The following is a 56,475-nucleotide window of genomic DNA, read 5'->3' on the forward strand; positions in this document are numbered from 1 at the left end:
CGATGTCGTCGGGCACAGGTGAACTTTACGTTTTTGAGGGGGCTTTCAAAATCAGGGGAATCCTGATTCTCTTGTTTTTTATGTCAGGAAATTCCCCATAGGCGAGCGAGACCGTGGCTGCAACGCCTGCAGCCGGCCGCTCAAGTGTGTACCGCCGGGAGCGGTCAATATGTCAGCGTAATCGTCACGGTGTCGCTGTAGACACCGCTCTGCGGCGTTTGCCCGCTGGGGATGCGGCCGTAGACGGTCAGGTTTTGCACGATGCCGTTGCCGCTGCCCGATTGGGTGTCGGTGCCGGCGGTCGAGCCCCAGTTGCTGGTGCGGCCTGAATCGCGGTACAAACTGTAATTGAGCGAGCCGCCAAGTGATCCCGTCAGCTTGCGAACCGCAATGGTGGCTCCGCTGCCCGCGCCGGCATCCAGGCCGACGCTGTAGGAAATGCCGTTGGTGCACACCACGGCAATCGAGCCGGTCTGGTCGACTTGCGTGGAACTGTAATTGCCGAATGCAATGGCCGAGCCGACCACCGTACAGGAGGCCAGCACAGCCGCCGAGGAATTCACACCGCTGGTGTTGTTTGCCTGCGCCGCCATGGGCGAGCCGGCCGCCAGCATCACGATGGACGCGGCGGCGCAGAGCCTGCGGGCACGATCTTGTTGTGCGAAAAACATGGTTTTCTCCCTATCCCGTCCTCTGCGCTCTCCTCTGTGAAGAGCTCCCCTGCAGCGGCGGGCGCCAGTGAACATCTGTATCAATCGGCGCTACGGCATCTTCGATGCGTTCAGCGCAAGACGGCTTGCAATCGGCCTGGAGCAGCGACAAGTCGCCACAGGCCGGTTGCACGCCGGGAAATTTTTAGTAGGTCAGGGTAACGGTGACGGTGTCCGTATAGACGCCGGCCAAAGGTGTCTGGGCGGAAGCAATACGACCGTAGACGGTCAGGTTTTGCAGCAATCCGCTGCCGGTGCCGGCTTGTGTGTCGGTCCCGATGGTCGAGCCCCAGTTGCTGGTGCGGCCGGAATCGCGGTACAGCGCGTAGTTCAGGTTGCCGCCCAGGGAGCCAGTCATTTTACGCACGCTCGTAGTGGCACCGGTGCCGGCGCCTGCATCCAGGCCGATGGTGTAAGAGGTGCCGTTGGTGCACAGAACGGCGATGTTGCCGGTCTGGTCAACTTGTGTGCTGGTGTAGTTGCCGAAAGCGATGGTCGATCCGACCACGGTGCAGGAGGCCAGCACTGTCGCAGTCACGACCAGCGATCCGGTCGATGTGGCGGCGTAGACCGGTGCGCCGGAAGTCATGACGGCGACGGCGAGTGTGGCGGCGATGATGCGGTTTTTGTTGATGTTGAACATGGCGTTTTCTCCTGATCGGCGGTCTCACATCCTTGTCCCATTACAAGAATGTCGAATTCGCCGGGTACAGGTGAACTTTAAGTTTTTGTCACCGTTTTCAAAATCGGGAGTTTCCTGAAACATGCAGGAAATGCATCAGGAAAAACCCTAACAGTTACGTATTCGAGGTAAGTCCTAGTAAGTAATGAGGATCGTCAAGGTATCCTGATAGCTGCCTGCGTAGACGTTCTGCAGCGCCGGAATACGTCCATAGGCGGTATAGGTTTGGGTCACCGGCACCAGCACCGAGAGCAAATAGCCACCGACATTGAATGCCGAGCCGCCGCTGCCATCGCCCCATACCGTCGCGCGCGTTGCATCGGTGTAGATCTGATACGACAGCTGCGAACCGGTGATGATCATCTTGCGCGCAGCGATATTGCCGCTGGCGCCACCGTTGAGTTTGACGGTGTAGGCCACCAGCAGCGCGATCGTGGCCTGGCATGTCACGGACACGCTGCCGGTGATGTCGCTCGGCGATGAGGCCTTGGGGTCGTAGAGACCGAACGCCACCGGTGTGGCCGACGCGATGCAAGCCTGGGCTTGGGCATTGGCGATGCTGTTCAGACCGGCAACCAGCAGCACGGCGACGCGAAACAGGTTACGTAGATTTTTCATCAGTGACATTCCAGTGTGTTACTGCTCATGCCGCCCTCGATATTGCGATCCGGGAGCAGTGACGCCTGGCATTTTTCGCCCGACGGCAGCACGATATCCAGCGTATTGACCGGCAACAACTCGGACAGGTAGGCCGCGCCTTCGTAGCCGACCGGCGCCTTCTGGCCGTTCTCGCGGATGGTTACGGTGGAGCCGACCGGCACGTATTCGCCGTTGGCGGTTTTCAGGATCAGGTTGACGTCAGAGGTGCGTTTGGTCTTGAAGCTGATCACCGCGCCGGAGCGGTCGCGCGGCTTGACGTATTGCTCGTTGTGATCCATCTGCAGCGTCATCGGCAGGTCGAGCACTTCGACCGAGACCTTATTGACGTCGTAGGCGCGCAGATCGGTGATCAATAGTTGGCCGTTGCTGTCGGTCTTGCCGGCATAGCGGTTTTCGGTATAAATGCCGACGTCGCGGGCGCCTTCGGTATTGACCACGGCAAAACTGTCTTCCACCCAGTTGGAGAAGAACACCGAATTGTCCATCCACGCGATGGCGCCGCGCAGGCCCGCGCGCTGGCTGGTGATGTTGTTGCTCTGTGCGACCGTGAAGTTGGCGCGGCCGTTGCGTCCCTTGTAGTCAACCTCGCCGTAGCGCTGCTGGTAAGCGCCGTCTGTGGTCTGTACCTGCCAGCCGACGTCGCCCGGCGAAATGGTCGGCCGGCTGGCTTGGGCGGAGACGGTGCGCTGGCCATTGTTGTTGCTGGCGCTGACGCCGCCCGCGCTGCTGTCTCCGAAAGGCATGATCAGGCCGATGGTCGCACCATAGCCGCCGTTGCGAAAGTCGCGAAAGCCGGTAACAAACATATTGGTGTTGCGTCCGACCGATTTGAAATACGACAGCGTCACGCTTTCGCTATCGGTGATGCCGATGCGGCCGTCGGCGGATAACAGCACAGGGCTCTTGGCGGACGTGTAGGCGACGCTCAGCGAACCATACGTGCCCAGGTTCAGCCCGATCGTACCGACCGTGGTGGAGCGGGTCGTCGGCGAGCCTGCCATCGCGCCGATATCGCGATAGTTCGATCCGGATTGTGTGCGCGTCAGCGACATGCTGACCAGGCTGGTGCTGCGCTCGAAGCCCAGCGCTAACTGCTGGCCGCTGCCGGCGTCCGAAGTGCTGGCCGAGAGCGCACCGGTCAGTACGCCCCAGTTATCTACATTGAACACCAGTCCGCCGCCAGCCAGCGTCATGCCCTTCATCGTTTCGCCGTGGCCTTCGATCGTCAGCGTCTTGCTGTAGCCGTGCCGAGCGGTACCGGCGAGGGCGAACTCGCCATAGTTGTTGCTGCGCAGGCCGTAATTGCGTCGGACAAAACCGCTTTCCAGCGTATAGGACGACAGGTTTTCGGCGAGCAGCTTGTCGGTGGCGTAAAAGGAAATCGTGCGGAACGTCTGACGTCCCAATTCATCAGTCACCGCCACCGCGATCTGACCGGCGCCGGTGGCGATCGGCGCCTGGCGAATTTCAAACGGTCCGGGCGGCACCGGTTGCGACAATTGGCGCACACCGTTGACGAACAGGTCGACCGTCGACGGCACCACGGCTTCGCCGCCCAGGCTGGGCGTCGGATATCTGACCAAGTCCGGCCGCAGCGAAAAGTCTGTGCCGAACTGTGCACCGCCGAAGCGTACCGGGCGCGTCCAGAACAAGCCGCTGGTGATGAAATCGCCCACGCGGTAGCGCGTCAGCTCGCGTGGATTGGAATAGGTGTAGGTGGTTTCGAGCCGCGTGGAAGTGGCCGGCGTGCTGTCGAAATACGCCAGCCCGGTCGAGCTGAATACGCTGCTGCCGGCAAAGTAGCGGCCGTCGAAATAGCCTGCGATGCTGCGTACGCCCTGGCTGGTGGTAGCGAGCAAATCGTAATTGAGCAGGGCGCCGCGCGCGTTTTCCGTCAGCGGTACGTTGTCCGCTGTCTTGCCTGCCGTCGCGATATCGGTGGTGTTCAGAAAACTCATGGGCACGTCCATGTCGATTTTCAACGCCGACTGATCCAACTGGACCTTGCTGGCGATTCCGCTCACCGGCAGCAATTCGTCGTCCTTGCCGGGCGTCTTGATGCCGAGGCTGCGCAGCTCCGCCGCCGTCGCGAACAAACCGTCTTGCCGCTTCACGAACTGCGCCACCAAATCCGTCGGACGGCCGTTGATGGATACCTCCAGCAACAAATTTTCGACGGAACCTTCACTGGCGCCATGCGCATGGGCGCTGACGATCAACAGCAACAGGCCGATCCAGTTAGACGGTCTTCTCAAGGCGTCACGGTGATCTCGGTTTCAATCGGGCCGGTGTCGGAGTTCGCGGACATTTTCACCAGGGAGCCGGCAGCCAGCGGCGCATCGACATCGAACGGATATTGTCTGATCATGCCGGCCAGGGTGTAGGGGTTGGCGCCGGCGGGTGGAGTGATTTTCTTGCCGTTGGGAAGGGTCAGCACAAGATTGAGCAAGCGTCCGCGCCGGTTGCCGGTGTTGGCGACATTCAGGCGAGGCGCCTTTCCGGCGCTAAGCGTCCAGCCCATTTTCAGGTTGGGCGCAGTATTGGGCGCGATGAAGATCGGCATCGAAATGCGGAATTTGAAGTTGATCGCCGGACCGGCTGCAGCCGTGGGAATCTCGTCGACCAGCATGCGGTAAGCGACTTCATTGGCCTCGGCCGGACGTTTGGAGATGATGCGGATGGTCTGCGAGGCGCCCGGCGCGACGGTGAACACCGGCGGGCTGATGATCAGGCTCTGGGTAGGGTTGAGCACATCCTGGCTGTCCTTTTGCTCCCAGTCGTAGGCGCGGATCTGCAGCGAGACGTCATGATTGTCGTTATTGACAATCTTCACCACGCCCGCGGTGCGGGCTGACGATAATTCCAATACTACCGGGGATATTTCGAAGTTGGAGGCAATTGCCGCCGGGCTGCAAAGCGCTCCGGCTATGCATATGAGGAAAGACGAGCGAGCAAGGTAGCTAAAAATAATTTTCCCCCGTGACGACGAAAGAACGCTAATTCGACTACGAACAATGACTGCGGATGTGGGTGCTAAGTTGACTGCTAGTTAAGCAAGAATGTAATTTTGTTGTTGAGAATATCAGAAACGCACGAAAAATGGTGCGTATTAATTTCTCAGGCAGAACTTATTAGTACGAGAGTGTGATGCCAACAACATCGGTATAGCTACCGGTCTGGACATGTGGGCCACTGGGAATGTAGCCGTAGACGGGGAGGTTTTGCTGGGCGCCGTTGGCGGCCACGAGATTGATCGTGTAGCTGGTGTTGTTGGAGCAGTTAACGCCGACTGCAGGTGATTGCTTGACTGCGGAAGAGTTGCCGGTGCCGAAGGGCAGGGCTGCACTGTTGACGCTGCAAGTCGAGGTGACGATCGCGGAGACGGAAAGGTTGCCCGTGGACGTGGCCGCCTGAGCCAGGCTGCTTACGCACAGGACTACCATCCCCGTTACTACCCCGATTTTTTGCAGAGTTTTCATTTGAATAAAATGCTGTTTGGTAACGCCACTTGTTTGAGGCTATTATAAAATAACTTCTAAGGAATTCCCTGAGTTGACAGCTGGTTTTAGGTGGGTTCAGCAAATAAATGTGCGTAGTAGGTCACATTTAATGTCTGGATGAAAACTTTTGATGTTAATGAGGAAATTAACTTTCCCGTAAAAAATATAATAAAAGCAAATAGTTACGAATATTCTCTCAGTTGAAGTTGTTAGTAGATCCGAAGCCGAATGAACGAAAACGGATGGATGTGCATCGTTGGCGTCCGTGAATCCGTTTCGTCGATTTCGCCAGGCTGGAAAGCGCAAGAAAAAACGATCATGCAAGCCGATGCAGGAGAACGCTAATCGACGTAACCAAAAAGCTCTCTTTGAAGTGAATTCGAGCCGGTGTTGAAATACAGCCGGTCACTATCGACAAACCATCAGCCTTATCGGGGACCCGATATTACGATGCAGAGATCAAACAAGGCGGAACCGAAGAGCAGATCGGCGCTGGTCACCACCGGAGCGTTCTTCATTCTCGCCATGCTGCTGTCGATAGGGGTTACCGTCGTGGCCTATCGCAGTGTGCGTCTGTTCGAGGCGCGGGCGATCTGGGTCGAACACACGCACACCGTCTTGCAGCGGTTGGAAGAAACCCATTCCACCTTGCGCGACCTGGTCGCGAATGCGCGCGGGTATGCGCTGTCGAGCCGGCATGAATACCTGCTCGGCTTCGAATCGGATCGCAACTTGCTGCATCAATTGCTGGGCGGCTTGCGCGCGCTGCAGATCGATAACCAGGATCAACTGGATCGCCTGACGCACCTCAGCATCACCATTGCCCAGCGGATCGAGCTGGCGCGCACCCTGATCGAAGCGGACAAGGAAGTGCGCATCGACAACGCCTATGAGCATGGACGTGACCTGAGCGAAGACATCCGCAGGCAGTTCGTGGCCTTGAAGGAAGTCGAGCAGGCGCTGCTGACCGAGCGCTCCGCCGACACGCGGGAAAGCATTCGCTGGACCATCCTGGCCATCCTCGGCGGCAGCTTTGTCAGCATCGCCATCCTGATTGCGGTCTACCTGCGCCTCAAGCGTGAGACGCTGCGCCGCAGGGAGGCGCAAATCAAGGCACAGTTATATGCCGCCGAGATCGAGGACTTGTACAACCAGGCGCCATGCGGCTATCACTCCATTGATGAAAAAAGCGGCCTGATCGTGCAGATCAACGACACCGAATTGGCCTGGCTCGGGTATGCGCGCGAACAAGTGGTCGGCAAGATGACCCAGACCGATCTGATGACGCCTGCGAGCGCAGAGCGCTATCGCCAGGAGTGGCGGCCGCGTCTCTTGCACGACAAGGCGGTGGGCGGCGTCGACGTCGATTGCCTGCGCGCCGACGGCACGCATTTTTCCACTCTGATGAGCATCAGCACCGTGCTGAACCCGGACGACGGGCGTGTGATGAGCCGCAACGTCATCTACGACGTCTCTGACCGCAAGCAGACCGAAAAGGAAATCGAAGAGCTCAACGCCAGCCTGAAGCGCCAGACCCAGCACCTGAGCAATATCAACAAGGAACTGGAGAGTTTCTCGTATTCGGTCTCGCATGACTTGCGCGCACCGTTGCGGGCCATTTCCGGCTACGCCTTGATGGTCGAGGAAGATTATGCCGATGCGCTCGATGCCAAAGGGCAGGAGCTGTTGCAGGTGATCCGCAGGAACGTCAGCAAGATGGACGCGCTCATCAACGACCTGCTGAAGCTATCCAAGTCGGCGACCGGCGAGCTGACGCTGGGAAATTTTTCCATGCAGGAGCAGGTTGAGCAAAGTATCGTTGGCCTGCGTCGCGAAAACGGGAATGTCGAATTCATCGTCGATCCGCTGGAGGACGTCGTCGCTAATCAGGGTTTGCTCAGCCAAGTCTGGGAGAACTTGCTGGGCAACGCCGTCAAGTTCAGCAAGAAGGCCGAGCATGCGGTGGTGCGCGTGTCGTCGACCTCGACGCCGGAAGAAGTCATCTATCAGGTGCAGGACAACGGCATCGGCTTCGACATGCGTTACGTGCACAAGCTGTTCGGCACCTTCCAGCGCCTGCATCGTCAGGAAGACTATGCCGGGACCGGCATCGGACTGGCGCTGGTGCAGCGCATCGTGGTCAGGCACGGTGGGCGCGTGTGGGCGGAAAGCCGATCAGGAGAGGGCGCCAGTTTTTATTTCACGTTGCCGCGACAGGCCCTGTAACGGCGCGACGACGAGGCAGGAAGACAACCACGCCCGGCGCCAACGGGCGCCGGGCTCAACAACAATGAGGGCGGGAAGCGAGCATGAGCATATGAGTATTCCACTCCGGGTATTGTTTGTCGAAGACATGGAAGAGGATGTGATCCTCATGGTGCGCGAACTCAAGCGCGGAGGTTTCGAGCCGACCTGGCAACGTGTCGACACCGAGCCGGAAATGGAGGCCGCCCTGCGCGACAAGTGGGACATCGTCATTTCCGATTATTCGATGCCCATGTTCAGCGCCGTCGACGCGCTGGAACTGGTCAAGCGGCAGCACGACCAGATTCCTTTCATTATCGTCTCCGGCGCCATCGGCGAGCAGACCGCCGTCGAGGTGATGAAGGCGGGTGCACAGGACTACTTCCTCAAAAGCGCGATCGCCCGTTTGCCGATTGCCGTCGAGCGCGAATTGCGCGACGCCCTGGTACGCCGCAAGCAGCGTGCCGGCGCCGCCGCCTTGCGAGAAATGCAGGCGCGCTTCTATGCTTTCATGAGCGCCGCACCGATGCCGGCCTGGATCAAGGATGCCGACTTGCGCTATCTGTACGTCAATCCGGCGCAATCGACGTTTTTCGGCATGACCCCGAACGACATGATCGGCCTGAGCGACTTCGACATCATGTCCAGCGGCTCGGCGCAGAACGCCCAGAAAAATGATCGCAAGGTACTCGACGGCAATCAGGAGATGCATACGCAGGAAACCGTTTTCGACGCCGACCACAATCCCAAGATCATGGACATCGTGCGTTTTCCGATCGGCAGCGACGGCAAGATCCTGGCGGCCGGGCTGGCGATGGACGTGACCGAACGGGTCAATTCGCAAAAAGAACTCGAAGAGGCCATGCAGCGCCAGAAGATGCTGGCCAGCCGTGTGATCGAGGTGCAGGAGCGTGAGCGCCAGCATCTGGCGCGCGGCCTGCACGACGACGTCGGCCAGTCGCTCACGGCGCTCAAGATCAACCTTGAGACCATCAAGAAAACCGGCTCGCTGGAAGGTCCGTCGCTGCAGAACGGTATCGACATCGTCGCTGCGGTGCTGTCGCAGGTGCGCAGCTTGTCGCTGGACCTGCGGCCGCCGCAGCTGGACAACCTCGGCCTGATCGCGACCCTGCGTTCGTACGTGGAAAACAAGTCCACGCTGGCAAATGTAAAAGGCTGGTTCGAGAGTTCGCCCTTGTCGGGGGAGCTGCACCACGATATCGAGAACACCTGCTTTCGTATCGTGCAGGAAGCGGTCACCAATATCTTGCGCCACGCCCACGCCGAGAACATCTGGGTCAAGGTCAGCCAGCGCCAGGACCAGCTCAACGTCAGCATTCGCGACGACGGCAAGGGCTTCGACCTGGAAAAGGCGCGCAGCAATGCGATTTCCGGCACCAGCTTCGGTTTGCTGAACATGGAAGAACGCGCCGTGCTGGTGGGCGGCGAGATGGACATCACCTCTGCGCCCGGGGAGGGCGTGGAGATCGTTTTGCAATTACCTGTGACACCTGTCATGCGGAGGGGATAAGACATGTTGACAAGAATTGTGCTGGCCGACGATCACGCGCTGGTGCGCAGCGGCATCAAATCACTGCTCACTGCGATGCCCGGCATCGAGGTGGTGGGCGAGGCCGACGACGGCAATGCCGCCATCGAGCTGACCGAAAAACTCAAGCCCGATGTGGTCATCATGGATATCGCCATGAAAGGCATGAATGGCCTGGAAGCGGTGCGCCGCCTGCGTGCGGACCATCCGACCACCAAGTTCCTGATGCTGTCGATGTACGGCAGCGAGGAATACGTGATGCAGGCCCTGAACGCCGGCGCCAACGGCTATCTGTTCAAGGATTCTGCGGCCTACGAACTGGAGAAGGCGCTGATTGAAGTCATCCACGGCCGGCAATACCTGGATTCGCACATCTCCAAGGATGCGCTCGATCTGTACATGAAGAAAGTGGCCCAGGACGGCACGCCGGTGGAAGTATTGACGCCGCGCCAGCGCGAGATCCTGCAACTGATCGCCGAAGGCAACAACACCAAGGAGATCGCCTATCGCCTCAATGTCAGCGCCAAGACCATCGAAACCCACCGGGCCCAGCTCATGGAGCGCCTGGAGATCCGCGACGTGCCAGGATTGGTGCGCTATGCAATCCGCACAGGTCTGACGACGTCAGATAAGTGAAAAAAGGAAACAAAAGTCGATAAATAGCCCCATTTAAATGCCGGATCTAAGGGAAATCCTGATATCTTCCGTTGTCGATCATGCCATAATTAATTCACCCGACGTGATACCGCGAATGTCGATTGGCGGTAAAAGTCTGCGTCGTCCAAGCCTGCACTGGTCACAAGCCGGCGCAGAAACTGGTGGTGTCTGGGCAATAAAAAACGCAAGAAAGTGATCTGCACATGGAGCAAATGGATATCATGCTGGTGGACGATAGCCCGGAGGTTGCCGAGCTGACGCGTATTGCCTTGGACAGCAAGAAACTGGCCGACAAGATGACCTGGTTCGCCGACGCCGAAGAGGCTGCGGACTACATGTTTTCGGACAACGGTTTTGCCGCCCGCAAGGACCTGCATCCGCGTCTGATCCTGCTTGACCTGCACCTGCCGCTGATGAGCGGCCATGATTTTCTCAAGATCATCAAATCCAATGCCGCCACGGCGCATATTCCGGTGGTGATGTTTTCCTCCTCCGACGACCAGCGCGACATCGTGCAAAGCTACCAGCTGGGCGCCAACGGCTACCTGATGAAGTCGGCCGATCCGCGCGAATTCATCGGCACGGTGGTTGACGCCGGCATGTACTGGGTGAACCGCAACAAGGCGGTGCGCTGAGGCTGAGCTTGTTAGCATCGGTCGCGAAAAACAAAAAATGCAGGCTGCGGCCTGCATTTTTTATGGCTGAAATGAACCCGGACAATTCACGAATGAAATTGCCGCAGCCCGTCCAGGTCGAGAATGGTGATGCTGCCGTAATCCACCTTGAGGAGGCCGGCCTTTTCAAGCACCTGCAAAGCCTGGTTGGCGCGCTGCCGTGATGCGCCCGACAGGTTGCCGACTTCTTCCTGTGAAATCTGCAGCTCCAGGCCGATGCCGGGATTCAGGTAAGGATTGAACAGCGCCGCCAGGCAACGCGCCACGCGTGCATCGGGTTCCAGCATGCGGTCGTACTCGACCAGCGAGATGAATAGTCCGAGGCGCTCGTTGAGCTGCGTCACGAGGAAGCGGTTGAATGGAATGCTGTTGTCGAGCAGCCAGAGATAGGTCGCCTTCGGCATGTACAGCAACTCGCTATCGCGCAGCGCCACCACGTCGTACTTGCGCGGCTCGTCCTTGAGCAGCGAACCTTCGCCGAGCCAGCCGCCGTTGGCCATGCCGGCGAACGACACGGTCTTGCCTTCGGGCGACACGCTGCTCATCTTCAGCAGACCTTCATGCACGCCGATCCAATGCGACACCGGATCTCCCTTGTGGCAGACAAAACCGCCCGCCGGAATCTTGCGGCTGAATACTTCGGATTGCACGCGCGCCAATTGGTCACTGGTCAGCGAGCGCGCCCAGATGCTTTTGCCCAGCATGTCTTGAATCGTTGTCTTCGATGTCTCTATTGTCATTATGATGCGTTGCAATATCAAAAGTTTGGCGATTGTTCGGCAATTGTCCGCGAGATGACAACCCTGCCTCCCGACTCACACTACTATCATCGCACAAAAGCAGCGCACAACCGCCTGACTTGCCGCAGCACAAGAGCAGTAAGTGCAACGTAAGCATGTCGGTTCAGACTGACTTGACACACTGAACCCAGAACGTCCGGCACAAGACCGTTATCCGGCAAGCGGACGTTTATAAATAAAGGTGGGACGATGGTGGAGACAACACAACGTCCAGGAGCGCAGACATTTCCTCAGCTGCTCCTGATGCATGCACAGGCGCGCCCGGATCGTCCGGCGTTCCGCGAAAAGGATCTCGGCATCTGGCAAACCACGACGTGGGCCCAGGTGGCGGATGAAGTGAGAGCGTTCGCCTGCGGCCTGGCCGCGCTTGGTTTCAAGCGCGGCATGAGTCTGGCGATCATCGGCAACAATTGCCCACGCCTGTATTGGGCGATGTCGGCCACGCAATGCCTGGGGGGCATGCCCGTGCCGCTGTATCAGGACGCGCCGGCGGCCGACATGTCCTATGTGCTCAACGACGCCGAGATTGATTTCGTCGTCGCTGAAGACCAGGAGCAGGTCGACAAGGTCTTTGACATCAAGCTGAATTTTTCGGATGGCACCGAACGTCCGACGCACATCATCTATGACGACGAACGCGGCATGCGCAATTACCGCCAGCCGGAGTTGTCGTCGTTCGCCGGCGTGCAGGAACTGGGTCGCGCCTACGACAAGGCCAATCCGACATTCTTCATGGATCAGGTCAATGCGCTGACCACCGACGACATCGCCATCATCCTCTACACCTCCGGCACCACCGGCAAGCCCAAGGGAGTGTGTCACACCCATGCGGCGATGATCGCGACGGCGCAGACGCTGGTCGATTTCGACCAGTTGAACGAGAATGACGACGTGCTGTGCTACCTGCCGCTGGCGTGGGTGGGCGACTTCCTGTATTCATTCGCACAGACTCACGTGGCCGGCTTTTGCCTGAATTGCCCGGAGTCGCCAAGCACCGTCATGAGCGACTTGCGCGAAATCGGACCGACCTATTATTTCGCACCGCCGCGCATCTATGAAAACATCCTCACGCAAGTGATGATCCGCATCGAGGACGCCGGCTGGGTCAAGCGCAAGCTGTTCCACGGGTTCATGAAAATCGCTCGCCGCGTCGGCATGCGCATCCTCGACAAGAAGCCGGATGTCTCGCTGGCCGACCGCCTGCTGTACGCGATCGGCAACCTGGTCATCTACGGTCCGCTCAAGAACGTGCTGGGCATGTCGCGCATCCGCGTGGCCTACACTGGCGGCGAGGCGATCGGCCCCGACCTGTTCGACTTCTACCGTTCGCTGGGCATCAACCTCAAGCAGCTGTATGGCATGACCGAAACCTGCGTGACCGTGTGCATGCAGCCGTCCGGCGATGTCAAGCTCGATACCGTGGGCCGGCCGATGCGCGGCGTCGAAGTACACATCGACGCCAGCGGCGAAGTGCTGGTGCGTTCGCCGGGCCTGATGAAGTCCTACTTCAAGCGTCCCGACGCCACCGCCGAAGCGATCGACGAAAACGGTTACTTCCACACCGGCGACGCAGGGTTCTTCGACAGCGACGGCCACCTCAAGATCATCGATCGCGCCAAGGATGTCGGCAAGATGGCCTGCGGCACGATGTTCGCGCCCAAGTACATCGAGAACAAGCTGAAGTTCTTCCCCTTCATCAAGGAAGCCGTGGTGTTCGGCAACCAACGCGAGCAATGCACGGCTTTCATCAACATCGACATGGACGCCGTCGGCAACTGGGCCGAGCGTCGCAATCTTGCGTACAGCGGTTATACCGACCTGGCCGCGCACGAGAGCGTGTATGCGTTGGTGGCCGACTGCGTGGAAAAAGTCAACGCCGACCTGGTGCAGGATCCCTTGCTGGCCGATTCGCAAGTGCATCGCTTCCTGGTGCTGCACAAGGAGCTGGACCCCGACGACGACGAGCTGACGCGCACACGCAAGGTGCGGCGTGGTTTCATCGCTGAGAAATACGCGGTGCTGATCGATGCACTGTATTCCGGCAAGCAGTCGCAGTACATCGAAACGCAGGTGAAATTCGAAGACGGTCGCCAGGGCATGATCGCGGCCGATCTCAGGATTGCCGACGTCAAGACTTTCGCCAACCTCAACCAAGCGGCATAGGCCTGCATGACCACCATGAAAAGACATATCACGGAAGAAGTGCAGCCGATGGAGCAGGAACGACAGGCCAGCGCAGGAGAAATGGGCGGCGAGGGCGACGGCGTGCGCAAGATCGGCGAAGTCATCCTCGACTTGCAGAACATCTCGCTATCCTTCGGCGGCGTCAAGGCGCTGACCGACATTTCATTCAATGTGCGCGAACATGAAATTCGCGCCATCATCGGCCCCAACGGCGCCGGCAAGAGCTCGATGATCAACGTCATCAATGGCGTCTACCATCCGCAGAAGGGCAATATCGTGTTCCGCAGCGAGCAGCGTCACAGCATGCATCCGAGCAAGGTGGCGCGGCAGGGCATCGCCCGTACCTTCCAGAACATCGCCTTGTTCAAGGGCATGACCGTGCTCGACAACATCATGACCGGGCGCAACACCAAGATGCATTCGAGTTTCCTCGCCAACGCAATCTGGTGGGGCAGCGCCCGCAACGAAGAAATCCTGCACCGGCACAAGGTCGAAGAAGTGATCGACTTCCTCGAAATCCAGCACATCCGCAAGACGCCGGTCGGGCGCCTGCCGTACGGCCTGCAGAAGCGTGTCGAGCTGGCGCGTGCGCTGGCGGCCGAGCCGGAGATGCTGCTGCTGGACGAACCGATGGCTGGCATGAACGTGGAAGAGAAGCAGGACATGTGCCGCTTCATCCTCGACGTCAACGAACAATTCGGCACCACCATCGTGCTCATCGAGCATGACATGGGCGTGGTGATGGACATTTCGGATCGCGTGGTGGTGCTCGATTACGGCAAGAAGATCGGCGACGGCACACCGGACGAAGTGATGGCCAATCCCGAAGTCATCAAAGCTTACCTCGGCACTTCGCATTGAAGTTGTCGAGGATTGGAACAAGCAAAAGAAGCAGAACAAGCGGAACAAGTGGAGAGTGCAGATGCAATTTTTCTTTGAAGTGACGCTGAGCGGATTGTTGTCCGGCCTCATGTATTCCCTGGTGGCGCTCGGCTTCGTGCTGATCTACAAGGCCTCCGGCGTCTTCAATTTTGCCCAGGGCGCGATGGTGTATTTCGCCGCGCTGGCGGTGGTCGGACTGATGGAAAAGGGCATGCCGATGTGGGCGGCCATCATCGGCGCCTTCGTGGTGATGATCCTGGTAGGGCTGGCGACCGAGCGCTTCGTGCTGCGCAAGCTGGTCAATCAGCCGCCGATCACCTTGTTCATGGCGACCATCGGGCTGGCGTTTTTCCTCGAAGGCCTGGGACCTTTGCTGTTCGGCAGCGAAGTGCGTCCGATCGAACTGGGCATCGTCGACGAACCGATCATGTCGGTGATGGATAGCATCGGCATCGGTATTTCCAAATTCGACCTGTTTGCCTCCGGCATGGTGATCGGACTGGTGGCGCTGCTGGCGCTGTTCTTCCAGAAGACCAAGGTCGGTCGCGCTTTGCGCGCCGTCGCCGACGATCACCAGGCGGCCTTGTCGCTGGGTATTCCGCTGCAACACATCTGGGCGGTGGTGTGGGGCGTGGCCGGATTCGTGGCGCTGGTGGCCGGCTTGCTGTGGGGTTCGCGTAACGGCGTGCAGTTCGCGCTGACGATGACGGCGCTGAAGGCGTTGCCGGTGCTGATCCTCGGTGGTTTTACGTCAATCCCGGGCGCAATCGTCGGCGGCCTGATCATCGGCGCATCGGAGAAGCTGGCCGAGATTTACATCCCGCCGGTCTTGCAGGATCTGTTCGGCGGCAACTTCGGCGGCATCGAGGGATGGTTCCCGTACGTGTTCGCGCTGCTGTTCCTGCTGGTGCGTCCGGAGGGGCTGTTCGGCGAACGACACATTGATCGGGTCTGAGCGGGCCTGATCCCGGCCAAGCAATGAAAAATAAAGGACGAAGCACATTGACGCTTCGCCGCATGGAGACACAGGAGAAACACTATGCTTTATCGTGAGGCAGGGCAGTTCAAGACGTCGTACATTGCTGACAGCCAGATATTCCCGATCCGCCAGGATCGCATCGGCATGGCGATCCTGCTGGCCATCGCCTTCGTCGGCATTCCGCTGATTGGCAGCGAATATTGGTTTTCGGCGATCCTGATTCCCTTCCTGGTGTTTGCACTGGCGGCATTGGGGCTCAATATCCTGACCGGCTATGCAGGCCAGTTGTCGCTGGGCTCGGCCGCTTTCATGGCGGTGGGCGCCTACGCGGCCTACAACTTCCAGCTGCGCATCGAAGGCATTCCCATCGTGCTGTCCTTCATCCTGGCCGGCGGTTGCGCGGCGCTGGTGGGCATCGTGTTTGGTTTGCCTTCGCTGCGTATCAAGGGCTTCTATCTGGCCGTGGCGACATTGGCGGCGCAGTTCTTCGTGGTGTGGGCGCTGACCAAATTTTCCTGGTTCTCCAACAACAGCTCCTCGGGTGTGATCAGCACGCAGAAGATCGACTTCTTCGGCATCGCCATCAACTCGCCGGTCAGGAAGTACCTGTTCGTGCTCGCCATTGTTTGCGTGATGGCGATGCTGGCCAAGAATCTGGTGCGCTCCTCTACCGGCCGCGCCTGGATGGCGGTGCGCGACATGGACGTGGCGGCGGAAGTGATCGGCATCCAGCTGATGCGCACCAAGCTTCTGGCGTTTGCGGTGAGTTCGTTCTTCTGTGGCGTGGCCGGTGCGCTGTATGCGTTCTGCTACCTCGGTTCGGTGGAGCCGGACGGCTTCTCGCTGGACCTGTCGTTCCGCATTCTGTTCATGATCATCATCGGTGGCGTCGGCAGCATCCTCGGCGCCTTCCTCGGTTCTGCCTTCATCCTGCTGCTGCCGATTTTTCTCGACAACGTGCTGCCGCCGCTGGCGTCGCTGTTGCACCTGCCGTTCACGAATGCGACGGTGTCGCATATCCAGCTCATGCTGTTCGGCGGGCTGATCATTTTCTTCCTGATTGTCGAGCCGCACGGACTGGCGCGCCTGTGGCAGATCACCAAGGAGAAGTTGCGCCTGTGGCCGTTCCCGCATTAACAGATCTACTGTTTTTCAGAAGCAAAACGATGCGTTCAATACAAGTACGCACATGGGTAATAAAACTCAAGGAGACACGTATGAAAAATATCAAACAGCTGGTGCTTGCCGCGACCGTCGCTGCAAGTCTGTTGGCTCCCGCGTTGCCGGCGATGGCCCAGGCCAGCGACCAGTTCATTGCGATTCCGAGCTATCGCGTCGGCCCGTACGGCACCAACGGCCAGTCCTACTACGGCGGCTACGTCGATTACCTGAACTACGTCAATCTCAAGGAAGGCGGCGTCAATGGCGTCAAGCTGTCCTGGGAAGAGTGCGAAACCGAGTACAACAACGCCAAGGGCGTCGAGTGCTATGAGCGCATGAAGAACAAGAATCCAGTGACCAAGGGCACCGCGATCAACTCGATGGCGACCGGCATTTCCTACGCGCTGATCGACAAAAGCGTGGAAGACAAAGTGCCGCTGCTGATGATGGGCTATGGCCGTACCGATGCAGTGGACGGCTCGGTGTTCCCGTACGCCTTCCCGCTGGTGACGACTTACCAGATGCAGGTGTCGGCGATCGTCAAGTTCCTCACGACCAAGAACGGCGGTTCGCTGGCCGGCAAGAAGATCGTGTTCCTGTATCACGATTCGGCCTACGGCAAGGAGCCTATCGTGGCGCTGGAAGCTGAAGCCACGCTGGGCAAGTTCAAGGTGGTGCAGATTCCCGTCGCCCATCCGGGCAACGAGCAGGGCGCGCAATGGCTGAAGATCCGCCAGGAGAATCCTGATTACGTGATCTTCTGGGGCTGGGGCGTGATGAACCAGACTGCGCTGAAGGCGGCGCAGAAAGTCGGTTTTGCACGCGACAAGATCATCGGTTCGTGGTGGGCCGGCTCTGAGGAAGACACGATTCCTGCAGGCGACGCCGCCAAGGGTTACATGAGCGCGACCTGGAACGTGGCCGGCAAGGGCGTGCCGCTGATCGCCGATATCGAGAAGGTGGTCTACGGCGCCGGCAAGGGTAACCTGCAGGACAAGGCCAAGATCGGCTCGATCCTGTACAACCGCGGCGTCTCGGCAGCCATCGCCACGGTGGAAGCCGTGCGTACTGCACAAGGCAAGTTCGGCAAGAAGGTCATGAGCGGCGAAGACGTGCGCTGGGGCCTGGAGAATCTGAACATCACCAACGCGCGTCTGCAACAGCTGGGCGCTACCGGCCTGCTGCCTGAAATCAAGACTTCCTGCGACAACCACGAGGGTTCGGGCAAGGTCAAGATCCAGCAATGGGACGGTACTAAGTGGGTGCTGGTGTCGGACTGGATCGAAGGCAACAAGAACCTGATCCACCCGCTGTTCAAGGCCTCTGCCGCGAAGTACGCGAAAGAAAAGGGTATTACCCCTGCCTGCATGAAATAAATACAGGCCTTGGCGTCGGTGCGTTGAAATGTGTCGGGCGCATCGACGCTTTTTTGAGCAGGAAAAAATCTGAACAGGCAGGTCCGAACACGCAGGTCCGGACAAGTTTGTCCAAGCCGGAGCAAGCATGGGTACAGCACTCAACATCAACAACATCGAAGTCATCTACGACCACGTGATCCTGGTCCTCAAGGGCGTCTCGCTGGCGGTGCCGGAAGGCAAGATCGTGGCGCTGCTGGGCGCCAACGGCGCCGGCAAGAGCACCACGCTCAAGGCGATTTCCAATCTGCTGGGGGCCGAGCGCGGCGACGTCACCAAGGGCAGCATCGAATTCAAGGGCGAGCGTGTCGACCGCATGACGCCCAACGACCTGGTCAAGCGCGGCGTGATCCAGGTGATGGAAGGCCGGCATTGCTTCGGCCATCTGACGGTCGAAGAAAACCTGCTGACCGGCGCCTACACGCGCAACATCAGCAACGCCGAAGTGAAGCGTGAATTGGAAAAAATCTACGACTACTTCCCGCGCCTGAAGGTGCGCCGCAAGTCGCAGTCCGGCTACACCTCCGGCGGCGAGCAGCAGATGACCGCGATCGGCCGCGCCATGATGGCCAAGCCGTCGATGATCCTGCTCGACGAACCGTCGATGGGGCTGGCGCCGCAGATCGTGGAAGAGATTTTCGAGATCGTCAAAGACCTCAACACCAAGGAAAACGTGTCCTTCCTGCTGGCCGAGCAAAACACCATGGTGGCGCTGCGCTATGCCGACTTCGGCTACATCCTGGAGAACGGCCGGGTGGTGATGGAAGGTGCGGCCAACGATCTCGCCAGCAATGAAGACGTCAAGGAGTTCTATCTTGGCGTGTCGGCGGCGGGGCGCAAGAATTTCCGCGACATGAAGTTCTATCGTCGACGCAAGCGCTGGCTGGCTTGATGCAATCCTTCCTCAGTCCACGCATACGGTAAATTCATGTCCGACATTCTCGATCCTCTTGAACAACGCGATCCGCAACAACGCGAAGCCGCACTCATGTCTGCCTTGCCCGGCCTGGTGGCGCGTGCGCAGGGCGGCGAAGGCTGGAGCCGCATCCTCAAGGGCGTCAGCGCCGGCGACATCGGCACGCGTGCTGCACTGGCGCAATTGCCGGTCACGCGCAAATCGGATCTGAAAGATCTGCAGGCGACCACGCCGCCGTTCGGCGGACTCAACACCACGCCGCATCGCCAGTTGCGCCGGCTGTTCGTGTCACCGGGGCCGATCTTCGATCCGGAAGGACACAGCCAGGACTGGTGGCGCTTCGAGCGGCCGATGCGCGCGCTGGGGCTGCGCTCCGGGCATATCATCCAGAACTGTTTTTCCTACCATTTCACGCCGGCGGCTTTCATGGCCGAAGGCGCGGCGGCCAAGCTCGGCTGTGCGGTGATTCCGTCGGGCATCGGCCAGACTGAACTGCAGGTCCAGACCATGGTGTCGCTGCGTCCGGATGCTTATGTCGGCACGCCGTCGTTCCTCAAGATCATCATCGAGAAGGCGCAGGAAATGGGCGCCGACCTCGGCAGCCTGCAACGCGCGCTGGTCAGCGCCGAAGCATTGCCGCCGTCGCTGCGCAGCTGGTTCCACGACAACGGCGTGCCGAACGTGTTGCAGCTATACGCTTCGGCGGACATCGGCAACATCGCATATGAGTCGATCAGCGAAGGCAAGGTCAATCCGGGCATGGTCCTCGACGAAGACCTGATCCTCGAAATCGTCCGTCCCGGAACCGGCGACCCGGTCAAACCGGGCGAGGTCGGCGAAGTGGTGGTGACGTCGTTCAATCCCGACTATCCGCTGATCCGGTTCGGCACCGGCGACCTGACCGCTGCGCTGGACGGCGTCTCGCCGTGCGGCCGCACGAATACACGCATCAAGGGCTGGATGGGGCGTGCCGACCAGACCACCAAGGTGCGCGGCATGTTCGTGCATCCTTCGCAGGTGGCGGAGATTACGCGGCGCCACGGATTGATTCTGAAGGCGCGGCTGGTGGTCAGCGGCGAGATGGCCAACGACAGCATGACGCTGCATTGTGAAACTGCAGACATGGAAAGTGCAGCGGCGCAGGCGGTGGCGATTGCCGACAGCGTGCGCGACATTACCAAGCTGAGGGGAGAGGTTTTGTTTGCGGCGCCGGGAAGCCTGCCCAATGACGGCAAGGTCATCGAGGACGCGCGCAAGTACGAATAATCAGCGGGCGATCACTCTTCAGCGGTCTTGACCACGGTCAGGCGGGCGATCAGGAATTCGCCGTCGATCACCTTGCGAAAAGGCACGCCGGCAGCCTCGAAACCGGGGCCGCCGTGCTCGAGCCAGGTCTGCGCGACCGTATCGAACGTCTCCACATCCATGCCCAGCATCTGAAACGAGAGCACGAATTTCGCGCCTTGCTTTTGCCGTTTGACGATTTCTTCCAGCTTTGTCATGACCGATTCCTGTTTGCCTTGGGACGTTTACGGGCCGGATGATAACGCAAACTCGCGCAAACTCGCGCAAACGCACCCTGATCCCCGTTTTTGACGCATTTCCCCAAGGCAGCATCGGTGACTTGGCGCAGCTGGCTGTGTATAATGACGCGCGGGCGTTGTTGCCAAGGCGGCATCTCCCAGAGCAGCGCAATCTGCTCCGCCAGCATGAGCATTGCTACGAGGCGAACGTGAGTTCGCCTTTTTTCTTATGCGTTCCTGTGTGCGCACTGGCTGACCGGTTTCCGGACGGCGAGTGTGCGGTAACTGATGTCATTTGATGTCCTTGTTTCTGATTTCGTGATCGGCTGACCAATGTTTGAATTTATCCGTAACCATCAGCGCCTGATGCAATTCCTGCTGCTGCTGTTTATTTTCCCGTCCTTCGCGTTCTTCGGCCTTGAAGGTTACAGCCGTCTGTCCGATGGCGACAATGCCGTGGCCAAGGTGGCCGGGCAGACCATCACCAAGGAAGAATGGGACGCCGCGCAGCGCCAGCAACTGGAGCGCATGCGCCAGATGTCCGGCGGTCAGATCGATCCGAAGGTGTTCGACACGCCTGAAGCGCGCCGCGCCGTACTGGAAAACCTGATTGCCCAGCGTGCGCTGGCGGCTGAAGTCGTCAACGACAAGCTGTCCGTGTCGGACCTGACGCTGCAGCAAAGCATCATGCAGATTCCCGGCCTGCTGAAGGCGGACGGCACGTTCGACAGCGAACAGTACCGCGTCCTGTTGGCGGCCCAGGGCCTGACCCCGAAGGGTTATGAAGCCAGCCTGCGCCGCGACATGGGCCTGCAACAGCTCAACGCCGCCGTGCAAGGCACCGCGTTCGCACCGAAGACGGTCGCCGCGCGCCTGTCCGACCTGAACGACCAGGAACGCACCGTGCAGGAATTGTCGTTCAAGGCGGCGTCCTTCGCCGGCCAGGTCAAGGTGACCGACGACATGCTCAAGGCTTACTACGACAAGAACGGCAGCAAGTTCGAAGTGCCGGAACAGGCAAAAATCGAATACGTGGTGCTCGACAGCGCCGCCGTGGCTGCGCAGGTCAGCGTGTCCGACGCCGACGTCAAGTCCTACTACGACCAGAACATCAAGCAATACTCTACCGACGAACAGCGTCGCGCCAGCCACATCCTGCTGGAAGTGAAGAAGGGCGCATCCGCCGCCGACAAGGCTGCCGTCAAGGCCAAGGCCGAGGGCCTGGTGGCGCAACTGCGCAAGACGCCGGGCGATTTCGCCAAACTGGCCAAGGCCAACTCGCAGGATCCGGGTTCCAAGGACCAGGGCGGCGACCTCGGTTTCTTCGGCAAGGGCGCCATGCTCAAGTCGTTTGAAGACGCTGCCTACAAGCTCAAGCAAGGCGAGATCAGCGATCCGGTCGAGTCCGACTACGGTTATCACATCATCCAGCTGACCGGCATCAAGCCGGGCTCGGTCAAGCCGCTGGACGAAGTGAAGGGTGAAATCTCCGCTGAGATCAAGAAGCAGTTGGGCGCCAAGAAGTACGCCGAACTGGCCGAGACCTTCAACAACACCGTCTACGAACAGGGCGACAGCCTCAAGCCAGTGGCCGACAAGCTCAAGCTGAAGATCGAAACTGCCACGGGCGTGACGCGCCAGGCCAATCCGACGCTGCCGCCGAACACGGTCTACAACAATCCGAAGTTCCTGAAGGCGCTGTTTACCGACGACACCATCAAGGGCAAACACAATTCGGAAGCGGTGCAGGTCGCACCGACCACGCTGATCGCCGGTCATATCGTCGAGTACAAGCCGGTCACCAAGCGCGCCTTTGACGACGTCAAGACCATCGTGCGTGAACTGGTGACGCAAACCGAAGAACTTGCCTTGGCCAAGAAGGCCGGTGAAGCCAAGATGGCCGAGCTGAAGGCCAAGGATGATGCCGCCGGTTTCGGCGAAGCCAAGGTGGCTTCGCGCGTGAAAACCCAGGGCTGGAACCAGGATGCCTTCCTGGCCGTCATGAAGGCCGATACCGCCAAGCTACCGGCTTATACCGGCATCGAAGTGCCGGGCCAGGGCTACAGCGTATTCCGCATCACCAAGGTGGCGCAGCCTGCTGCGCCTGACGCAGCCCGCCGCAAGACTGAGCAGGAGCAGATCGCCAACACGCTGGCTGAGCAGGAAATGCTCTCCTACATCAACTTCCTGAAGGAAAAGGCCAAGACCAAGATCCTGAAGGGCGGCGAAGCAGCCGGGGCGACCGACGGTAAACCAGCCGACGCTGCCAAATAAATTGCTTTTTCGCAAATTATTTGCATCAGACAAAAAAGGCCGCTTATGCGGCCTTTTTTGCAGCTTCGGCGTGCCGCGCCGCACGTACAATCAACCTTAACCTTAGTCCTTGAAGCCGCGTCCATGTCAGCCTCAGTGTCAGCCGCAGTATCAGCATCTGTTCCAGCCGCAGCCGGATCGGTCACTCCCGTACTGATCATCCACACCGGTGACCCCGTCGACGATTTGCGCCAGTCGTACGGCAGCTATGCCGTCCAGCTGCAAAAAGCCGCCGGCCTGCACGATGACGAGACTGAAATCGTCTCGGTGTTCCAGGGCCAGTTCCTGCGTGAGCCGGAGCAATACCGCGCGGTGCTGATCACTGGTTCGCCGACCATGGTCACCGACCTGGTCGACTGGAGCGAGCGCACTGCGGCGTGGTTGCGTCGCGCGGCCGAACACGGGCTGCCGATGTTCGGCGTCTGCTATGGGCATCAATTGTTGTCGCACGCCTTCGGCGGCAAGGTCGGATACAACCCGGCCGGGCGCGTGGCCGGCACCATGGCGGTGACACGGCATGCGGTCGCTGCCGGTGAGCATTTGCTGAAAGAGATTCCGGAGAGTTTCGAAGCCCACATGCTGCATTCGCAAGTGGTGCTGGAACCACCGCCGGGCGCAGCCGTGCTGGCCAGCTCGCCGATGGACCCGCATCACATGCTGCGACTGGCGCCGAACATTTTCTCAGCGCAGTTCCATCCGGAATTCACCGGTGAGTTCGTTCGCGCTCATCTGGCCTATTACACCGAGGTCTACGGCAAATGCGGCATCGACACCGCCGCCATGTGCGCCCAGGTTTGCGAGACGCCGCAATCGGCGACGCTGCTGCGGCGCTTCCTCGATCTGCACGCGCCGGTCAAACAAATCCCCGTGACTATTTGAGCAAAGGCTTGAGCGCCGGCCAGACATTGTCCAGCAGCGTCTGCTGCGCCTGTTCGTTGGGATGCATGCGGTCGGCCTGAAACAGCGCCGGCTTGTCGGCCACATCCTTCAGGAAGAATGGCACCAGCGCGGTCTTGTTCTGCTTTGCAGCCGCAGGGAACAACTGCGAGAACTTATTGGTGTAATCAGCGCCGTAATTCGGCGGAATCTGCATCCCCACCAGCACCACCTTGGCCTTGGCCGCGCGCGCCATGTCGATCAGCGCCTGCAGGTTGGCTTGGGTGGCGCTCAACTGCAGGCCGCGCAGCGCGTCGTTGGCGCCCAGTTCGATGATCACGATGTCGGGCGCATGCTTGCTCAGCAGCGCCGGCAGGCGGGTTTTGCCGCCGATGGTGGTTTCGCCGCTGATGCTGGCATTGATAACGGCGGTGACGCCGGCGCCGATTTTCTCCTGCTGCAGCCGTTTATCGAGCAGCGCCACCCAGCCGCTGCCGCGCGTCAGACCGTATTCGGCGGAGAGGCTGTCGCCAAGCACAAGCAGGTTTTTTGGTGCAGAATAGGCGCTCGCTGCGAGCATCAGCAGGGGCATCGTCAGCAGCGCGGCCAACAGGCGGCGCCAGCGTACATCATGTCTTTTCATCGCCTTCATCCATCTTCCATTCGATTGCATGCCTGATTCCTCTGTGTCTTCAAGTTCCACCATTGCCAACACTTCCGCCATCGAAGTCGTCAATCTATCCAAGCGCGTCGCTGATGTCGCCGCCGAGGCGACCGCCATCAGCAAAGCCGGCGAGCTGGCGATTTTGCACGACGTCAATTTTAACGTGCAGGCGGGAACCACGCTGGCCATTGTCGGTGCTTCCGGTTCCGGCAAGTCGACGCTGCTGGGATTGCTGGCAGGGCTGGATACGCCTTCCGACGGCACCGTCAGGATTGATGGCGTCGACATCTTTGCGCTCGACGAAGACGGCCGCGCGGCGCTGCGCAAGCACAAGCTCGGTTTCGTGTTCCAGTCGTTCCAGCTGCTCGGCCATCTCAACGCGGTCGAAAACGTCATGCTGCCGCTGGAGCTGCGCGGCGACGCCGATGCGCGCGGCAAGGCCGAACGCATGCTGGCGCGGGTCGGACTGGGCAGCCGTCTCAAGCACTATCCCAAATACCTGTCCGGCGGTGAGCAGCAGCGCGTCGCGCTGGCACGCGCCTTCGTGACCGAGCCGCCTCTGCTGCTGGCCGACGAACCGACCGGCAGTTTGGACGCCACCACCGGCGAAGCGGTGATCCAGTTGATGTTCGAGTTGAACAAGGAGCGTGGCTCGACGCTGGTGCTGGTCACGCACGATCCGTCGATCGCGGCGCGCTGCGCGCAGACGATCACGATTGCAGCAGGGCGGTTGGTCGAAACTTAAGCGGCTGTTTTCGCGGCATCCGCCATCGCCCGCAACGGATGCGCGCGCCGGTGTTCGACATACGCGATGCCCATGCCGCTGGCGCAGATGATGGCGATGCCGAGGATGGTGATGGCGTCGGGAAACTGGTTGAACACCAGCCAGCCCATCGCGCTGGCCGAGATGATCTGGCTGTAGGCGAACGGCGTCAGTACGGACGCTTCGGCGTGCCGGTAAGCGCTGTTCATGAAGAAATGGCCGATCGTGCTGGTGATGCCGGTCGACGCCAGGATCATCCATTCAGTCGCATCGGGCGTATGCGGCGACCAGAAAAACGGCACCATCAGGCTGCTGATCACCATCCCCACCAAACCACCGTAGAACAGCGTGACCATCGGATCGTCGGCCTGGTTGGCCTTGCGATTGAGGATGGACACGGTGGCATACGTCGCCGCCGACAGTAAGCCCAGCACCACGCCGTGCGCCGGAATGTCGCCGCCCGGACGGATCACGATCAGCATGCCGGCGAATCCCACCCCCACGGCGATCCAGCGCGAGATATACGTGGTTTCACCCAGCAGCCACGGGGACACCGCCAGCACGATCAGCGGCGCGCAGAAATTCATCGCCGTGCCTTCGGCCAGCGGCACGATCTTGAGCACTGAAAAGAACACCAGCGTCGACAGTAGCAACGCCAGTGCGCGCAAGACCTGCAGGCGTGGCCGGGTCGAATTCAGGATGCTGCGACCGTGGCGACGCTTGTACAGCGGCATCAGCGTGGCTGCCATGAACACGGTGTTGATGGTGTAGCGCATCCACGCAATCATCACCACGTGATAGCCGGCCATGCCCAGTAATTTGCCTGCGGTATCCAGCAACGACAGTGTCCACAATGCCGAAATCAGAAAGATGATGCCAAGCCAGAGCCGTGGGTGTGACGCAATATTAGCGGGCATGGTCTCTGATGATTTGATTGAGGAGGGTGCGCACCGCCGGAATCACTTCGCTGGCGGTCAGGCCGACCGGGCCGATGCCGAGGTCGACCAGTTGATCGGCGGCTTTGCCGTGCATCCAGACGGCCGCCAGCGCCGCCAGCGTCGTCGGCCAGCCCTGTGCCAGCAAGGCGCCGCACAGGCCGGACAGGACGTCGCCGGTACCGGCAGTGGACAGTGCCGGATTGCCGGTCGCGTTGATGACGATGTCGCCGTCAGGGAACGCGATGACGGTGCCTGCACCTTTGAGGATGGCGATGCTGTTGAAATGGCGCGCCAGCAATCGTGCGGCGGCCGGCCGGTCGTTCTGAATTTCGACGGTGGTGACGTCCAGCAGGCGCGCCGCTTCCAGCGGATGCGGCGTGATGATGCTGGTATGCTGCGGGCGACTCTGCAGCTTGTGCTGCAGGCCGGGTTCGGCGGCGATCATGTTCAGCGCGTCGGCGTCGATCACGATGCGGCCGTGTGCATCGAGTGCGCGCGACAGCACGTCATGCGCGTGGCGCGAGGTACCGAGGCCGGGACCGACCACCACCGAGGCGGCGCCGAATTCGACGCGATCGGCCTGGCGCATCATCAGTTCCGGATGCACGCTGTCGTAGGCCGGTGCATCGTCGACGAAGGCGATGAACACACGTCCGCTGCCGGCATGCGCCGCCATGCGCGCCGCCAGCACCGGGGCGCCGCCCATGCCGTGGGCGCCGCCGACTACGATGACGTCGCCGTAGCTGCCCTTGTGCGTGTTGCCGGCGCGGGGTTTCAAGGCGGATGCGAACAGCGCGAGTTCATTGAGTTGCGCATGCGGCGCGGGCAGGTGTTTTTCATCGATATCGAGGTTGTCGATGACGATCTCACCGCTGAAATCCTGACCGTCGCACGTGTGCATGCCGGGCTTGTCGCCGATGAAACTGAGCGTGTGTGTGGCGCGTACCGCCATGCAGCCGGCGCCGCCGACGATGGCGCCGGTATCGGCGCTCAGGCCGCTGGCGATGTCGATGGCCAGCACCGGGCAACGCAGCGAATTGACGTAGTCGACGCAGGCGCGCAGCTTGCCGCCGATCGGCCGCGTCTGGCCGATGCCGAACAGGCCATCGATGACCAGCGTCCAGCGCTTATGTGTCAGATGTGCCGCGTCGGCGACGTCGAGGAATTCCACCTCGGATTCACGCGCGCGTTGCAGCGCCTTGCGGGCATCCTCGGGTTGTTTTCCTTCATCGGCGTGCAAGGCGACCGCGACCTGCAGTTCAAACTGGGACAGGTAGTGCGCCGCTTCCAGCGCGTCGCCGCCATTGTTGCCGGGGCCCGCGAGGACGAGTACATGGACATCGTCGTCGCCGGCCACCAGGCTCAGCGCGCGGCGGGCGCAGGCTTCGCCCGCGCGTTGCATCAGCGTGTAGGAGGGCAGTTCCGCCTGGGCGGCATGTTCGATCTGGCGAATCTCAGCAATCGAATAAAGCGCACTCATAGACGACGCAGCCCGATAAGGTAAAAGGTGAGTATGAAACGGAGGGAAAGCAGGAATGGTGCTGGCGCGACCATTCTAAGTCAATTGAAAAAAATCCGCAGACATGAAAACCGCGCAGGCTGTGGCGGCCGCACCGCCGCCTGCGCAGCGTGTCAGCCAAGAACCGAGGAGATCAGCAAACCGTCGCTGTCGATTTCCGTCTCGCGGCCGGCCATGGCGTCGGCCAGCAACTTGCCCGAGCCGACGGCAGCCGCCCAGCCGTGGGCGCCGTGGCCGGTGTTGACGAAGACATTGCCGTGCGCGGTGCCGCCTACCAGCGGCATGCCGTTGGGTTGCAGCGCGAAGGTGCTGCTCCAGAAGTTGGCGGTGTTGAAATTGGCCGCGTTCGGATAGTAGTCGTTGGCTACCTTGAGCAGGCTGGCGATGGCCTTGGGATGCGGCAGTTCGGTGCGCGGCAGGAAGCCGAGCAGGCCGGAGACGCGGATACGATTGCCGACACGGGCGATAGCGACTTTGTAGGTCTCATCGAACAGCGTCGTGTTGGGTGCTTCGTCGAGATTCTTGACGGCCGCCATGGCGTTGTAGCTCTGCACCGGGCACAACGGCAGGGACAATCCGAGCGGCTTGAGCAGCGGCAGGTTTTGCATGCCCGCAGCCAGCACCACGCCGTCAACGGTGAGGGTGCTGTCGCCGTCAGCGCTGCCGACGTCGATCGAGACGCGGCCACCCAGTTCAGGCCGGACTGCTTTCACCGATTGCGAAAAATGGAATTGCACGCCGATCGACTGGGCGATTGCGCGCAGTTGCTTGACGAACAGGACGCAGTTGCCGGCGCCATCTTTCGGGTAGTACAGCGCGCCCGAAATCGGGGTGTCCGACTGGAACGCCGGTTCGACCTCCCTGATGGCATTCTGGCCCTTGAGTTGCTGGCGCGGCAGTTCGAATTGTTTAAGGCTCGTCTCGATCGCGGCGCAGCGTTCTGCGTCCGCTTGATTACGGAACAGATGCAGCAGGCCCTGGCTGTTTTCTTCTTCCAGGGCGTACTGTTCCTGCAGGTGCTGGGTCAGCATCTGGCCGTAGGCCGACAAGCGCGTCAGGCGCTGCTTGTTGAGCGAAAAATAGTCCTGGTATTCGCGCCGCGATTTGCGCACCCAGCGCCAGCGCGACGGGTTGAAGCCGGACTTGACCAGGATCGGCGGTTCATTCTTGAACAGGTTGGAAAAAGCGGTGCGCGTGATCGCCGGCAGAACCAGCGGCTGCACCACGCTGGGCGCAAGCAGGCCGGAGTTGCCGAACGTGGCTTCTTCGGCGACGTTGGCGCGGCGTTCCAGCACCGCGACTTCGAAACCGGCACGCGCCAGGAAATAGGCTGTGGTTACCCCCGACAGGCCCCCGCCCACAATGGCAATCTGCTTCAGTGTTTTGTTATGCGTCACTATTATCGTCACTAATTCAATCGAGGCCGACCCGGTGGAAAAGCCTTGTCGACCCGTGCTGGCGCTGCTTGCCGAGGTGCGCCGATGATCCGTCCGGGGTGTTCGCCCGATACTCGCCCCGTAATGCGGCCTGAATGATACCAAATCGCGGCGGCGTACAGCGTAGTTGCCGCTTTTTGCGGCAATATCGCAGCGGGATCGAAAAAGGATCCAACCGATTTCGACATTTTGGGAATTGTCGCCCGGTTACGGGAACCTGCAACCTGACTTTTCCTCTGAAAGGGGCTTGTTATTTCAGGCGTTGACTGGTTACAGTAGCGCCAGCCGCAGCAAAGCGGTTTACCGGTTTGCCGGAACAAGCGTCTTGTATCTTGTAGTTTCGTATCAACACGCATCCATAAATTTAAAAAGGTGAACACCATGACCAAACGTTTTGCCACATTCTTTTTTGCCCTGTTCGTCTTGGCGCTGGCCGGTTGCGGTTCGACGCCCCAACAGGCCAGCACCGGCCAGTACATCGACGACTCGGTGATCACCACCAAGGTGAAGGCGGCGATCTTCGAAGAGCCGAACCTGAAAACGCTGCAAATCGGCGTCGAGACCTTCAAGGGCATCGTGCAACTGAGCGGTTTCGTGAACAACAGTGCTGCCTCGCTCAAGGCATCTGAGGTGGCGCGCAAAGTAGAAGGCGTCAAGGGCGTGAAGAACAGCCTGGTTGTGAAGTAAGCGACCGCATCTGTTCCCGCCGGCCCGGTTCGACGCCAGTCGACCGGGCCGTTTTTCATTTTGCATTTGATTCGTTCAATGCGTCCAGCGCGTCGAAACGCGTACGCAAAAACGCCACCAGCGCACGCACGGTCGGCGACGCGCTGTTGCGATGGGGGTAGACCGCGTTGAGCGGAATCTCTTCCTGGCAATACGCGTCCAGCACGGTCGCCAGCCGTCCGGCGCGCACGTCGCTGCGTACATCGATCCAGGATTTGTAGGCAATACCCACGCCCGCCACGGCCCATTCGCGCGCAATCGACGCGTCGTCGGTCATGCGGTCGCCTTGCACCTTGACGTCAATGGCTTGCTTGCCGTTCTGGAAACGCCATTGATTGAACAGGCCCTGTTTCAGGTAGAACAGCAGGCAGTTGTGACGCACCAGGTCGTTCGGCGTTTGCGGCGTACCTTGGCGACGGAGGTAATCCGGCGACGCCACCAGCACGCGCCGGCCGGTCGCCAATTGTTGCGACACCAGCGATGAATCGCCCAGTTTGCCGGAACGGATGGCAACGTCGACCGCGTCCCGGAACAGATCTGCGACCCGGTCCGAAAACTGCATCGTGAACTTCACCGCGGGATGCAGTGCCTGGAATTCGTTGAGCCACGGGAACAGCACATTGCGTCCGATGTCGGACGGCATCGACAGCCGGATATGCCCCTGGATCGCATCCTTGCCGCTGCTGAGCAGGGTTTCGCCTTCCTGCAGCAGCGCCAGCGCGTCGCGGCAATATTCCAGGAAAATTTCCCCCTCGGGCGTGAGCCGCATGCTACGCGTGGAGCGCGCAAACAGGCGAGTATTGAGGCGCTGCTCGATACGCTTAAGGCTGGCGCTGGCGGTGGCCGGCAAAACTCCGAGTATGCGCGCGGCCTGCGACAGGCTGCCGGTGTCGGCGGTGTGGATCAGCAATTGCAGGTCGGTGGTCGCGTACATGGCGAATGTTAATTTTCAAATTAAATTTGTAAGTAATTCAATTTTAAGTCTATTTATCTGTTTTTGCGATGCGGTGATAATGCCTCATCTCCCGGACGTTGCCGGGTGCTTTGATAAAGGAAAAACACCATGAAAGCCGTGGCCCTGAAGCGTTATCTGCCCATCGCCAACCCCGAATCCCTGTTTGATGTCGATCTGCCGCGCCCGACGCCGCAAGGCCGCGACCTGCTGGTGGCAGTCAAGGCAATCGCCGTCAATCCAGTCGACACCAAGGTGCGCGCACCCAAGGACAAGATCGAAGACGCGCCGCGCGTGCTCGGCTGGGATGCCGCCGGCGTGGTCGAAGCGATCGGCGCCGACGTCACCGGCTTCAAGGTCGGCGACCACGTGTTCTACGCCGGCGATATCACGCGTCCGGGCAGCAACAGCGAATTCCAGCTGGTCGATGAACGCATCGTTGGCCATGCGCCGGCCTCGCTGTCGGTGGAAGAGGCCGCGGCCTTGCCGCTGACCGCCATCACTGCCTGGGAAGCCTTGTTCGAACGTCTGCGCGTTCCGCGCAAAGCCGAAGCTGCGGCCGGCAAGGCCCCCAGCATTCTCATCATCGGCGGCGCCGGCGGCGTCGGCTCAATCGCCATCCAGCTCGCGGCCAAGGTGGTCGGCCTGAACGTGATCGCCACGGCGTCGCGTCCGGAATCGGAAAAATGGGTGCGCGAACTGGGCGCGCAGCAGGTGATCAACCATTTCGGCGACATCCCAGCGCAGCTCAAGGACATCGGTTTCGAGCAGGTCGACTATGTGCTGATCCTGAACGATACCGACAAGCATTTCCCGGCGGCGGCGCAGGCCATTGCACCGCAGGGCACGATCGCCACCATCGTCGAGAACAGCGCGCCGCTGGACGTGTCGTTGCTGAAAGCCAAGAGCGCCGGTTTCGTGTGGGAATTCATGTTCACGCGGTCGATGTTCCAGACCCCGGACATGGGCGAGCAGGGCAAGCTGCTCAATGAAATCGCCGCCCTGATCGACCAGGGCGTGATCCGCACCACGCTCAGCAAAGTGTTGTCGCCGATCAATGCCGCCAACCTGCGCCAGGCGCATGCCGACCTGGAAGGCGGCCGCGTGATCGGCAAGATCGTGTTGAAGGATTTTTAAGTCTTCGCCCCTGATGTTGCCAGTCGACTGCCATTCCGGATTGCTTTCCTGCCGGAATGGCGTTTTCGTGGGCTGGAACAGGGTGGGCAAGGTATAATTCGGGTTTTCGTATTTTCCGACGCAGATGCAGGGCCTGTTAACAATTAATTTGCGAATGCGAACGCGCGGCAGGCGTTGACTGTCTAGGCGCAGCGACGCGACGTAGCGGTGCTACGGCAAGGAGCTGCAACAACGACAGGCGACGCCTGCAGCCGTTCCCGAAGGGTTGCTGCCAGAAAGCGCGCTGGCGGCGTTGCATGGCTTGCAGGTGGGCCCACCAGCTGCTGCGCCACGCGCCTTGCCAGCACGCTTTCTGGCAGCAACGCATCTCGCAAATTAATTGTTAACAGGCCCTAACGCTCCGGACCTGATGCGACTCGATTCCACCGCCAAATCCTGACTTCCTGCCATGCTGATTCTGCCGGGCTCCAATGCCCTTTCCGCCTTCCGCACCCAACGCCTCCTGTCCCAACTGCAAGCTGTCGACGCCGCCATCACGGGCGTGACCGGACGCTTCATCCATTTCATCGACGCAGTCGGTGAGGTGTCGCAGCAAGACCAGGACCGCCTCGACGGTTTGCTGACCTACGGCGAGCCGTTCAGCGGCGCCGCCGAGGGTGACGAATTCGTGGTGATCCCGCGCTTCGGCACCATTTCGCCGTGGGCCAGCAAGGCCACTGACATCGCCCGCAACTGCGGCATGGCGAACATTCACCGCATCGAGCGCGGCATCGCCTATCACGTGCAGGTCAAGAGCGGCCTGCTGGGCGGCGCCAAGAAGCTCGGCGAGGCCAGTATCGCTGCAGTCGCCGCACTGCTGCACGACCGCATGACCGACATGGTCCTGCGCACGCCGCAGGAAGCGGCAGGCCTGTTCAGCGAGCTGCAAGCCAAGCCGCTGGAATTCATCGACCTGCTGGCCGGCGGCAAAGCGGCGCTGGAAAACGCCAATACCGAACTCGGCCTGGCCCTGTCCGACGACGAGATCGACTATCTGGTCGACGCCTTCACCCGCGCCCAGCGCAATCCTACCGACGTCGAACTGATGATGTTCGCGCAGGCCAACAGCGAACACTGCCGCCACAAGATTTTCAACGCCGACTGGACCATCGACGGCGAGAAGCAAAGCAAGTCGCTGTTCGGCATGATCCGCAACACCCACGAGCTGCATCCGGAAGGCACCGTGGTCGCCTACAGCGACAACTCGTCCGTGATCGAAGGCGCCAACATCTCGCGCTTCTACCAGCGCGGTGCGGCCAAGGGCAACGTCTACGAAGCATCGGACGAACTGACCCACATCCTGATGAAGGTCGAGACGCATAATCACCCGACCGCGATTTCGCCATTCCCGGGCGCCTCCACCGGCGCCGGCGGCGAAATCCGCGATGAAGGCGCAACCGGCCGCGGCGCCAAGCCGAAGGCAGGCCTGACCGGCTTCACCGTCTCCAACCTGATGGTCACGCATGCCGTGCAGCCGTGGGAAAACGCCCGCGACGTCGCGCAAGCGCCGGCACAGCGCGATGCACTCGCGCAAGGCGGCATCTACGGTAAGCCCGATCGCATCGCTTCGCCCTTGCAGATCATGATCGACGGCCCGCTTGGCGGCGCCGCGTTCAACAACGAATTCGGCCGGCCCAACCTGGGCGGCTATTTCCGCACCTACGAACAAAATGTCGGTGGCAACGTGCAGGGTTATCACAAGCCCATCATGATCGCCGGCGGCATCGGCAGCATCAACGCCAAGCACACCAAGAAGAACGACCTGCCGGTCGGCAGCCTGTTGATCCAGCTGGGCGGTCCCGGCATGCGCATCGGCATGGGCGGCAGCGCTGCGTCGTCGATGGCAACCGGCGCCAATACGGCGGACCTGGACTTTGACTCGGTGCAACGCGGCAATCCCGAAATGGAACGCCGCGCGCAGGAAGTCATCAACGCCTGCTGGACCATGGGCGACGACAATCCCATCCTATCGATCCATGACGTCGGCGCCGGCGGCCTGTCGAACGCATTCCCGGAAATCACCAACGACGCCAAGCGCGGCGCGATTTTCGACCTGCGCAAGATTCCGCTGGAAGAGAGCGGCCTGGCGCCGAAGGAAATCTGGAGCAACGAATCGCAGGAACGCTATGTGCTGGCGATCGCGCCTGAGCAACTGCCGCTGTTCCGCTACCTGTGCGAGCGCGAGCGCTGCCTGTTCGCCGTGGTCGGCACTGCCACGGAAGAGCGCCAGTTGAAGCTGGTCGACGCCGAGCAGAACAACAACCCGGTTGACATGCCGATGGACGTGCTGCTGGGCAAGCCGCCCAAGATGCACCGCGACGTCAAGCACGTTGCAGTGGAATTGCCGCCGGTCGATCTGACCGGCATGGATTTGGTGGAAGTGTCGCACCGCGTGCTGCGCCTGCCGACAGTGGCCGACAAATCCTTCCTGATCACCATCGGCGACCGCAGCGTCGGCGCCATGACCGTGCGCGACCAGATGGTCGGTCCGTGGCAGGTGCCTGTCGCTGACTGCGCCGTCACCGCAATGAGCCTGGAAGGCTATCTCGGCGAAGCAATGGCGATGGGCGAGCGCACGCCGCTGGCGGTGATCAACGCCGCTGCGTCGGGCCGCATGGCGGTCGGCGAAGCGATCACCAACATCGCCGCTGCAGCGATTGACAAGATTTCCGACATCAAGCTGTCGGCCAACTGGATGGCGGCCTGTGGCCAGCCTGGTCAGGACGCCGCACTGTTCGACACCGTCAAGGCCATCGGCATGGAATTGTGCCCGGCGCTGGGCGTGTCGATCCCGGTCGGCAAGGATTCGCTGTCGATGCGCACAACGTGGAAAGATGACGGCGCCGCGAAGTCGGTGATGTCGCCGGTGTCGCTGATCGTATCCTCGTTCGCACCGGTGCAAGACGTACGCCGCACGCTGACGCCGCAGATTCGCACCGACCTGGGCGACACCGTGCTGATCGCCATCGACCTCGGTCGCGGCAAGAACCGCATGGGCGCATCCGCGCTGACCCAGGTCATGCAACAGATCGGCAACGAAACGCCGGACGTCGACAGCGCCGAAGACCTCAAGGGCTTCTTCGCCGCGATCCAGCAATTGAACAAGGAAGGCCAGTTGCTGGCTTACCATGACCGTTCCGATGGCGGCCTGTTCGCCACGCTGGCGGAAATGGCCTTTGCCGGTCGCAGCGGCCTGTCGATCAACCTCGACATCCTGGCCATGGAGAGCGAACATGCCGCCGATTGGGGCGACTCCAAGAACTGGACCGCGCAAGTTGGCGAACGCCGCAACGAACTGACGCTGCGGGCCTTGTTCAACGAAGAGCTGGGCGCGGTGATCCAGGTGCGCGCCGACCAGAAGTCGGAAGTCATGAACGTGCTGCGCACTTATAACCTGGGGGCCTGCAGCCACATCATCGGCAAGCCGAACAATCGCGACGTGATCGAGTTCATGCGCGACGCCAAGAACATCTACAGCCAGCCGCGCAGCGCACTGCATCGCCTGTGGAGCGAAACCAGCTGGCGCATCGCGCGCCTGCGCGACAATCCGGCCTGCGCCGACGCTGAATACGAGCGCCTGCTGGACCTCGCCGATCCAGGCATCACACCGAAGCTGACGTTCGATCCGCAGGAAGACATCGCGGCGCCGTTCCTTAACATCGGTGCGCGTCCGCGTGTGGCGATCCTGCGCGAGCAGGGCGTCAATTCGCATATCGAAACCGCCTACGTGATGCACAAGTCCGGCTTTGAGTCGGTCGACGTGCACATGAGCGACCTGATTGCCGGCCGCGCCAAGCTGGACGATTTCAAGGGCCTGATTGCAGTGGGCGGCTTCTCCTACGGCGACGTGCTTGGCGCCGGCGAAGGCTGGGCCAAGACCATCCTGTTCAACGCGCAACTGGCGGAGCAGTTCTCGCAATTCTTCCAACGCCAGGACACGTTCTCGCTGGGCATCTGCAACGGCTGCCAGATGATGAGCAACCTGAAATCGATCATCCCGGGCGCGCAGGACTGGCCGAAGTTCACGCGCAACAAGTCGGAGCAATTCGAAGCGCGCTTCTCGATGGTCGAAGTGCAGGACTCGCCGTCGATCTTCCTGCAAGGCATGGCCGGCACGCAAACGCCGATCGCGGTCGCGCATGGCGAAGGCTTTGCCGACTTCTCGCTGACCGGCGACGTCAACAAGGCGCTGGTGGCGATGCGCTTCATCGACAACAAGGGCGCAGTGACCGAAGCCTATCCGTACAACCCGAACGGCTCGCCGCAAGGCATCACCTCGGTGACCACGCCGGATGGCCGTTTCAACGTGCTGATGCCGCATGCCGAACGCGTGTTCCGCAGTGTGACGCAGTCCTGGCACCCGGAGGGCTGGGGCGAGGATTCGCCATGGATGCGCATGTTCCGGAATGCGCGCAAGTGGGTGGGCTGACGTAGGCTGACGGCCCCCGGCTGCAAAAAGCGAACGCAATAAAAAAAGCGCAGTTCCGGAAGGAACTGCGCTTTTTGCTTTCTGACGCCGTCTGACTTGCGCCGCCTGCTGTGTAAAGCAGGCGGCGCGCGTCAGGCCGGATCAGAAAATGTGACGGATACCGACGCCGACAGTGGTCACGCTGTTCTTGCCAGATGCCGAGTTGGTCAACTCGTACACGGCTGCGTCGCGGGCCTTGTTGTAGTCGATCGTGGTGTACAGCTGGGTGCGCTTGGACAGCGCATAGTCGGCCCAACCGACCACGGCATAACGCTTGCCGTCGCCGACGTTGCCCAAGCCGGTGTACGACACGTTCTTGCTCTTGTCGTAGTAGAACGCGCCCGTCAGGGTCAGGGCGCTGGTGGCCTTGTAGCTGCTGCCCAGGAAGAAGCCATTATCCTTGCGCTGGTTGCCGGGAGTTGCCGCTACCGTGGTCGCGGTGGTCCAGCCGGTGCCGACATCGCTGTCGGCAGCCATGTAGGCGCCGGTCAGGCCGGTTTGGTCCTTGATGTTGAACCAGCCGCCGAATACCTTGGCCGGGCCGAAGTCATAAGACGCCGACAGGTTCCAGACCTTGTCCTTGTAGCTGGAATTGGTGGCGCTGACGGTTTGCTGGTAGCCGCCGCCGATCGCGAAGCCGCCGACGGTATAACGCAAGGCGCTGCTGAACTGGCTGCCCGTGCGCAGCGAACCGGCCTGCTCGCCGAACGCCCAGCTGACCGAAGCCGACACCGGACCGAAGTCGTTGTCATAGCGCAGCATGTTGGGAGTGCGAATCAGGGTGCCGGCGGCCGGCAGCCAGGAGTTGCTTGCATAGTTGCCGACGGTCAGCGGGTCGAAATGATCGGCCAGCAGATCGAACAGAGGGGTGTTCTGACGACCCACACGGATCTTGCCCAAACTGCCTTGCAGGCCAACCCACGATTGACGGCCGAACAGTGAGCCGCCTTGCAGCATGGCGCCGTTATCGCTGCTGAAGCCGTTTTCCAGCTGGAACATGGCTTTCAGGCCGCCACCCAGATCTTCGGTACCCTTGAAGCCGATACGGCTATTGGCAATCGCGCCGTTATCCACGCGAACGTTGCTGTTGCCCTGGGCATTGGCGTTGCTGAGGTAGTGGATGCTGGTGTCGACGATACCGTAGATGGTGACGTTGGACTGTGCGAAGGCGCTGGTGCAGGTCAGACCTGCAATAGCCAGGGCCAGGTAAGTTTTTTTCATTTATATCTCCTGAACTTGCATCTGTTATGGATGGCAGGGAGCGTGCACGGTATCGTGTACCGGCTGCCTCCTGCCTTTCATCGTCGCGCTTGCTTTTGAATGTTGGTGCGCGGCGTCGCCCCGATAGAGGCAAGGCGCAAGAATATCAGGACGTTTTTCCGCTGAAAAAGGAAATCGGCGGCAACGGTGTTTTTTGTCGTTTTTCGGTAAATGCGTAAATAATTTCCTCATCCTTATTGACTGAAATGCGTGTTTCGCGCACGGATGGTAATTTTTTTTGGTTTTTTACGCATGAAGCGTCATTTTTTGTAGAAATCAAAAAACAAGGCCTTAAAATTAAAAAAACGCCCAAACCGTTTCCGGCAGGGCGTTTTTTTCGGTCCGCGGAACGCTTGCGCGCGCCACGAGATGATGCGGGGTACTACTGAGTCTTATTGAACCTTGGCTTTCTTGCGCAGTTCTTCCTGATAAGCCTGCAGCTTCTTCTGTTGCAGTGCTTCAGCGATTTGCGGCTTCACTTCTTCCAGGGTCGGGACCTTGGCCGGACGTGTGTCTTCCAGCTTGATCACGTGGTAACCGAATTGGGTCTTGACAGGTGTGTCGGTGACTTCACCCTTCTTCAGTGCAACCATGGCGTCGGAGAACGGCTTCACGAACGAAGCAGGCGTGGCCCAGTCCAGATCGCCGCCGTTGGCTGCGGAACCGGTGTCCTTCGATTGCTTGGCCAGGTCTTCAAACTTGGTGCCGGCCTTCAGCTTGGCGATGATTGCCTTCGCGTCTTCTTCCTTGTCGACCAGGATGTGGCGCGCGTGGTATTCCTTGTCGCCGGCTTGCGCCTTGAACTTGTCGTACTCGGCCTTGATGTCGGCGTCTGCAACCGGATGCTTCTTCAGATAGTCGCCGATCAGGGCGCGGATGACGATGCCCTGGCGCGCCAGTTCAAGCTGGTTCTTGACGTCGGCGTTGTTGCTCAGGCCTTGCTTGTCGGCTTCCTGCATCAGGATTTCGCGGTTGATCAGCTCTTCCTTGACGGCGCCGCGCAGTTGCGGACTGTCAGGCTGACCTTGTGCAGTCATTTGCTTGACCATGGCGTCGGCACGCGACGATGGGATGGACTTGCCGTTTACGACGGCCAGGTTTTGCGCCATGACAGGCAGAGCAGCGGCTGCAAACAGCAGTACCAGCAAACGAGCAGGTTTGAATGTCATTATCGAATCCTAAAAAATGGAGGTAATAAGGTAACTAATAGCTAACAAGCTAGGAAGTGAGAGATATAAGAGGGGGGATAGTCTTGTTAGTTCGCTATTTCTGATGGTGCGATAGCCGTGATGGCCAGTGCGTGTATATCCTTGTGCATCATGTCAGCCAGGCAATCATACACCAGCCGATGCCGAATTAAACGATTTTTCCCCTCAAAAGCGGCTGAAATCAGGCGTACGCGATAGTGCCCGCCGCCCGACGCAGCGCCCGCATGACCGGCATGCAGGGCGGATTCGTCTTCCACCAGACACTCGCTCGGGGTGAAGGCGGCAAGCAGCCGTTCGCGGATGACATCCGGCCGCGCGCTCATTCCGCGTCCTTCATGTATTTCGACAGGAACACGCTCTGCGCGATGATGAAAGCGAACATCAGCCCCATGCTGCCGAACATCTTGAAATTGACCCAGACGTCGAGCGTGTAATTGAATGCCACATACAGATTGAGCAAGCCCATCGCGAGGAAGAAAACCGACCACGCCAGGTTCAGCTTGACCCACACCGGCTCAGGCAGGGAAACCTGTTTTTCCATCGTTGTGCGGATCAGATTCTTCTTGAAGAAAAGTTGGCTGACCAGCAAGGCGACCGCGAAGCACCAGTACAGAATGGTCGGCTTCCATTTGATGAACGTATCGTCACGGAAGTAGATGGTGGCGCCGCCGAATACCACGATGATGGCCAGCGAGACCCACAGCATGCCGTCGACCTTCTTGCGGCGCGCCAGCAGGTAACCGATCTGCGCCAGCGAGGCGACGATGGCGACCGCCGTAGCCAGCAGAATCGGCGCCAGCGTGGCCGTTGCCGTGCCGCCGGACATCACGCCCGACAGATACTGCGACACCAGGCCCTGGGCGGCGTCGGCATGGCCTTCCCCCCATTTGAATACGCCAAAGAAGAGGATGACGGGAAACAGGTCGAACAAGAACTTCATGTGCGTGAGTCTTTTTAAAAGTAGATGGGCGGATGCCGCAGGATGATACAGACCCGCAGCTTATCAGGTGGCCGGATCAAAGCGCAATGAAGCCGAATTGATGCAGTAGCGCAAGCCGGTCGGCGGCGGGCCGTCGGGGAACACATGTCCCAGATGCGCATCGCAGACGTTGCAGACGATTTCGGTGCGGATCATGCCATGGCTCTTGTCGACGATCTCGCGCACGTTGGCCGGGTCGAGCGCCTTGAAATAGCTGGGCCAGCCGCAACCCGAATCGAACTTGGTGTCGGAGGCGAACAAGGGCGTATTGCAGCAGACGCAGGTGTAGATGCCGGCTTCGTGATGGTCCCAGAATTTACCGGTGAATGCGCGCTCGGTGGCGGCATGGCGGGTCACCTGGTATTCCATGGTGTCCAGTTGGGCGCGCCATTCGGCATCGGTTTTTTGAACTTTGGCAGTCATGGGGTGGCTCCTTGGCAAGGGTGATGAATAAATTTTTGAATGCGGTGCATATGGCTTGGTCGCGCGGCGCCGGACAATCTTACGCTCACGAAGAGCAACTGACTTCCAGATGGCTGGCCCAGTCCGGCGGCAGGTCGGCGTACTTGTCGTGTTCCGGCTGCTCGTCGAAAGGCCGGCGCAGGATTTCCTGCAGCTTGGCCACTTCCGAGAAGTCCTTGTTCTGCGCCTTGTCGATGGCGACTTGCGCCAGGTAATTCCTTAGCACGTATTTGGGGTTGCTTGCATCCATTGCAAGTTTCCGTGCGGCATCAATGCTGTTTTCCTGTTGCAGGCGGGCGCGGTATTGTTCGGCCCAAGCATCGAAGGAAGCTCGTTCGATGAACAGATCGCGCAATGGTTCATCGCCGCCCTTGTCGGCCGCATGCAGATCGCTCAGGCGGCGGAAGAACGATGTGAAATCGACATGGCCGGCCTGCAGGATGGCGAACATGGACTCGAACAGTTTGTCGTCGTCAGCCTGACGGGTCGCCAGGCCGAGTTTTGCGTGCAGCAAGTCATCGTTCTTTGCGGCAAACTCGACCTCGTAGTGCCCCAGCGCTGCTTCGGTCTCTTCCACGCTGTCGATCAGCGGCAACAGCGCCTGGCCCAGTGCGAAGCAGTTCCACTGGCCGATGCGCGGTTGATTCTGATACGAATAGCGTCCCTGCTGGTCGGTGTGGTTGCAGATGTGGCGCGCATCGAAGGCTTCCATGAAGCCGAAGGGACCGTAGTCCAGCGTCAGGCCGAGGATGGACATGTTGTCGGTGTTCATCACGCCGTGCATGAAGCCGACCGCCTGCCAGTGCGCCATCAGGTGCGCCGTACGGCGCGTGACTTCGGTCAGCAGCGCACGATAGGGATTGTCGGCGCCGAGCAATTCGGGATAGAAATTGGCGATGACGTTGTCGGCCAGCAGTTTCAGTTCATCGTGGCGCTTGTTGTAGTACCAGTGTTCGAACGAGCCGAAGCGGATGAAGCTGGGCGACATGCGTGCGACCACCGCCGTGGTTTCCAGCGTCTCGCGCCGGACTTGCTGATCCGATCCGGTCACGCACAATGCGCGTGTGGTCGGGATGCCGAGGCCGGCCATGGCTTCGGAACACAGGAATTCGCGGATCGACGAGCGCAGCACGGCGCGGCCGTCGCCCATGCGCGAATAGGGCGTCTGCCCGGCGCCCTTGAGCTGGATCTCCATGCGGCCGCCATCGCGTGCCGGCAGGTCGCCCAGCAGGATCGCGCGGCCATCGCCAAGTTGCCCGGCCCACACGCCGAACTGGTGGCCGGAATACACGGCCGCTAACGGCTTGGAGTGCTGCGCGATGACGTTGCCGGTGAAGACGTCGATGAAATCCTCGCTGTCGGCGGTCGCAGCATCGATGCCGATCAGCGCAGCGGCGTCCGCACTGACGCCGACCAGATAAGGCTGCGGCAATGGCGTCGGTTGCAGGCGTGTGAAGAACGCCGGCGGCAATTCCGCAAAAGCATTGGCAAAGGGCAGCGCGGCGGGATCGATATTGCCGGACGGGGTGACGGGTGCGTTCATGAACTTGGACCAGCACAAAAGAATCCGCCATTTTGACAGAGAAGCGGGCAGGCCATCGGATGAGGCTGCAGTTTGGGCTGGAGTTCAGGGCGCACTAGGTCCGGCATTTCTTCGGAGGATGTGAGACCATCCCGCCAAACCTTCACCGCGAGTCCTCCATCATGAGCACATTACCCAGCCGCATCCGTAGTCACGTCCTGTTGCTTGCCTTCCTGACAGGCAACGCCTTTGCTGAAGTTCCAGCCTATGCCCCGGTCAAGGCGCATGTCTGCAGTGAGTGCGCAGTCACCGTGCCGGCTGAAATGACGCCTGCGCGTGGCGTGGTCATTTCCCAGGGCGCATTCGGCACGACGGTCGGTTACTGGTCGGCAGTCGATCTCGACCGGCGCAGCATGACGCGCTTCATCACCCAGCTGAAAAGTCCGACCGAAAAGCCGGCGCTGGTGCAAAGCCGTACGGTGCAGCTGAGCGACGACGACCTGGCCGTTATCGTGCCGCTGATGAATGCGGTCTGGAGCCTGCCTGAAGCCTTGCCGCTTCAACGCAGTACGGATGCGGTATGGGCGCTTGAACTGTTCGATGGCGGCGTGCGGCGCAAGGAGTACGGCTTGGGCGCGATCCAGGCGCAGGGCGCCGAACTGAACAACGTGCTGGATGCAATCTGGCGCCGGCTGGCGCGCTGAAGCCACGCAAAGCGGGCGCATAAAAAAACGGCGGAGTCCCTTGCGGGCTCCGCCGTTTCTTATTGAGGATGCCGTCTTACTTGTTGACCAGCTTGGCCGGCACCGCCAGCGTCAGCAGCCCGCCCAGCAACAATGACGCCGCCAGTACGTACATGCCGGTGTTGGTGCTTTGGGTGGCGTCTTTCAGCCAGCCGACCAGGTAAGGGCTGACGAAACCGGCCAGGTTGCCCAGCGAGTTGATCAGCGCGATACCGGCAGCCGCCGCAGCGCCGCTCAGGAACGCCGTCGGCAGGCTCCAGAACAAGGGCAGCGTGGTCAGGATGCCGACCGCAGCCAATGTCAGCGAAGCCATCGCCAGCAAGGTGTTGTGATCGTAGACCGTGCTGAACAGCAGGCCGACGCAGCCCAGGAATGCCGGGATGGCGACGTGCCAGCGACGTTCGCGATGCTGGTCGGCGCTACGGCCGATCATGATCATCGCGACAGCGGCGACAGCGTAAGGAATCGCGGTCAGCAAGCCGATATTCAGCGGGTCCGTGACGCCGGTGGTCTTGATGATGGTCGGCAGCCAGAAGCTCACGCCATACAGGCCCATCACGAAGCAGAAGTAGATGATCGCGCTCAGCCATACCTTGCCGTCGGCGAACATCTGGCCCAGCGAGACTTCAATCTTCTCGGACTGTTCCTGTGCGATCTGCGATTCCAGCAGGCGCTTTTCATCTTCGCTCAGCCAGTCGGCGTCGCGGATGCGGTCCTTCAGGTAAAAGATCACGACCACGCCCAGCACCAGCGACGGGATCGCTTCGATGATGAACATCCATTGCCAGCCGGTCAGGCCGTGCACGCCTGGGAAGGCATGCATGATCCAGCCCGACAGCGGGCCGCCGATGACGCCCGAGATGGCGATGCCGGTCATGAACAACGCGGTGATCTTGCCGCGGCGATGCGACGGATACCAATAGGTCAGGTACAAGATCACGCCGGGGAAGAAGCCGGCTTCGGCCACGCCCAGCAGGAAGCGCATGACGTAGAACATTTCCGGCGTCGTCACGAAAATCATGGCGCCCGAAATGATGCCCCAGGTGATCATGATGCGCGCGATCCAGAGCCGTGCACCGACCTTGTGCAGGATGATGTTGCTGGGGACTTCAAAGATGAAATAGCCGATGAAGAAAATGCCGGCGCCAAGGCCATACACGGTTTCACTGAACTTCAGGTCCTGCAGCATTTGCAGCTTGGCGAAACCGACGTTGACGCGGTCCAGGTAAGAAGCAACATAGCAGAGGAAAAGCAGCGGAAGCAGACGCCATGTGACTTTGGAAAAAGTCGCTTCTTCAAACGATACATCGGTGCCGGGCGACGCAGCGATGCCTTGTGCTGGGGTATACGACATGTCTCACTCCATACGTATTAAAAATGGATCAGTCTTGTTGTTATGAAAAGCCAGTCTCGTGGACTGGCCTTATTAAGTACTGATTGTGTTTTTTGGTTCTTGTTTTTTATTGCAGCGTGATTATAGACATAAATTTCGCCGATTCAACGTAAAGCGTTTCATCACTGACAAAACGCTTACAGCCGGTCTTGTGCTTGACTACACGCAGCGACCGCCATCGACTTCCAGGCAAGCGCCGGTAATGAACGACGCTTCATCCGAACCCAGGTACAGGCAGGCGTTGGCGATGTCGTCCGGCGTCGAGAAGCGGCCCAGCGGAATCGTCGCGGTGAATTTCTTGCGATTTTCCGGGGTGTCGGGTACGCCCATGAATTCGGTCAGCAGGCCGGTAGCCGAGATCACCGGATTGACGCAGTTGACGCGGATGTTGTCCGGGCCGAGTTCGGCCGCCATCGATTTGCTGGTGGTGATGACCGCGCCCTTGCTGCCGTTGTACCAGGTCAGGCCCGGACGCGGGCGGATGCCGGCGGTCGAGGCGATGTTGATGAAGGCGCCGCCGCCGACCTTGCGGAAATAGGGCACGAAGGTCTTCGCGCTGAGGAAGATGCTCTTGACGTTGATCGCGTAGACGCGTTCGAATTCGTCCTCTTCGATTTCCAGCATCGGACGATTGCGGTGGGTGGTGCCGGCGTTGTTGACGACGATATGCACGCCGCCGAAAGCCTCCAGCGCAGCGGCCAGCATCGCCGCCGTATCGGCACTCTTGGAGACGTCGGTCTTGATGAAACGGGCCTGTCCGCCTGCCGCGACGATGTCGTCGACGACGCGCTTGCCGCCGGCTTCATTGATGTCGGCCACCAGCACGCGCGCACCTTCGCGTGCATAGCTCTTGGCGATGCCTTCGCCGAAACCCGAACCGGCGCCGGTCACGATGGCTACTTTGTCTTTGAGTCGCATGTCTTCTCCTTGTGGTGTTGAATGGTTTTTTTAGTCGTGTATTTAATCGTGTACAGGCGTGTACAGGCGTGTACTAGTCGTGTTTGATGGCGATGGTCTTCAGGACCGTGAAGCCGTACAGCGCTTCGAAACCTTTTTCGCGTCCGTGGCCGCTGGCCTTGACGCCGCCGAACGGCAACTCGACGCCGCCGCCCGCACCATAGTTGTTGATGAAGACTTGGCCGCTGCGGATCGCCCGCGCCAGGCGGAACTGGCGTCCGCCGTCGCGCGTCCACACACTTGCAACCAGGCCGAAATCGGTGCCATTGGCGAGGCGGATGGCGTCGGCTTCGTCTTCAAACGACATCGCCGCCAGCACCGGGCCGAACACTTCTTCCTGCGCCAGACGGTGTTGAATCGGCACGTCGCGCAACAAGGTCGGCGCCTGGTAGAAACCGCCTGCCGGCGCGCCGTCGGCGATGCGGCCTTGCGCCACCACCGGGATCTTGCTGTCGGCGGCGTCGCGCAGGAAACCGGCCACGCGTTCCTGTTGCGTCTTGCGGATCAGCGGGCCGCAGTCGAGATCCATCGCCGCCGAGCCGACGCGCAATTTGCCGAAAGCGGCGCCGACCCGTTCCAGTACTTGTTCGTACGCACTGCGCTGGACCAGCAGGCGGCTGCCGGCGGAACAGGTCTGTCCGGAGTTCTGCACGATGGCGTTGACGATCACCGGCAGCATGGCGTCGAAGTCGGCGTCTGCAAACACCACCTGCGGCGACTTGCCGCCCAGCTCCAGCGTGACCGGCGTGTGATGTTCGGCGGCCGCGCGCACGACGATCTTGCCGACGTTGGGAGAACCGGTGAAGGAGACGTGATCGATGTCGGCATGCTTGACCAGCAGGTCGCCGGCTTCATGGCCGTAGCCGGTGACGATATTGAGCACGCCTTCGGGGAAGCCGACTTCGGCCGCCAGCTCCGCCACGCGCAGCAGCGACAGGCAGGCGTCTTCGGCGGGTTTGACCACGCAGGTGTTGCCGGCGGCGAGGGCGCCGCCGACGCAGCGGCCGAAGATCTGCATCGGGTAATTCCACGGCACGATGTGCGCGGTGACGCCATGCGGCTCACGCAGCGTCAGCACGGTGTAGCCGGTCTGGTAGGGAATCGTCTCGCCATGCAGCTTGTCGGCCGCGCCCGCATAGAACTCGAAATAGCGCACGATGGCGGCGGCATCGGCGCGCGCCTGCTTGAACGGTTTGCCGCAGTCGCGCGCTTCCAGTTGCGCCAGTTCTTCCTGATGCTCGGCCAGCTTTTGCGACAGCTTCATCATCAGGCGGCTGCGGTCGGCTGCGCTGGTGCGGCTCCAGACGTTGTCGTAAGCCTTGCGCGCCGCCAGCACGGCCGCGTCGATGTCGGTCGCGTTGCCGCGCGCCAGCGATTCGAAAACTTCGCCGTCGGAAGGATCGATGACGGGAATGCTTTCGCCCGAAGACGGTGCGGTCCAGCGGTTGTTGATGAAGTGCTGTTTCATGATTTCAAAGTCCTTTGATTTACATGGCAATCGACATGCCGCCATCCACGTACAGAACGTGACCATTGACGTAGGAGGCGGCGTTGGAAGCGAGGAACACGGCGGCGCCGGCGATTTCCGCCGGCTGCGCCCAGCGCCCCAGCGGCGTGCGCGTGGCGAAATGGGCGTTGATTTTTGGATCGGCGATTGCGGCGGCATTGGCTTCGGTGGCCACGCCGCCCGGAGCAATCGCGTTGCTGGTGATGCCCAGCGGACCGTATTCGGCGGCGAGTGCGCGCATCATGCCGGTCAGCCCGGCCTTGGCGCCGGTATAGACGGCGTCGCCGGAGCGCGCGATCTGGCCGGCAATCGAGGTCACGGTAATCAGGCGGCCGCGCTTGTTCGGCACCATCAGGCGCGCCGCTTCGCGCGAGAGCGTGTAGCCGGCGATCAGGTTGGTTTCCATCATGGCGACGATGTCGTCGTCGCTGAATTCGAGCAGCGGCTTGCGGTTGCGCACGCCGGCATTGTTGACCAGCACGTCGAGACCGGCGTGTTCCTTGGCGATGCGGGCGAAGGTGTCCTTGACGGCCGCCTTGTCGGTCACGTCGAAGGCGAGGGCGCTGGCCGACAAGCCTTGCACCGTCAGGCTTTGCACGGCGCTTGCCAAGGTCTCTGCATTGCGGCCGCCGAGAATCACGTGGGCGCCGCTGCCCGCCATGGCGCGGGCGATTTCCAGGCCGATGTCGCGCGCTGCGCCGGTGACGAGTACGGTCTTTCCTGCAAGCGAAAACTGTTCGAGGTAAGGCTGGCTGGGCTGAATGTAAGGCTTATTCATGATTGGCTTCGATAAACAATGGACGGCAAAAGATATCACCGTCGCAGCCATTGAGCCGGACCGTCTGTCTCCTGTCGTTTTTGTTCTATGGGCTTCGGTCGGAAGATGCCGCCGTTGCCTCGTCTGGGTTTCAATGTAAGTTGATCGCCAAAAGATGTCAATTGATATTACTACTTATTCAGATGATCGCCATTGCACTAGAGGCCATAAGGAGGGCTTATGGCCGCGGCGCAAATACGCTACCATGCGCAATCATCAGAACATCGCCATTGGAGACCCGCCATGCCGAAATCGCCAGCCGACCAGCCGCAGGAAAACCCCGACGCCAAGGTTGTCAGCATCCGCACCCAACTGTCCACCGATGCGCTCGCGCTGGCCGCAGCCGGACTCGGTCCGGTGCGCCAGGAACGTTTTGCCGAACGGGTCTATGAAAACCTGTTCCACGCCATCGTCGAAGGCAAGATCAGCGTCGGCAGCCGCCTGCCGTCAGAAAACGACCTGGCGACGCTGTTCGACGTCTCGCGTCCCATTGTGCGCCAGGCGCTCGACCGGCTGCGCGAAGACCAGTTGGTCGAATCGCGGCGCGGCTCCGGCACTTACGTCATGGACAGTCCGGGCGTCGCCGGCAAGTCCGCCACAGCGGAACCGTCAGAGCGCATCGGCCACATCATGAACGGCCTCGAGCTGCGCATGGTGGTCGAGCCCGAATGCGCCTACATGGCGGCCCTGCGCCGCAGCACCGCCGACCTGACCCGGATGGACGAGTTGCTGACCGGGTTTGAAGAGGCCAACGCCGTCGGCGGCATTGCCCACCATTTCGATTTCGCCTTTCACGAGGCGATCGCCACGGCAACCGCCAACCTGCGCTTCGTGCAGGTGTTGAAGACGCTGGAATACGACGTCAGCCACGCCGTCAATATGCTGCGCCACCTGATGCACATCCAGCCGTGGAAGCGTACCCAGGATGCCATGGACGAGCATCGCAACATCTTCGAGCTGATCAAGCGCCAGGACGCTGAAGGCGCGCGCCGGGCCATGCGCGGGCATATCGAAAATGCGCGCAGCCGCATGTTCAACAGTCGTCCCGGCTTGTAATTAAAAATAACAACTTAAAACAACAACCTGAATCGGATCCGTCTGCATGGAATTGCGCCAACTCAGATATTTCGTCGCCATCGTTGATCACGGCTCGCTGTCGCGCGCGGCGCGCGTGCTGCACATCGCCCAGCCGGCGCTGACGCAGCAGGTTCGTCAGCTGGAAGAAGAACTCGAAGCGCAATTGCTGCATCGTTCCGCGCAAGGCGTCATTGCCACGGACGCCGGCAAGACCTTCTACGAACACGCGCAAGCCATCCTCAAGCAGGTCACCGACGCCAAATCGGCGGTGGCGCAATCCAACGACAAGCCGTCCGGCACCGTGGCGCTGGGCATTCCGCAAAGCGTTTCGGGAGCGCTGGCCTTGCCGCTGCTGACTGCGATCCGCGCCACCTATCCGGAAATCACCTTGCTGCTCACCGAAGAGCTGACCGGCAACCTGATCGTCCAGCTCAAGTCGGGCCGCATCAACCTGGCGGTGCTGTTCGATGACGGCCAGCTGTCGCCGTTCGCCAGCACGCCGATGGTGGAAGAAGAGATGATGTACATCACGCGCGCCGATTCGCAATACGGCGCCGGCAAGAAGAAATCGGTCACGCTGGCGCAGGCCATCAAGGCGCCGCTGATCCTGCCCGGCCTGCAGCACGGCGTGCGGCCGCGTATTGAAAACATCGTGCGCGCACAAGGCATGTCCCTCGACAACGTGATCGAGATCAATTCGGTGGCGATCCTGAAGTCGGCCATCCTCGCCGACATCGGCGCGACCATCCTGCCGGTGGCGCCCTTGCTGTCGGAAATCGAACGCGGCGACATGGTCGCGCTGCCGATCAGCGGTGAACGCATGGCGCGCACCTTGGCCTTGTGCGCCTCGAAGAATATCCCGCTGACCAATGCGGCGGCGGCGGTGGAACGGCTGGTGCTGGATGTGACCGATGACTTGTGCCGCAAGGGCAAGTGGCTGCACGCAGAGGGACTGGCGCGCGAGTAGTTGTTTTTGCAGAGTCATCACTATCCCGGTACACGTCGGGACAGTGATGATTTCAGTTCTTGTCGACCGCCGGATCCGGCAACTTCGCGCCATCGAGCAACGCGCCGACCACACGTTCACCCAAGGCCAGGCCCACGCTCATGCCGATGCCGGTATGCATCAGCACCACCGTGGTCTTGGCGTCGACCGGTGTGGCCGAGAACGGTCCCGGTCCCTTGCTGCCGTAGACGCCTTGCCAGCGTTCCAGCACGTTCAGTTTCACACCCAGCGTCTCTTCCGCCAGACCGATCATGAGCTGATCGATTTCTTCGTTATTGAACGGCGGCGCATCGACGCCGTAGTAGTGCGAGTCGCCGATGATCAGTTCCTGATACGGCGTCGGGCTGACCAGCAGATGGATGCCGTGGCGGTTCAGCACCGGATACTGCGCCTCGATTTCCGCATTGACCCCGGCCGCACTCGGCAAGTCGGAGAACGCGCCGTAATGCGTGCACGACAAACCGGTCAGGACCGCATGCGTCAGCGGCAAGCGCTCCTTCGGCGCCGCGCGCAACATCTGCAGGCGGCAGACCTTGAGATTCATTTCGCCGAGCTTGTCGGCAAACAGTGTCTGGTAATCGTGGCCGGAACAGACGATGGTGCGCTCGGCGCGGAACTCACCGGCGGTGGTCGACAGGTGACCGTCGCGCGCTTCCCTGACCAGCGTGTTGAAATAGAATTGCACACCCTGCGATTGCAGGTAGCACACCAGCGCCGGCACCGCCTCGCGCGAATACAGTTGCAAGTCCTGGGTGCCGTGCAAGGCCGAGCGATGATGGCGGAAACGGCCGCCGTACAACGTGTCGAGCTGTGCGCCTTCCAGCAGCGAGGCGTCGTAGCCATGCTGGCGCGCCCGCACGATCATGAATTCTTCGAGTACCGCGTGTTCGGCAGCGGTGCGGGCGAACAGCAGGGTGCCGGATTCGCGTGCGCTGAAGTTGGCGCGCTGCGCCAGGTGCAGCCACAGTGCGCGGCTTTGTTTTGCCAGGCCGAGCATGACGCCCGGCGGTTGGCCGGTGACCAGGCCCATGCCGAAATTGCGGATCGAGGCGCCGATCGGCGTCGAGCTGCGTTCGAACACGACCACGCGCAGGCCGCGCTTGACCGCTGCAAAGGCGTGCGCCAGGCCGAGTATGCCGGCGCCGACGACGGCGACGTCGATGTGATCCTTGTTGGTGTTGGTATTGCCCATCCGATGCTCCACGTTCTTCTGTTCAGCGCCGCCCGCGCTTTAGATGGCGAGGGCGGCAGGTCTGCATGCTCTCAGCTTATTGCTTCTTTTCAGCCTTGCTTTCGTAGCGCTTGCTCCACTCGGTCAGGATGCGGTCGCGGTTGCTGCTGGTCCAGACGAAGTCGTTCTTGGTCAGGCGCTTTTCGTAGTCGGCAGGCAGCAGCGGATCAGGCTTGGCAATGCCCGGCACGGCCAGCACGGCGAAGTTCTTTTCGTATTGCATCATGGCGTCCTTGCTGGCGGAGAAATCAGCCAGGCGCTTGGCGGCATCGAGGTTCTTGGTGCCCTTGACGATGGCAGTCGCTTCCAGATCCCAGCCAAGGCCTTCCGACGGCAGGATGATGTCGATCGGCGCGCCTTCCTTCTTGGTCTTCACGGCGCGGTATTCAAACGCGATGCCGATCGGGAACTCGCCGGTGGCGGCTTGCTTGCATGGCTTGGAGCCGGAGTGGGTGTACTGGCCGATGTTCTTGTGCAGCGCGTCCATGTAAGCCCATGCCTTGTCTTCGCCCATCATCTGGATCCAGGCGGTGACGTCGAGGTAGCCGGTGCCGGAGGAGGCTGGATGCGGCATCACGATCTTGCCGGCGTAGATCGGCTTGGTCAGGTCGGCCCACGAAGTTGGCTTCGGCAGACCTTGCTTTTGCGCTTCGACGGTGTTGAAGCAGATCGCCGAACCCCAGACGTCCATGCCGACCCATGCCGGCGGATTGGCCGGGCTGCGGTACTTGGCTTCAATCGCCGACAGGTTCTTAGGCGCGTAAGGCGTCAGCATGCCTTCCTTGTCGAGGATCGCCAGGCTGGAAGCTGCCAGGCCCCAGATCACGTCGGCCTTCGGATTGGCCTTTTCAGCCAGCAGCTTGGCGGTGACGATGCCGGTGGAATCGCGCACCCATTTGATTTCGATGTCCGGATTGCTCTTTTCGAACTCGGCCTGATACGCCTTGATCTGGTCCGCCTCAAGCGCGGTGTAGACGGTCAGTGTGGTCGCTGCATGCGCCGACAGCAGGGCGCCTGCACCCAGTACGGAAGCAAGCAGTTTCAGAATGGTTGTAGGTTTCATGGTTGCTTTCTTGTGATGGAAAAGTAAAACGACGAACGAGGGAATCAATGGATCAATGCGTTTTCAATGTTTCTTGCCGGCGCTGCGCCATGCCTGCGCGCGGCGCACCCAGTAGCCCAGGCCCCAGTGCATCAGCAGCGAGACGGCAATCGAGGTCAGCAGGATCAGCGTGGACATCGCCGCGGCCGGGCCGACGTCGCCGGCGTCGTCCATGTTCAGCACGGCGATCGCGGCCAGCACGGTGTTGGAGCTGTAGAGGAAGATCACGGCAGACACGGTTGTCATCGACGACACGAACAGGTAGCGGAAAATCTCCAGCACGGCCGGCAGGCACAGCGGCACGGTGATGCGCAGGTAGGTGCGCAGCAGCGGCACCTTGAGCGAAGCCGAGGCGGCCTCGAATTCGGGATCGATCTGCTTCAACGCAGTGACGGCGGTCAGGTGCGCGGTGGTGTAGAAGTGCATCACCGAACACAGGATCAGGATCGCCATGCTGCCGTACAGGAAGTTGAGCGGATTGGCCGGATGATTGAAGAAGAATACGAAGCCCAGTCCCAGCACCAGCCCCGGCACCGCCATCGGCAGGAAACTGAGGAAGCGCAGTGCGTTGTCGAGCAGGCGGTTGCTGCGCGTCTTTTCCATCAGCCAGGCGCCGGTGAAGATCACGATGGTGCCGACGATGCTGGTGCCGATGGCCAGGCGCAGGCTGTTCCAATAGGCCAGCCAGCCGCCGCCGTCCATGTTGTCGAAGTCGTAGTGCATCAGCGTCAGCTTGAGGTTGTACGGCCACAGCTTGACCAGCGACGCGCCGACCGCCACGGCAATCATCAGCAGCAAGGTCGCGCTGATCGCCAGCAGGATCAGGGTATAGAGCGCGTCGCGACGCCATTGACGACGCGGCGTCAGCACTTCGGCGCGGCTGCTCATCTGGGCGCGCTGGCGTTTTTGCAGCCAGCCGTCGATGCAGAAAGTCAGCAATGCCGGAATCAGCAACAGCAAGCCGATCAGTGCGCCGCGGTCGAATTGCTGCTGGCCGACCACGGCCTTGTAGGCTTCCACCGCCAGCACGCTGAAAGCGCCGCCGACGATCTTGGGCACGCCGAAGTCGGTGATCGCCAGCGTGAACACCAGGCAGAACGCGCCGAAGATGCCGTAGCGCGTGGCCGGCAGCGTTACCGTGCGGAAGGTCTTCCAGCTGCCCGCGCCCATTGCCGAGGCGGCGTCATACAGGCGCGCATCGGCCAGCGACAGCGCCGACAGCAGGATCATCAAGGCATGCGGAAAGGTGTAGAACGCTTCGCCCAGCAAGATGCCCCAGAAGCCGTAGATGCTGCCGTTCATCCATTCCTTGAACAGGCCCTGGTTGCCGAACAGGTAGATCAGCGCGATGCCCGGCAACAGCGACGGCGCCAGCAGCGGCAACAGCGCGATGGCGCGCCACAAGCCCTTGAGCGGCGCCAGCGTGCGTTGCAGGCCGTAGGCGAACAGGTAGGCCAGCGGCACCACCAGCAGGGCGGTTGCGGCCGATACGCCGACGCTGCGCGCCACCATCGGGAAGAAGTTGGGATTGGCGATCAGCCTGCTCCACGGCGCCAGGCCGGCCCATGCGCCGTTGCGGTCGAGCAGCGCCTGGCCGAGCACGGCCATCAGCGGCAGGGCCAGCGCCAGCACCAGCAAGAGCAGCAGGAAGTATTTCAGGCCGTTCGCGGTCGCCGTGTCGCGATTGAAAGTCGACGCCGGCTTTGATACGGACGGGGAAGTGATGGCCAGTGGCGGCGCCTGGACGGAGGTATTCATGCCGGGCTCAGGCAAACAGGTGGAGCGAATGCTGCGGCAAGGCGATCCACATGCGCTGGGCGGAGACGTCCGGCAGACGTGCGCGTACGTCGTTGGTGACGTCGGCCATCAGGCGCTGGCCCGGCAATTCGTCGAGTTCCAGCATCATGCGGTAGCGGTCGCCGAGATAGATCTGATCGACCACGCGCGCCGAAAACCGGTTTGCTGCATCGGCTGCAGGCGCCACGTCGACCGCTTCCGGACGGCAGAACAAGCGGCCGTTGTCATTGTTGCCCATGTGCTGGCGCGGCGCCTCGTCAACCGTGAGCGTGAGCGCGCCGACGCTGACCTGATGCGGCGACAGGCGCTGGAACGGCAGCCAGTTGGCCTGGCCGATGAAGTCGGCGACGAAGGGGGTGGCCGGGTGGCGGTAGATGCGGTCGGGCGTGTCGAATTGTTCGATGCGGCCGTGCTGCATGATGGCGATACGGTCCGACATCACCATCGCTTCTTCCTGGTCATGCGTGACCATCAGCGTGGTGATGTTGAACTGCTTTTGCAGGCGGCGGATTTCCAGTTGGAGGTGTTCGCGCACCTGCGCATCCAGCGCCGACAGGGGTTCGTCGAGCAGCAGCAGCGAAGGCGAGGGTGCCAGCGCGCGCGCCAGGGCGACGCGTTGCTGCTGGCCGCCGGAGAGCTGGCCGGGATATTTCTTCTCGCTGCCCGTCAGGCCGATCATGTCCAGCATCTCGGCCACGCGCTGCTGCATCTGCACGCGCGACAGGCGGCGCGCGTTGAGGCCGTAGGCGACGTTTTGCGCCACTGTCAGGTTGGGGAACAAGGCGTACGACTGGAACAGGATGCCGTAGTCGCGTGATTGCGGCGGCAGGTGCGAGATGTCCGTGCCGTGGGCATGGATGGCGCCGTCGTCCTGTTTCTCGAGTCCGGCGATGGTGCGCAGCAGCGTCGTCTTGCCGCAGCCGGATGGTCCGAGCAGGCAAACCATCTCACCCTGGCGCACGTCGAGCGACACGTTGTCGAGCGCTGTGAAGGCGCCGAAGCGTTTGCGGATATTGCGGATCGACAGGAAAGTTGCGGAGGTCGGAGAGATCGCCTCGGCGGCGGCCGTGGATGCAGGGGCAGTGACGGACAACGGAGTAAGCATCGCGCTCTTTCATCAGGACTATGCCGGGTTCGGCCAGAAAGTGAGCGGATATTACGTAGCTAATATGACCGCTGGATGACAGTTGCGGCGTTATATATGGAATGGATTTCATCCATAGGTTCAGGTTATGGATGGAATGCTTCTGACAAGTAATCCGCTGCCTGCGGGCAAACCTCTTTCCGAATGAAAACCTCATCTGCGTTCGTCTGCAAACTAGCGGGAACGTAACGTCACGGCGGCATGGTCTAACAGTGTGGTTTAATGACGATTCCGATCTCCTTCCTTGCCATGGGTCACTCTTTGAACAAGTCATCGATGAAAACTGCCGCCGCACTGCTCGGCGCAGGCGTACTGCTGGCCGCCTGTTCGTCGCAAAAGCCCGACACCCAGGCCAACCGCGACGCCACCGCCAAGGAGATCATCGAGCAGGTGAAGACCACGCCCGACGGCACTTCCACGGCTGACTCGCTGGGCGCCTACAAGGAAGACCTGGCGCGCCGCATTTCCCAGGTCAACTCGACCAAGGTCCACGTCGAACGTCCGCAGGCCTTGCTGCGTTCCGTCATCGTGATCAAGTACGTGGTCGACAAGGACGGCAACCTGGTGCGCAGCGAAGTGGTGCGCACCAACAAGGACAAGATCACGGAAGCCACCGCACTGGCCACCCTGCGCAGCACAGCGCCTTTTCCCAAGCCGCCGGTGGCGCTGCTGAGCGGCGGCAAGGTCGAGTTGTCGGAGACCTGGCTGTTCAACAACGACGGCCGCTTCCAGCTGCGCACCATCGCGCAGCCGCAAAAGGGAGAGTGAGCAGGCTCCCGAACCAAATGGCTGCCGTCATTCCTTCTTTTTTGATTTCCGCGTAGGGAGTATCGAGATTGATCAATCTGGTTGATTTCACGCCGGGCATGTCGCTGACGGGCGGTGTGATGATCGGTGGGGCGGTCGCCTTGCTGATTCTGTTCAATGGCAGAATTACCGGCATCAGCGGCATTCTCGGCGGCTTGCTCAGTCTGCCGGAAAAGGATGTCGCATGGCGTGCTGCTTTCTTGATCGGCATGATGCTGGCGCCCGTGATCGCGATCTGGACCGGCAGAGGAATTGAGATCGAGATTCAGGCCGGTTGGGGAGAAATTCTGACGGCCGGTTTTTTGGTCGGTATCGGCACGCGTTACGCAGGCGGCTGTACCAGCGGCCACGGGGTCTGCGGAATATCGCGCGGTTCCGTCCGCTCCGTTGCAGCGACGCTGACGTTCATGGCGGCGGGTTTTGCGACGGTGTTTGTCAAACTGCATCTGGTCGCAGCATGAAGAACCTGAAGGACATCACATGGCCGCTGTAAGCGCCTTATTTGCCGGCCTCTTGTTTGGCCTTGGACTGATGGTTTCCGGCATGGCCGATCCAGCCAAGGTGCTGGGTTTCCTCGATCTGTTCGGAGCGTGGGATCCCTCACTGATATTCGTGATGGTGGGCGCCATCCTGCTGAGCGCGCCGGCTTTCTTCCTTGCGCGCCGACGGCGTCGCTCCATGCTGGACCTGCCGGTGCAGATCCCTGCCGCAGCTGCGATAACCGTGCGATTGATAGCGGGCAGCGCGGTGTTCGGCATCGGCTGGGGCCTGGCCGGTTTCTGCCCCGGTCCTGCGCTGGTATCGGCTGCCGCCGGTTACCCCAAGGCGATCGGGTTCGTTGCGGCAATGATTGCCGGCATGCTGGTCTTCGATCAGCTGGAGCGCATAAGGCGCCGGTGAGGAGTGCCGCAGGCTGTTTCGTCCGGAGCTGGAAAGTGCGCAGGCATAAGGCGACGAAGTCTAAGCCTGCTTGCGCGAAGCTTCGTGCAGGCGTCCCACCGCCAGCCCCAGTTCGTCGGGCGTCATTGACGCAAATCCCAATCTCAGTCCATTGACCGGCTGGTCCAGCGGCGAGAACTGACGCCCGCTGCGCACG

51 protein-coding genes (1 of these 51 running past the window's edge) are annotated in these 56,475 nt (G+C 60.8%); 23 read left to right on the forward strand and 28 right to left on the reverse strand.

Annotation, left to right across the window (positions count from 1 at the left end):
• Positions 1-164: 164 nt before the first annotated feature.
• From ACIROY_RS01875 to ACIROY_RS01900, 6 genes are all read right to left on the reverse strand, one after another.
• Positions 165-671 carry a spore coat U domain-containing protein gene (locus ACIROY_RS01875; protein WP_402271804.1) on the reverse strand — a complete coding sequence of 169 codons (507 nt, stop codon included), beginning with the start codon at positions 669-671 and terminating at the stop codon, positions 165-167.
• 184 nt (positions 672-855) lie between these two features.
• The gene (locus ACIROY_RS01880; protein ID WP_402271802.1) at positions 856-1,353 is read right to left on the reverse strand and encodes a spore coat U domain-containing protein; all 498 of its coding nucleotides are present in this window, start codon (positions 1,351-1,353) and stop codon (positions 856-858) included.
• Between the two features lie 174 nt (positions 1,354-1,527).
• Positions 1,528-2,010 (reverse strand): spore coat U domain-containing protein, encoded by a 483-nt coding sequence (locus ACIROY_RS01885; protein WP_402271799.1) that lies wholly within the window; start codon positions 2,008-2,010, stop codon positions 1,528-1,530.
• Complete coding sequence (locus tag ACIROY_RS01890) at positions 2,010-4,307, reverse strand: fimbria/pilus outer membrane usher protein (RefSeq protein ID WP_402339208.1); 2,298 nt, start codon at positions 4,305-4,307, stop codon at positions 2,010-2,012. The genes ACIROY_RS01885 and ACIROY_RS01890 overlap by 1 nt, the downstream gene beginning before the upstream one ends.
• Positions 4,304-4,987, reverse strand: a complete 684-nt coding sequence (locus ACIROY_RS01895) for a molecular chaperone (RefSeq protein ID WP_402340123.1) — start codon at positions 4,985-4,987, stop codon at positions 4,304-4,306. Before ACIROY_RS01895 ends, ACIROY_RS01890 begins: the two co-directional genes overlap by 4 nt.
• 196 nt (positions 4,988-5,183) lie before the next feature.
• Positions 5,184-5,531, reverse strand: coding sequence for a spore coat protein U domain-containing protein (locus tag ACIROY_RS01900; RefSeq protein WP_402271795.1), 348 nt, complete (start codon positions 5,529-5,531; stop codon positions 5,184-5,186).
• A 471-nt stretch (positions 5,532-6,002) separates the two neighbouring features.
• Here ACIROY_RS01900 and ACIROY_RS01905 point away from each other — a divergent pair, with 471 nt between their 5' ends.
• The 4 genes from ACIROY_RS01905 to ACIROY_RS01920 all read left to right on the forward strand — a co-directional run bounded on the left by ACIROY_RS01905 (position 6,003) and on the right by ACIROY_RS01920 (position 10,637).
• The gene (locus tag ACIROY_RS01905) at positions 6,003-7,778 is read left to right on the forward strand and encodes an ATP-binding protein (protein ID WP_402339210.1); all 1,776 of its coding nucleotides are present in this window, start codon (positions 6,003-6,005) and stop codon (positions 7,776-7,778) included.
• A gap of 91 nt (positions 7,779-7,869) precedes the next feature.
• Positions 7,870-9,327: an ATP-binding protein gene (locus ACIROY_RS01910; protein WP_402271790.1), complete on the forward strand. Its 1,458-nt coding sequence runs from the start codon at positions 7,870-7,872 to the stop codon at positions 9,325-9,327.
• 3 nt (positions 9,328-9,330) lie between these two features.
• Positions 9,331-9,981 (forward strand): response regulator, encoded by a 651-nt coding sequence (locus tag ACIROY_RS01915; RefSeq protein ID WP_402271788.1) that lies wholly within the window; start codon positions 9,331-9,333, stop codon positions 9,979-9,981.
• A 224-nt stretch (positions 9,982-10,205) separates the two neighbouring features.
• The gene (locus ACIROY_RS01920) at positions 10,206-10,637 is read left to right on the forward strand and encodes a response regulator (RefSeq protein WP_402271786.1); all 432 of its coding nucleotides are present in this window, start codon (positions 10,206-10,208) and stop codon (positions 10,635-10,637) included.
• Between the two features lie 86 nt (positions 10,638-10,723).
• Here the strand turns inward: ACIROY_RS01920 and ACIROY_RS01925 are convergent, their stop codons facing one another.
• A complete protein-coding gene (locus tag ACIROY_RS01925; RefSeq protein WP_402339212.1) occupies positions 10,724-11,380 on the reverse strand; it encodes a Crp/Fnr family transcriptional regulator in 657 nt (218 codons plus the stop codon).
• A gap of 285 nt (positions 11,381-11,665) precedes the next feature.
• On the opposite strand from ACIROY_RS01925, the gene ACIROY_RS01930 reads away from it, so the two are divergent.
• From ACIROY_RS01930 to ACIROY_RS01960, 7 genes are all read left to right on the forward strand, one after another.
• The gene (locus tag ACIROY_RS01930) at positions 11,666-13,639 is read left to right on the forward strand and encodes an AMP-dependent synthetase/ligase (protein WP_402271782.1); all 1,974 of its coding nucleotides are present in this window, start codon (positions 11,666-11,668) and stop codon (positions 13,637-13,639) included.
• Between the two features lie 48 nt (positions 13,640-13,687).
• Entirely contained in the window at positions 13,688-14,521 is an 834-nt protein-coding gene (locus ACIROY_RS01935) for an ABC transporter ATP-binding protein (protein ID WP_402340125.1), read from the forward strand.
• A gap of 61 nt (positions 14,522-14,582) precedes the next feature.
• A complete protein-coding gene (locus ACIROY_RS01940) occupies positions 14,583-15,497 on the forward strand; it encodes a branched-chain amino acid ABC transporter permease (protein WP_402271781.1) in 915 nt (304 codons plus the stop codon).
• 84 nt (positions 15,498-15,581) lie between these two features.
• Positions 15,582-16,658: a branched-chain amino acid ABC transporter permease gene (locus tag ACIROY_RS01945; RefSeq protein WP_402271778.1), complete on the forward strand. Its 1,077-nt coding sequence runs from the start codon at positions 15,582-15,584 to the stop codon at positions 16,656-16,658.
• 80 nt (positions 16,659-16,738) lie between these two features.
• Positions 16,739-18,058, forward strand: a complete 1,320-nt coding sequence (locus ACIROY_RS01950) for an ABC transporter substrate-binding protein (RefSeq protein WP_402271776.1) — start codon at positions 16,739-16,741, stop codon at positions 18,056-18,058.
• A gap of 127 nt (positions 18,059-18,185) precedes the next feature.
• The gene (locus ACIROY_RS01955; RefSeq protein WP_116432636.1) at positions 18,186-18,989 is read left to right on the forward strand and encodes an ABC transporter ATP-binding protein; all 804 of its coding nucleotides are present in this window, start codon (positions 18,186-18,188) and stop codon (positions 18,987-18,989) included.
• Between the two features lie 36 nt (positions 18,990-19,025).
• On the forward strand, positions 19,026-20,279 hold the full coding sequence (locus ACIROY_RS01960) for a phenylacetate--CoA ligase family protein (protein WP_402271773.1): 1,254 nt from the start codon (positions 19,026-19,028) through the stop codon (positions 20,277-20,279).
• Positions 20,280-20,290: 11 nt separating this feature from the next.
• Here ACIROY_RS01960 and ACIROY_RS01965 read toward each other — a convergent pair whose 3' ends face one another.
• Complete coding sequence (locus tag ACIROY_RS01965) at positions 20,291-20,515, reverse strand: hypothetical protein (protein ID WP_402271771.1); 225 nt, start codon at positions 20,513-20,515, stop codon at positions 20,291-20,293.
• Positions 20,516-20,869: 354 nt separating this feature from the next.
• Here ACIROY_RS01965 and ACIROY_RS01970 point away from each other — a divergent pair, with 354 nt between their 5' ends.
• A complete protein-coding gene (locus ACIROY_RS01970; RefSeq protein WP_402339214.1) occupies positions 20,870-22,810 on the forward strand; it encodes a SurA N-terminal domain-containing protein in 1,941 nt (646 codons plus the stop codon).
• Positions 22,811-22,933: 123 nt separating this feature from the next.
• A complete protein-coding gene (locus tag ACIROY_RS01975) occupies positions 22,934-23,728 on the forward strand; it encodes a glutamine amidotransferase (protein ID WP_402271765.1) in 795 nt (264 codons plus the stop codon).
• On the opposite strand, the gene ACIROY_RS01980 is transcribed toward ACIROY_RS01975, so the two are convergent.
• Positions 23,721-24,368: an arylesterase gene (locus tag ACIROY_RS01980; RefSeq protein ID WP_402339216.1), complete on the reverse strand. Its 648-nt coding sequence runs from the start codon at positions 24,366-24,368 to the stop codon at positions 23,721-23,723. The two genes, ACIROY_RS01975 and ACIROY_RS01980, sit on opposite strands and share 8 nt — an antisense overlap.
• Positions 24,369-24,396: 28 nt before the next feature.
• Here ACIROY_RS01980 and ACIROY_RS01985 point away from each other — a divergent pair, with 28 nt between their 5' ends.
• On the forward strand, positions 24,397-25,134 hold the full coding sequence (locus ACIROY_RS01985) for an ABC transporter ATP-binding protein (protein ID WP_402339218.1): 738 nt from the start codon (positions 24,397-24,399) through the stop codon (positions 25,132-25,134).
• Here ACIROY_RS01985 and ACIROY_RS01990 read toward each other — a convergent pair.
• From ACIROY_RS01990 to ACIROY_RS02000, 3 genes are all read right to left on the reverse strand, one after another.
• Positions 25,131-26,069, reverse strand: coding sequence for a DMT family transporter (locus tag ACIROY_RS01990; protein WP_402339220.1), 939 nt, complete (start codon positions 26,067-26,069; stop codon positions 25,131-25,133). The two genes, ACIROY_RS01985 and ACIROY_RS01990, sit on opposite strands and share 4 nt — an antisense overlap.
• On the reverse strand, positions 26,059-27,570 hold the full coding sequence (locus ACIROY_RS01995; protein WP_402339221.1) for an NAD(P)H-hydrate dehydratase: 1,512 nt from the start codon (positions 27,568-27,570) through the stop codon (positions 26,059-26,061). Before ACIROY_RS01995 ends, ACIROY_RS01990 begins: the two co-directional genes overlap by 11 nt.
• Positions 27,571-27,722: 152 nt before the next feature.
• Positions 27,723-29,006, reverse strand: coding sequence for an FAD-dependent oxidoreductase (locus tag ACIROY_RS02000; RefSeq protein ID WP_402339223.1), 1,284 nt, complete (start codon positions 29,004-29,006; stop codon positions 27,723-27,725).
• A gap of 420 nt (positions 29,007-29,426) precedes the next feature.
• On the opposite strand from ACIROY_RS02000, the gene ACIROY_RS02005 reads away from it, so the two are divergent.
• Positions 29,427-29,732: a BON domain-containing protein gene (locus ACIROY_RS02005; protein ID WP_402271751.1), complete on the forward strand. Its 306-nt coding sequence runs from the start codon at positions 29,427-29,429 to the stop codon at positions 29,730-29,732.
• A gap of 55 nt (positions 29,733-29,787) precedes the next feature.
• On the opposite strand, the gene ACIROY_RS02010 is transcribed toward ACIROY_RS02005, so the two are convergent.
• Positions 29,788-30,705: a LysR family transcriptional regulator gene (locus tag ACIROY_RS02010; protein WP_402271749.1), complete on the reverse strand. Its 918-nt coding sequence runs from the start codon at positions 30,703-30,705 to the stop codon at positions 29,788-29,790.
• Between the two features lie 129 nt (positions 30,706-30,834).
• Here ACIROY_RS02010 and ACIROY_RS02015 point away from each other — a divergent pair, with 129 nt between their 5' ends.
• Complete coding sequence (locus ACIROY_RS02015; RefSeq protein ID WP_402339224.1) at positions 30,835-31,860, forward strand: zinc-binding alcohol dehydrogenase family protein; 1,026 nt, start codon at positions 30,835-30,837, stop codon at positions 31,858-31,860.
• A gap of 448 nt (positions 31,861-32,308) precedes the next feature.
• The gene (purL, locus tag ACIROY_RS02020) at positions 32,309-36,328 is read left to right on the forward strand and encodes a phosphoribosylformylglycinamidine synthase (protein ID WP_402271745.1); all 4,020 of its coding nucleotides are present in this window, start codon (positions 32,309-32,311) and stop codon (positions 36,326-36,328) included.
• A 141-nt stretch (positions 36,329-36,469) separates the two neighbouring features.
• On the opposite strand, the gene ACIROY_RS02025 is transcribed toward purL, so the two are convergent.
• The 6 genes from ACIROY_RS02025 to ACIROY_RS02050 form a co-directional block, all read right to left on the reverse strand.
• Positions 36,470-37,588: a porin gene (locus ACIROY_RS02025; protein ID WP_402339226.1), complete on the reverse strand. Its 1,119-nt coding sequence runs from the start codon at positions 37,586-37,588 to the stop codon at positions 36,470-36,472.
• 431 nt (positions 37,589-38,019) lie between these two features.
• Positions 38,020-38,796: a peptidylprolyl isomerase gene (locus ACIROY_RS02030; protein WP_116432649.1), complete on the reverse strand. Its 777-nt coding sequence runs from the start codon at positions 38,794-38,796 to the stop codon at positions 38,020-38,022.
• An 86-nt stretch (positions 38,797-38,882) separates the two neighbouring features.
• A complete protein-coding gene (locus ACIROY_RS02035) occupies positions 38,883-39,158 on the reverse strand; it encodes a BolA family transcriptional regulator (RefSeq protein WP_116432650.1) in 276 nt (91 codons plus the stop codon).
• Entirely contained in the window at positions 39,155-39,775 is a 621-nt protein-coding gene (locus tag ACIROY_RS02040) for a septation protein A (protein WP_402271738.1), read from the reverse strand. Before ACIROY_RS02040 ends, ACIROY_RS02035 begins: the two co-directional genes overlap by 4 nt.
• Before the next feature lie 63 nt (positions 39,776-39,838).
• The gene (gene msrB, locus ACIROY_RS02045) at positions 39,839-40,237 is read right to left on the reverse strand and encodes a peptide-methionine (R)-S-oxide reductase MsrB (protein ID WP_053197842.1); all 399 of its coding nucleotides are present in this window, start codon (positions 40,235-40,237) and stop codon (positions 39,839-39,841) included.
• An 85-nt stretch (positions 40,238-40,322) separates the two neighbouring features.
• Positions 40,323-41,819 (reverse strand): YdiU family protein, encoded by a 1,497-nt coding sequence (locus ACIROY_RS02050; RefSeq protein WP_402339229.1) that lies wholly within the window; start codon positions 41,817-41,819, stop codon positions 40,323-40,325.
• Positions 41,820-41,980: 161 nt separating this feature from the next.
• On the opposite strand from ACIROY_RS02050, the gene ACIROY_RS02055 reads away from it, so the two are divergent.
• Positions 41,981-42,502 carry a hypothetical protein gene (locus ACIROY_RS02055; RefSeq protein WP_402339231.1) on the forward strand — a complete coding sequence of 174 codons (522 nt, stop codon included), beginning with the start codon at positions 41,981-41,983 and terminating at the stop codon, positions 42,500-42,502.
• A 76-nt stretch (positions 42,503-42,578) separates the two neighbouring features.
• On the opposite strand, the gene ACIROY_RS02060 is transcribed toward ACIROY_RS02055, so the two are convergent.
• The 4 genes from ACIROY_RS02060 to ACIROY_RS02075 all read right to left on the reverse strand — a co-directional run bounded on the left by ACIROY_RS02060 (position 42,579) and on the right by ACIROY_RS02075 (position 47,176).
• Positions 42,579-43,895: an MFS transporter gene (locus tag ACIROY_RS02060; RefSeq protein WP_402339233.1), complete on the reverse strand. Its 1,317-nt coding sequence runs from the start codon at positions 43,893-43,895 to the stop codon at positions 42,579-42,581.
• Between the two features lie 198 nt (positions 43,896-44,093).
• Positions 44,094-44,852 (reverse strand): SDR family oxidoreductase, encoded by a 759-nt coding sequence (locus tag ACIROY_RS02065; RefSeq protein WP_116432655.1) that lies wholly within the window; start codon positions 44,850-44,852, stop codon positions 44,094-44,096.
• A gap of 73 nt (positions 44,853-44,925) precedes the next feature.
• On the reverse strand, positions 44,926-46,359 hold the full coding sequence (locus ACIROY_RS02070; protein WP_402339235.1) for an aldehyde dehydrogenase family protein: 1,434 nt from the start codon (positions 46,357-46,359) through the stop codon (positions 44,926-44,928).
• A 19-nt stretch (positions 46,360-46,378) separates the two neighbouring features.
• Positions 46,379-47,176: an SDR family oxidoreductase gene (locus ACIROY_RS02075; protein ID WP_402339237.1), complete on the reverse strand. Its 798-nt coding sequence runs from the start codon at positions 47,174-47,176 to the stop codon at positions 46,379-46,381.
• Positions 47,177-47,458: 282 nt separating this feature from the next.
• Between ACIROY_RS02075 and ACIROY_RS02080 the strand changes: the two genes are divergently transcribed.
• Together ACIROY_RS02080 and ACIROY_RS02085 are read left to right on the forward strand one after the other, a co-directional pair.
• Positions 47,459-48,271 (forward strand): FadR/GntR family transcriptional regulator, encoded by an 813-nt coding sequence (locus ACIROY_RS02080; RefSeq protein WP_402339239.1) that lies wholly within the window; start codon positions 47,459-47,461, stop codon positions 48,269-48,271.
• 46 nt (positions 48,272-48,317) lie between these two features.
• Positions 48,318-49,259 carry a LysR substrate-binding domain-containing protein gene (locus tag ACIROY_RS02085; RefSeq protein WP_116432658.1) on the forward strand — a complete coding sequence of 314 codons (942 nt, stop codon included), beginning with the start codon at positions 48,318-48,320 and terminating at the stop codon, positions 49,257-49,259.
• Positions 49,260-49,311: 52 nt separating this feature from the next.
• Here ACIROY_RS02085 and ACIROY_RS02090 read toward each other — a convergent pair whose 3' ends face one another.
• From ACIROY_RS02090 to ACIROY_RS02105, 4 genes are all read right to left on the reverse strand, one after another.
• Positions 49,312-50,490: a TIGR03364 family FAD-dependent oxidoreductase gene (locus tag ACIROY_RS02090; RefSeq protein WP_402339241.1), complete on the reverse strand. Its 1,179-nt coding sequence runs from the start codon at positions 50,488-50,490 to the stop codon at positions 49,312-49,314.
• 76 nt (positions 50,491-50,566) lie between these two features.
• Positions 50,567-51,592: a putative 2-aminoethylphosphonate ABC transporter substrate-binding protein gene (locus ACIROY_RS02095; RefSeq protein WP_402271711.1), complete on the reverse strand. Its 1,026-nt coding sequence runs from the start codon at positions 51,590-51,592 to the stop codon at positions 50,567-50,569.
• Between the two features lie 63 nt (positions 51,593-51,655).
• On the reverse strand, positions 51,656-53,389 hold the full coding sequence (locus ACIROY_RS02100; RefSeq protein WP_402339243.1) for a putative 2-aminoethylphosphonate ABC transporter permease subunit: 1,734 nt from the start codon (positions 53,387-53,389) through the stop codon (positions 51,656-51,658).
• A 7-nt stretch (positions 53,390-53,396) separates the two neighbouring features.
• Positions 53,397-54,533: a putative 2-aminoethylphosphonate ABC transporter ATP-binding protein gene (locus ACIROY_RS02105; RefSeq protein WP_402339245.1), complete on the reverse strand. Its 1,137-nt coding sequence runs from the start codon at positions 54,531-54,533 to the stop codon at positions 53,397-53,399.
• A 315-nt stretch (positions 54,534-54,848) separates the two neighbouring features.
• Here ACIROY_RS02105 and ACIROY_RS02110 point away from each other — a divergent pair, with 315 nt between their 5' ends.
• The 3 genes from ACIROY_RS02110 to ACIROY_RS02120 all read left to right on the forward strand — a co-directional run bounded on the left by ACIROY_RS02110 (position 54,849) and on the right by ACIROY_RS02120 (position 56,279).
• Positions 54,849-55,340, forward strand: coding sequence for an energy transducer TonB (locus tag ACIROY_RS02110; RefSeq protein WP_402339247.1), 492 nt, complete (start codon positions 54,849-54,851; stop codon positions 55,338-55,340).
• A gap of 98 nt (positions 55,341-55,438) precedes the next feature.
• Positions 55,439-55,840 carry a YeeE/YedE family protein gene (locus tag ACIROY_RS02115; RefSeq protein WP_402340128.1) on the forward strand — a complete coding sequence of 134 codons (402 nt, stop codon included), beginning with the start codon at positions 55,439-55,441 and terminating at the stop codon, positions 55,838-55,840.
• A gap of 19 nt (positions 55,841-55,859) precedes the next feature.
• On the forward strand, positions 55,860-56,279 hold the full coding sequence (locus ACIROY_RS02120; protein WP_402339250.1) for a DUF6691 family protein: 420 nt from the start codon (positions 55,860-55,862) through the stop codon (positions 56,277-56,279).
• Between the two features lie 60 nt (positions 56,280-56,339).
• Here ACIROY_RS02120 and ACIROY_RS02125 read toward each other — a convergent pair whose 3' ends face one another.
• Positions 56,340-56,475 carry the 3' end of a PLP-dependent aminotransferase family protein gene (locus ACIROY_RS02125; RefSeq protein WP_402339252.1) on the reverse strand. 1,388 nt of this gene lie beyond the right edge of the window, so the window shows 136 of its 1,524 coding nt (coding positions 1,389-1,524); its start codon lies off the right edge, out of view; its stop codon occupies positions 56,340-56,342.

The organism is Herbaspirillum sp. NPDC101396 (genome assembly GCF_044767365.1).
Classification (GTDB): Bacteria; Pseudomonadota; Gammaproteobacteria; order Burkholderiales; family Burkholderiaceae_D; genus Herbaspirillum.

What these genes read in the sequence shown, in the direction of transcription:
- ACIROY_RS01985 (WP_402339218.1), top strand. Translation starts at nt 24,397, where the DNA reads ATGCCTGATTCCTCTGTGTCTTCAAGTTCCACCATTGCCAACACTTCC.
- ACIROY_RS02040 (WP_402271738.1), bottom strand. Translation starts at nt 39,775, where the DNA reads ATGAAGTTCTTGTTCGACCTGTTTCCCGTCATCCTCTTCTTTGGCGTA.
- ACIROY_RS02035 (WP_116432650.1), bottom strand. Translation starts at nt 39,158, where the DNA reads ATGAGCGCGCGGCCGGATGTCATCCGCGAACGGCTGCTTGCCGCCTTC.
- ACIROY_RS02115 (WP_402340128.1), top strand. Translation starts at nt 55,439, where the DNA reads ATGTCGCTGACGGGCGGTGTGATGATCGGTGGGGCGGTCGCCTTGCTG.
- ACIROY_RS02055 (WP_402339231.1), top strand. Translation starts at nt 41,981, where the DNA reads ATGAGCACATTACCCAGCCGCATCCGTAGTCACGTCCTGTTGCTTGCC.
- ACIROY_RS02085 (WP_116432658.1), top strand. Translation starts at nt 48,318, where the DNA reads ATGGAATTGCGCCAACTCAGATATTTCGTCGCCATCGTTGATCACGGC.
- ACIROY_RS01880 (WP_402271802.1), bottom strand. Translation starts at nt 1,353, where the DNA reads ATGTTCAACATCAACAAAAACCGCATCATCGCCGCCACACTCGCCGTC.
- purL (WP_402271745.1), top strand. Translation starts at nt 32,309, where the DNA reads ATGCTGATTCTGCCGGGCTCCAATGCCCTTTCCGCCTTCCGCACCCAA.
- ACIROY_RS02090 (WP_402339241.1), bottom strand. Translation starts at nt 50,490, where the DNA reads ATGGGCAATACCAACACCAACAAGGATCACATCGACGTCGCCGTCGTC.
- ACIROY_RS02095 (WP_402271711.1), bottom strand. Translation starts at nt 51,592, where the DNA reads ATGAAACCTACAACCATTCTGAAACTGCTTGCTTCCGTACTGGGTGCA.
- msrB (WP_053197842.1), bottom strand. Translation starts at nt 40,237, where the DNA reads ATGACTGCCAAAGTTCAAAAAACCGATGCCGAATGGCGCGCCCAACTG.
- ACIROY_RS01965 (WP_402271771.1), bottom strand. Translation starts at nt 20,515, where the DNA reads ATGACAAAGCTGGAAGAAATCGTCAAACGGCAAAAGCAAGGCGCGAAA.
- ACIROY_RS01925 (WP_402339212.1), bottom strand. Translation starts at nt 11,380, where the DNA reads ATGCTGGGCAAAAGCATCTGGGCGCGCTCGCTGACCAGTGACCAATTG.
- ACIROY_RS01935 (WP_402340125.1), top strand. Translation starts at nt 13,688, where the DNA reads ATGGAGCAGGAACGACAGGCCAGCGCAGGAGAAATGGGCGGCGAGGGC.
- ACIROY_RS02070 (WP_402339235.1), bottom strand. Translation starts at nt 46,359, where the DNA reads ATGAAACAGCACTTCATCAACAACCGCTGGACCGCACCGTCTTCGGGC.
- ACIROY_RS02065 (WP_116432655.1), bottom strand. Translation starts at nt 44,852, where the DNA reads ATGCGACTCAAAGACAAAGTAGCCATCGTGACCGGCGCCGGTTCGGGT.
- ACIROY_RS02005 (WP_402271751.1), top strand. Translation starts at nt 29,427, where the DNA reads ATGACCAAACGTTTTGCCACATTCTTTTTTGCCCTGTTCGTCTTGGCG.
- ACIROY_RS01875 (WP_402271804.1), bottom strand. Translation starts at nt 671, where the DNA reads ATGTTTTTCGCACAACAAGATCGTGCCCGCAGGCTCTGCGCCGCCGCG.
- ACIROY_RS02100 (WP_402339243.1), bottom strand. Translation starts at nt 53,389, where the DNA reads ATGAATACCTCCGTCCAGGCGCCGCCACTGGCCATCACTTCCCCGTCC.
- ACIROY_RS01885 (WP_402271799.1), bottom strand. Translation starts at nt 2,010, where the DNA reads ATGAAAAATCTACGTAACCTGTTTCGCGTCGCCGTGCTGCTGGTTGCC.
- ACIROY_RS02060 (WP_402339233.1), bottom strand. Translation starts at nt 43,895, where the DNA reads ATGTCGTATACCCCAGCACAAGGCATCGCTGCGTCGCCCGGCACCGAT.
- ACIROY_RS01930 (WP_402271782.1), top strand. Translation starts at nt 11,666, where the DNA reads ATGGTGGAGACAACACAACGTCCAGGAGCGCAGACATTTCCTCAGCTG.
- ACIROY_RS02105 (WP_402339245.1), bottom strand. Translation starts at nt 54,533, where the DNA reads ATGCTTACTCCGTTGTCCGTCACTGCCCCTGCATCCACGGCCGCCGCC.
- ACIROY_RS01900 (WP_402271795.1), bottom strand. Translation starts at nt 5,531, where the DNA reads ATGAAAACTCTGCAAAAAATCGGGGTAGTAACGGGGATGGTAGTCCTG.
- ACIROY_RS02025 (WP_402339226.1), bottom strand. Translation starts at nt 37,588, where the DNA reads ATGAAAAAAACTTACCTGGCCCTGGCTATTGCAGGTCTGACCTGCACC.
- ACIROY_RS01905 (WP_402339210.1), top strand. Translation starts at nt 6,003, where the DNA reads ATGCAGAGATCAAACAAGGCGGAACCGAAGAGCAGATCGGCGCTGGTC.
- ACIROY_RS02030 (WP_116432649.1), bottom strand. Translation starts at nt 38,796, where the DNA reads ATGACATTCAAACCTGCTCGTTTGCTGGTACTGCTGTTTGCAGCCGCT.
- ACIROY_RS01980 (WP_402339216.1), bottom strand. Translation starts at nt 24,368, where the DNA reads ATGAAAAGACATGATGTACGCTGGCGCCGCCTGTTGGCCGCGCTGCTG.
- ACIROY_RS02075 (WP_402339237.1), bottom strand. Translation starts at nt 47,176, where the DNA reads ATGAATAAGCCTTACATTCAGCCCAGCCAGCCTTACCTCGAACAGTTT.
- ACIROY_RS02110 (WP_402339247.1), top strand. Translation starts at nt 54,849, where the DNA reads ATGAAAACTGCCGCCGCACTGCTCGGCGCAGGCGTACTGCTGGCCGCC.
- ACIROY_RS01920 (WP_402271786.1), top strand. Translation starts at nt 10,206, where the DNA reads ATGGAGCAAATGGATATCATGCTGGTGGACGATAGCCCGGAGGTTGCC.
- ACIROY_RS02015 (WP_402339224.1), top strand. Translation starts at nt 30,835, where the DNA reads ATGAAAGCCGTGGCCCTGAAGCGTTATCTGCCCATCGCCAACCCCGAA.
- ACIROY_RS01995 (WP_402339221.1), bottom strand. Translation starts at nt 27,570, where the DNA reads ATGAGTGCGCTTTATTCGATTGCTGAGATTCGCCAGATCGAACATGCC.
- ACIROY_RS01960 (WP_402271773.1), top strand. Translation starts at nt 19,026, where the DNA reads ATGTCCGACATTCTCGATCCTCTTGAACAACGCGATCCGCAACAACGC.
- ACIROY_RS01990 (WP_402339220.1), bottom strand. Translation starts at nt 26,069, where the DNA reads ATGCCCGCTAATATTGCGTCACACCCACGGCTCTGGCTTGGCATCATC.
- ACIROY_RS01945 (WP_402271778.1), top strand. Translation starts at nt 15,582, where the DNA reads ATGCTTTATCGTGAGGCAGGGCAGTTCAAGACGTCGTACATTGCTGAC.
- ACIROY_RS02010 (WP_402271749.1), bottom strand. Translation starts at nt 30,705, where the DNA reads ATGTACGCGACCACCGACCTGCAATTGCTGATCCACACCGCCGACACC.
- ACIROY_RS01940 (WP_402271781.1), top strand. Translation starts at nt 14,583, where the DNA reads ATGCAATTTTTCTTTGAAGTGACGCTGAGCGGATTGTTGTCCGGCCTC.
- ACIROY_RS02050 (WP_402339229.1), bottom strand. Translation starts at nt 41,819, where the DNA reads ATGAACGCACCCGTCACCCCGTCCGGCAATATCGATCCCGCCGCGCTG.
- ACIROY_RS01950 (WP_402271776.1), top strand. Translation starts at nt 16,739, where the DNA reads ATGAAAAATATCAAACAGCTGGTGCTTGCCGCGACCGTCGCTGCAAGT.
- ACIROY_RS01970 (WP_402339214.1), top strand. Translation starts at nt 20,870, where the DNA reads ATGTTTGAATTTATCCGTAACCATCAGCGCCTGATGCAATTCCTGCTG.
- ACIROY_RS01955 (WP_116432636.1), top strand. Translation starts at nt 18,186, where the DNA reads ATGGGTACAGCACTCAACATCAACAACATCGAAGTCATCTACGACCAC.
- ACIROY_RS01915 (WP_402271788.1), top strand. Translation starts at nt 9,331, where the DNA reads ATGTTGACAAGAATTGTGCTGGCCGACGATCACGCGCTGGTGCGCAGC.
- ACIROY_RS01910 (WP_402271790.1), top strand. Translation starts at nt 7,870, where the DNA reads ATGAGTATTCCACTCCGGGTATTGTTTGTCGAAGACATGGAAGAGGAT.
- ACIROY_RS02120 (WP_402339250.1), top strand. Translation starts at nt 55,860, where the DNA reads ATGGCCGCTGTAAGCGCCTTATTTGCCGGCCTCTTGTTTGGCCTTGGA.
- ACIROY_RS01975 (WP_402271765.1), top strand. Translation starts at nt 22,934, where the DNA reads ATGTCAGCCTCAGTGTCAGCCGCAGTATCAGCATCTGTTCCAGCCGCA.
- ACIROY_RS02080 (WP_402339239.1), top strand. Translation starts at nt 47,459, where the DNA reads ATGCCGAAATCGCCAGCCGACCAGCCGCAGGAAAACCCCGACGCCAAG.